This window comes from Halorubrum sp. T3 (assembly GCF_000296615.1).
GTDB lineage: Archaea > Halobacteriota > Halobacteria > Halobacteriales > Haloferacaceae > Halorubrum > Halorubrum ruber.
The window spans coordinates 964,935-1,020,853 of record NZ_JH815329.1; the positions used below are offsets into that span (position 1 = coordinate 964,935).

At 67.6% G+C, this 55,919-nt stretch carries 55 protein-coding genes, 2 tRNA genes and 2 pseudogenes; 31 read left to right on the top strand and 28 right to left on the bottom strand.

Going from position 1 to position 55,919, the window contains the following annotated elements; translation table 11 throughout:
• Positions 1-188 precede the first annotated feature (188 nt).
• From B378_RS0106970 to B378_RS0106980, 3 genes are all read left to right on the top strand, one after another.
• Positions 189-974 carry a glycosyltransferase family 2 protein gene (locus B378_RS0106970; RefSeq protein WP_017343095.1) on the top strand — a complete coding sequence of 262 codons (786 nt, stop codon included), beginning with the start codon at positions 189-191 and terminating at the stop codon, positions 972-974.
• Between the two features lie 119 nt (positions 975-1,093).
• Positions 1,094-1,846, top strand: a complete 753-nt coding sequence (gene aglF, locus B378_RS0106975; protein WP_017343096.1) for a UTP--glucose-1-phosphate uridylyltransferase AglF — start codon at positions 1,094-1,096, stop codon at positions 1,844-1,846.
• Between the two features lie 109 nt (positions 1,847-1,955).
• Positions 1,956-2,867 carry an NAD-dependent epimerase/dehydratase family protein gene (locus B378_RS0106980; protein ID WP_017343097.1) on the top strand — a complete coding sequence of 304 codons (912 nt, stop codon included), beginning with the start codon at positions 1,956-1,958 and terminating at the stop codon, positions 2,865-2,867.
• Between the two features lies 1 nt (position 2,868).
• On the opposite strand, the gene B378_RS0106985 is transcribed toward B378_RS0106980, so the two are convergent.
• From B378_RS0106985 to B378_RS16735, 4 genes are all read right to left on the bottom strand, one after another.
• Positions 2,869-3,195: a DUF5615 family PIN-like protein gene (locus B378_RS0106985; RefSeq protein WP_017343098.1), complete on the bottom strand. Its 327-nt coding sequence runs from the start codon at positions 3,193-3,195 to the stop codon at positions 2,869-2,871.
• Positions 3,196-3,197: 2 nt separating this feature from the next.
• Complete coding sequence (locus B378_RS0106990) at positions 3,198-3,470, bottom strand: DUF433 domain-containing protein (RefSeq protein ID WP_017343099.1); 273 nt, start codon at positions 3,468-3,470, stop codon at positions 3,198-3,200.
• A gap of 144 nt (positions 3,471-3,614) precedes the next feature.
• Entirely contained in the window at positions 3,615-3,824 is a 210-nt protein-coding gene (locus tag B378_RS16730) for a hypothetical protein (RefSeq protein WP_026046206.1), read from the bottom strand.
• On the bottom strand, positions 3,817-4,080 hold the full coding sequence (locus tag B378_RS16735) for a hypothetical protein (protein WP_026046207.1): 264 nt from the start codon (positions 4,078-4,080) through the stop codon (positions 3,817-3,819). The genes B378_RS16730 and B378_RS16735 overlap by 8 nt, the downstream gene beginning before the upstream one ends.
• A 146-nt stretch (positions 4,081-4,226) precedes the next feature.
• Here B378_RS16735 and B378_RS0107005 point away from each other — a divergent pair, with 146 nt between their 5' ends.
• A complete protein-coding gene (locus tag B378_RS0107005; RefSeq protein WP_017343100.1) occupies positions 4,227-5,498 on the top strand; it encodes a trans-acting enoyl reductase family protein in 1,272 nt (423 codons plus the stop codon).
• A gap of 5 nt (positions 5,499-5,503) precedes the next feature.
• Here the strand turns inward: B378_RS0107005 and B378_RS0107010 are convergent, their stop codons facing one another.
• From B378_RS0107010 to B378_RS0107035, 6 genes are all read right to left on the bottom strand, one after another.
• Positions 5,504-6,424 carry an NAD(P)/FAD-dependent oxidoreductase gene (locus B378_RS0107010; protein WP_017343101.1) on the bottom strand — a complete coding sequence of 307 codons (921 nt, stop codon included), beginning with the start codon at positions 6,422-6,424 and terminating at the stop codon, positions 5,504-5,506.
• A 29-nt stretch (positions 6,425-6,453) separates the two neighbouring features.
• Positions 6,454-6,624, bottom strand: coding sequence for a hypothetical protein (locus tag B378_RS16740; RefSeq protein WP_192812433.1), 171 nt, complete (start codon positions 6,622-6,624; stop codon positions 6,454-6,456).
• 47 nt (positions 6,625-6,671) lie between these two features.
• Positions 6,672-7,577: a 4Fe-4S binding protein gene (locus tag B378_RS0107020; RefSeq protein WP_026046208.1), complete on the bottom strand. Its 906-nt coding sequence runs from the start codon at positions 7,575-7,577 to the stop codon at positions 6,672-6,674.
• 126 nt (positions 7,578-7,703) lie between these two features.
• Complete coding sequence (locus tag B378_RS0107025) at positions 7,704-8,432, bottom strand: type 1 glutamine amidotransferase (RefSeq protein ID WP_017343104.1); 729 nt, start codon at positions 8,430-8,432, stop codon at positions 7,704-7,706.
• 131 nt (positions 8,433-8,563) lie between these two features.
• Positions 8,564-9,568 carry an arsenic resistance protein gene (locus tag B378_RS0107030; protein ID WP_017343105.1) on the bottom strand — a complete coding sequence of 335 codons (1,005 nt, stop codon included), beginning with the start codon at positions 9,566-9,568 and terminating at the stop codon, positions 8,564-8,566.
• 456 nt (positions 9,569-10,024) lie between these two features.
• The gene (locus B378_RS0107035) at positions 10,025-10,996 is read right to left on the bottom strand and encodes a phosphoadenosine phosphosulfate reductase family protein (RefSeq protein ID WP_017343106.1); all 972 of its coding nucleotides are present in this window, start codon (positions 10,994-10,996) and stop codon (positions 10,025-10,027) included.
• A gap of 135 nt (positions 10,997-11,131) precedes the next feature.
• On the opposite strand from B378_RS0107035, the gene B378_RS0107040 reads away from it, so the two are divergent.
• On the top strand, positions 11,132-12,475 hold the full coding sequence (locus B378_RS0107040) for an alkaline phosphatase family protein (RefSeq protein WP_017343107.1): 1,344 nt from the start codon (positions 11,132-11,134) through the stop codon (positions 12,473-12,475).
• A gap of 55 nt (positions 12,476-12,530) precedes the next feature.
• Here B378_RS0107040 and B378_RS0107045 read toward each other — a convergent pair.
• Both B378_RS0107045 and B378_RS0107050 read right to left on the bottom strand, forming a co-directional pair.
• A pseudogene (locus B378_RS0107045) lies at positions 12,531-13,295 on the bottom strand (hypothetical protein); the annotation flags it as partial.
• Between the two features lie 24 nt (positions 13,296-13,319).
• Positions 13,320-14,177 carry a hypothetical protein gene (locus tag B378_RS0107050; RefSeq protein ID WP_017343109.1) on the bottom strand — a complete coding sequence of 286 codons (858 nt, stop codon included), beginning with the start codon at positions 14,175-14,177 and terminating at the stop codon, positions 13,320-13,322.
• A gap of 88 nt (positions 14,178-14,265) precedes the next feature.
• Here B378_RS0107050 and B378_RS0107055 point away from each other — a divergent pair, with 88 nt between their 5' ends.
• Complete coding sequence (locus B378_RS0107055; protein ID WP_017343110.1) at positions 14,266-14,829, top strand: TIGR04206 family protein; 564 nt, start codon at positions 14,266-14,268, stop codon at positions 14,827-14,829.
• A gap of 115 nt (positions 14,830-14,944) precedes the next feature.
• Positions 14,945-15,877, top strand: coding sequence for a ZIP family metal transporter (locus tag B378_RS0107060; RefSeq protein ID WP_017343111.1), 933 nt, complete (start codon positions 14,945-14,947; stop codon positions 15,875-15,877).
• A gap of 45 nt (positions 15,878-15,922) precedes the next feature.
• On the opposite strand, the gene aroC is transcribed toward B378_RS0107060, so the two are convergent.
• Positions 15,923-17,110 (bottom strand): chorismate synthase, encoded by a 1,188-nt coding sequence (gene aroC, locus B378_RS0107065; RefSeq protein ID WP_007344369.1) that lies wholly within the window; start codon positions 17,108-17,110, stop codon positions 15,923-15,925.
• A gap of 105 nt (positions 17,111-17,215) precedes the next feature.
• Between aroC and B378_RS0107070 the strand changes: the two genes are divergently transcribed.
• The 3 genes from B378_RS0107070 to hpt all read left to right on the top strand — a co-directional run bounded on the left by B378_RS0107070 (position 17,216) and on the right by hpt (position 19,316).
• Complete coding sequence (locus tag B378_RS0107070) at positions 17,216-17,437, top strand: hypothetical protein (RefSeq protein ID WP_017343112.1); 222 nt, start codon at positions 17,216-17,218, stop codon at positions 17,435-17,437.
• Positions 17,438-17,526: 89 nt separating this feature from the next.
• Positions 17,527-18,303 carry an enoyl-CoA hydratase/isomerase family protein gene (locus B378_RS0107075; protein ID WP_017343113.1) on the top strand — a complete coding sequence of 259 codons (777 nt, stop codon included), beginning with the start codon at positions 17,527-17,529 and terminating at the stop codon, positions 18,301-18,303.
• 443 nt (positions 18,304-18,746) lie between these two features.
• Positions 18,747-19,316 carry a hypoxanthine/guanine phosphoribosyltransferase gene (hpt, locus tag B378_RS0107080; RefSeq protein WP_017343114.1) on the top strand — a complete coding sequence of 190 codons (570 nt, stop codon included), beginning with the start codon at positions 18,747-18,749 and terminating at the stop codon, positions 19,314-19,316.
• Between the two features lie 65 nt (positions 19,317-19,381).
• Here the strand turns inward: hpt and B378_RS0107085 are convergent, their stop codons facing one another.
• A complete protein-coding gene (locus tag B378_RS0107085) occupies positions 19,382-19,630 on the bottom strand; it encodes a hypothetical protein (protein ID WP_155118193.1) in 249 nt (82 codons plus the stop codon).
• A 482-nt stretch (positions 19,631-20,112) separates the two neighbouring features.
• Between B378_RS0107085 and B378_RS0107090 the strand changes: the two genes are divergently transcribed.
• A complete protein-coding gene (locus B378_RS0107090; protein ID WP_017343116.1) occupies positions 20,113-20,790 on the top strand; it encodes a type 1 glutamine amidotransferase domain-containing protein in 678 nt (225 codons plus the stop codon).
• Between the two features lie 33 nt (positions 20,791-20,823).
• On the opposite strand, the gene B378_RS0107095 is transcribed toward B378_RS0107090, so the two are convergent.
• Positions 20,824-21,126, bottom strand: coding sequence for a transcriptional regulator (locus tag B378_RS0107095; RefSeq protein ID WP_017343117.1), 303 nt, complete (start codon positions 21,124-21,126; stop codon positions 20,824-20,826).
• A gap of 154 nt (positions 21,127-21,280) precedes the next feature.
• On the opposite strand from B378_RS0107095, the gene B378_RS0107100 reads away from it, so the two are divergent.
• A complete protein-coding gene (locus B378_RS0107100; RefSeq protein ID WP_017343118.1) occupies positions 21,281-22,255 on the top strand; it encodes a sugar phosphate nucleotidyltransferase in 975 nt (324 codons plus the stop codon).
• A gap of 71 nt (positions 22,256-22,326) precedes the next feature.
• On the opposite strand, the gene B378_RS0107105 is transcribed toward B378_RS0107100, so the two are convergent.
• Complete coding sequence (locus tag B378_RS0107105) at positions 22,327-22,530, bottom strand: hypothetical protein (protein ID WP_017343119.1); 204 nt, start codon at positions 22,528-22,530, stop codon at positions 22,327-22,329.
• Positions 22,531-22,593: 63 nt separating this feature from the next.
• Entirely contained in the window at positions 22,594-24,060 is a 1,467-nt protein-coding gene (locus tag B378_RS0107110) for a DHH family phosphoesterase (protein WP_017343120.1), read from the bottom strand.
• Positions 24,061-24,262: 202 nt separating this feature from the next.
• Between B378_RS0107110 and B378_RS0107115 the strand changes: the two genes are divergently transcribed.
• From B378_RS0107115 to B378_RS0107140, 6 genes are all read left to right on the top strand, one after another.
• Positions 24,263-24,336: transfer RNA gene (locus B378_RS0107115), tRNA-Lys, on the top strand.
• Positions 24,337-24,763: 427 nt separating this feature from the next.
• Positions 24,764-24,973, top strand: coding sequence for a hypothetical protein (locus B378_RS15825; protein WP_237738324.1), 210 nt, complete (start codon positions 24,764-24,766; stop codon positions 24,971-24,973).
• A complete protein-coding gene (locus B378_RS0107125; protein WP_017343123.1) occupies positions 24,966-25,427 on the top strand; it encodes a hypothetical protein in 462 nt (153 codons plus the stop codon). Before B378_RS15825 ends, B378_RS0107125 begins: the two co-directional genes overlap by 8 nt.
• Before the next feature lie 151 nt (positions 25,428-25,578).
• Positions 25,579-25,797, top strand: coding sequence for a DUF2892 domain-containing protein (locus B378_RS0107130; protein WP_017343124.1), 219 nt, complete (start codon positions 25,579-25,581; stop codon positions 25,795-25,797).
• Positions 25,798-25,864: 67 nt separating this feature from the next.
• Positions 25,865-26,251 (top strand): nuclear transport factor 2 family protein, encoded by a 387-nt coding sequence (locus B378_RS0107135; protein WP_017343125.1) that lies wholly within the window; start codon positions 25,865-25,867, stop codon positions 26,249-26,251.
• A 76-nt stretch (positions 26,252-26,327) separates the two neighbouring features.
• Positions 26,328-27,065: an SDR family oxidoreductase gene (locus B378_RS0107140; RefSeq protein ID WP_017343126.1), complete on the top strand. Its 738-nt coding sequence runs from the start codon at positions 26,328-26,330 to the stop codon at positions 27,063-27,065.
• 136 nt (positions 27,066-27,201) lie between these two features.
• Here the strand turns inward: B378_RS0107140 and B378_RS17420 are convergent, their stop codons facing one another.
• Positions 27,202-27,330 carry a hypothetical protein gene (locus B378_RS17420; RefSeq protein ID WP_017343127.1) on the bottom strand — a complete coding sequence of 43 codons (129 nt, stop codon included), beginning with the start codon at positions 27,328-27,330 and terminating at the stop codon, positions 27,202-27,204.
• Positions 27,331-27,428: 98 nt separating this feature from the next.
• Here B378_RS17420 and B378_RS0107150 point away from each other — a divergent pair, with 98 nt between their 5' ends.
• The gene (locus B378_RS0107150) at positions 27,429-28,721 is read left to right on the top strand and encodes an MFS transporter (protein WP_017343128.1); all 1,293 of its coding nucleotides are present in this window, start codon (positions 27,429-27,431) and stop codon (positions 28,719-28,721) included.
• 36 nt (positions 28,722-28,757) lie between these two features.
• On the opposite strand, the gene B378_RS0107155 is transcribed toward B378_RS0107150, so the two are convergent.
• The 3 genes from B378_RS0107155 to B378_RS0107165 form a co-directional block, all read right to left on the bottom strand.
• Entirely contained in the window at positions 28,758-29,477 is a 720-nt protein-coding gene (locus B378_RS0107155) for a class I SAM-dependent methyltransferase (RefSeq protein WP_017343129.1), read from the bottom strand.
• A 151-nt stretch (positions 29,478-29,628) separates the two neighbouring features.
• Positions 29,629-30,738: a guanosine monophosphate reductase gene (locus B378_RS0107160; protein ID WP_017343130.1), complete on the bottom strand. Its 1,110-nt coding sequence runs from the start codon at positions 30,736-30,738 to the stop codon at positions 29,629-29,631.
• Between the two features lie 78 nt (positions 30,739-30,816).
• Positions 30,817-31,983, bottom strand: coding sequence for an alanine--glyoxylate aminotransferase family protein (locus B378_RS0107165; protein WP_017343131.1), 1,167 nt, complete (start codon positions 31,981-31,983; stop codon positions 30,817-30,819).
• 174 nt (positions 31,984-32,157) lie between these two features.
• Between B378_RS0107165 and B378_RS0107170 the strand changes: the two genes are divergently transcribed.
• A complete protein-coding gene (locus B378_RS0107170; RefSeq protein ID WP_017343132.1) occupies positions 32,158-33,723 on the top strand; it encodes an ATP-binding protein in 1,566 nt (521 codons plus the stop codon).
• A 7-nt stretch (positions 33,724-33,730) separates the two neighbouring features.
• Here the strand turns inward: B378_RS0107170 and thrS are convergent, their stop codons facing one another.
• Positions 33,731-35,707 (bottom strand): threonine--tRNA ligase, encoded by a 1,977-nt coding sequence (gene thrS, locus B378_RS0107175; protein WP_026046210.1) that lies wholly within the window; start codon positions 35,705-35,707, stop codon positions 33,731-33,733.
• A 165-nt stretch (positions 35,708-35,872) separates the two neighbouring features.
• Here thrS and B378_RS0107180 point away from each other — a divergent pair, with 165 nt between their 5' ends.
• Entirely contained in the window at positions 35,873-36,853 is a 981-nt protein-coding gene (locus B378_RS0107180) for a PLP-dependent cysteine synthase family protein (RefSeq protein WP_017343134.1), read from the top strand.
• Between the two features lie 530 nt (positions 36,854-37,383).
• Here the strand turns inward: B378_RS0107180 and B378_RS0107185 are convergent.
• On the bottom strand, positions 37,384-37,806 hold the full coding sequence (locus B378_RS0107185) for a CoA-binding protein (protein ID WP_017343135.1): 423 nt from the start codon (positions 37,804-37,806) through the stop codon (positions 37,384-37,386).
• 82 nt (positions 37,807-37,888) lie between these two features.
• Positions 37,889-38,488, bottom strand: a complete 600-nt coding sequence (locus tag B378_RS0107190; protein WP_017343136.1) for a hypothetical protein — start codon at positions 38,486-38,488, stop codon at positions 37,889-37,891.
• Positions 38,489-38,820: 332 nt separating this feature from the next.
• Between B378_RS0107190 and B378_RS0107195 the strand changes: the two genes are divergently transcribed.
• Together B378_RS0107195 and B378_RS16745 are read left to right on the top strand one after the other, a co-directional pair.
• A tRNA-Arg gene (locus B378_RS0107195) sits at positions 38,821-38,895 on the top strand.
• A 360-nt stretch (positions 38,896-39,255) separates the two neighbouring features.
• The gene (locus B378_RS16745) at positions 39,256-40,698 is read left to right on the top strand and encodes a HEPN domain-containing protein (RefSeq protein WP_155118194.1); all 1,443 of its coding nucleotides are present in this window, start codon (positions 39,256-39,258) and stop codon (positions 40,696-40,698) included.
• A gap of 208 nt (positions 40,699-40,906) precedes the next feature.
• Here B378_RS16745 and B378_RS17290 read toward each other — a convergent pair whose 3' ends face one another.
• From B378_RS17290 to B378_RS0107205, 3 genes and pseudogenes are all read right to left on the bottom strand, one after another.
• Positions 40,907-41,098, bottom strand: a complete 192-nt coding sequence (locus B378_RS17290; protein ID WP_017343137.1) for a hypothetical protein — start codon at positions 41,096-41,098, stop codon at positions 40,907-40,909.
• 312 nt (positions 41,099-41,410) lie between these two features.
• Positions 41,411-41,841 (bottom strand): annotated as a pseudogene (locus tag B378_RS16380) (type IV pilin).
• A gap of 334 nt (positions 41,842-42,175) precedes the next feature.
• On the bottom strand, positions 42,176-42,628 hold the full coding sequence (locus tag B378_RS0107205) for a type IV pilin (protein WP_017343138.1): 453 nt from the start codon (positions 42,626-42,628) through the stop codon (positions 42,176-42,178).
• 203 nt (positions 42,629-42,831) lie between these two features.
• On the opposite strand from B378_RS0107205, the gene B378_RS0107210 reads away from it, so the two are divergent.
• From B378_RS0107210 to B378_RS0107245, 7 genes are all read left to right on the top strand, one after another.
• The gene (locus tag B378_RS0107210; protein ID WP_017343139.1) at positions 42,832-43,608 is read left to right on the top strand and encodes a hypothetical protein; all 777 of its coding nucleotides are present in this window, start codon (positions 42,832-42,834) and stop codon (positions 43,606-43,608) included.
• Positions 43,609-43,785: 177 nt separating this feature from the next.
• Complete coding sequence (locus tag B378_RS0107215) at positions 43,786-45,027, top strand: hypothetical protein (protein ID WP_017343140.1); 1,242 nt, start codon at positions 43,786-43,788, stop codon at positions 45,025-45,027.
• A 68-nt stretch (positions 45,028-45,095) separates the two neighbouring features.
• Positions 45,096-45,680: a helix-turn-helix domain-containing protein gene (locus B378_RS0107220; RefSeq protein ID WP_017343141.1), complete on the top strand. Its 585-nt coding sequence runs from the start codon at positions 45,096-45,098 to the stop codon at positions 45,678-45,680.
• An 11-nt stretch (positions 45,681-45,691) separates the two neighbouring features.
• Complete coding sequence (locus B378_RS0107225; protein WP_026046212.1) at positions 45,692-46,222, top strand: hypothetical protein; 531 nt, start codon at positions 45,692-45,694, stop codon at positions 46,220-46,222.
• Between the two features lie 87 nt (positions 46,223-46,309).
• Positions 46,310-48,982 carry a PD-(D/E)XK nuclease family protein gene (locus tag B378_RS0107230; protein ID WP_017343143.1) on the top strand — a complete coding sequence of 891 codons (2,673 nt, stop codon included), beginning with the start codon at positions 46,310-46,312 and terminating at the stop codon, positions 48,980-48,982.
• The gene (locus B378_RS0107235) at positions 48,979-51,870 is read left to right on the top strand and encodes an exodeoxyribonuclease V subunit beta (protein WP_017343144.1); all 2,892 of its coding nucleotides are present in this window, start codon (positions 48,979-48,981) and stop codon (positions 51,868-51,870) included. Before B378_RS0107230 ends, B378_RS0107235 begins: the two co-directional genes overlap by 4 nt.
• A gap of 156 nt (positions 51,871-52,026) precedes the next feature.
• The gene (locus B378_RS0107245; protein ID WP_017343145.1) at positions 52,027-53,391 is read left to right on the top strand and encodes an MFS transporter; all 1,365 of its coding nucleotides are present in this window, start codon (positions 52,027-52,029) and stop codon (positions 53,389-53,391) included.
• A 43-nt stretch (positions 53,392-53,434) separates the two neighbouring features.
• Here B378_RS0107245 and B378_RS0107250 read toward each other — a convergent pair whose 3' ends face one another.
• On the bottom strand, positions 53,435-54,544 hold the full coding sequence (locus tag B378_RS0107250) for a radical SAM protein (RefSeq protein ID WP_017343146.1): 1,110 nt from the start codon (positions 54,542-54,544) through the stop codon (positions 53,435-53,437).
• A 127-nt stretch (positions 54,545-54,671) separates the two neighbouring features.
• Between B378_RS0107250 and B378_RS0107255 the strand changes: the two genes are divergently transcribed.
• The gene (locus tag B378_RS0107255) at positions 54,672-55,562 is read left to right on the top strand and encodes a DMT family transporter (RefSeq protein ID WP_017343147.1); all 891 of its coding nucleotides are present in this window, start codon (positions 54,672-54,674) and stop codon (positions 55,560-55,562) included.
• Positions 55,563-55,919 lie beyond the last annotated feature (357 nt).

The window sequence follows — 55,919 nt, forward strand, 5'->3', positions numbered from 1 at the left end:
CGCCATCGGGCTGGCTCTCCGCTCCGTCGAGCCGTCCTCCTCTCCACCGAACCCCCCAAGTCGGGACGCGTGAGTCGGAACCGAAGCCCGGACGCCGAACCGGACCGGAAGCCGCCGGAGCGGAGCGGCGACCGGGGGGAACCGATAAGCGATCTATAACGAAAGCTTGGAGATTCGTTTGGTCCCACATGCCGGACATCAGTGTCGTTATCCCCACGCTGAAACCCCCCGACGAAGTCGAGTGTCTCGACTACCTGGCCGAGGGCTCCTTCTCGGACTACGAGGTGTGCCTTCAGAGCGAATCGACGGCGACGTCGGCGCGGAACGCCGGCATCGAGCGCGCCGAGGCGGACAAGCTGGTGTTCCTCGACGACGACTCCCGGCCGCGAGACGGCTACCTCGCTCGGATGTCTGAGGTGTTCGAGACCGAGACCGCCGTCGCGGGCCGGACGGTCCACCCACGCGACGACGTCTTCGCCGGGAAGCTCACCGGGCACTACGACTTCGGCGACGAGCCGCGCTACGTCACCCGGTTCTGGGGCTGTAACATGGGGGTCCACCGGGACGTGTTCGACGAGATCGGCGGGTGGGACGAGGCGATCCCGTGGGGCCACGAGGAGGTCGACCTCGCGGAGCGGACGCTCACCGTCTCCCCGATCTACTACGACCCGGAGCTTGTCGTCGACCACCCGTACGCGGACTCGGTGACCGACTACCTCACGAAAACGTACCGACAGGAGCGGGAGCAGCCGTACCTGTGGAGCAAGTCGGGCCGGAACCGCCGGGAGCAGTGGCTGGCGATCGCCGGGGACGCGCTCACGCCAGCGAACTACCTCGGCGTCCCGGTGCGGTCGGCGCTGCTCCACGGTGCCGGCACCCTGGCGCGGGCCGCGGGCCGGATCAGCGGGATGCGTCGCCACGAGGCCGCCGGGAACGACCGGGACCCGTCGCCGACTGCGAGCGCCGAGCGGTAGCGACCGCCGAAGGGGGGCACCGAGGCGAGCCCCGTCGATCCCCGCCCACGACCGGGCGAACGCCGGCGAGAGCCCGTAAGCGGCTCATACTTTAGGTCGTGTTTCGGGGAGAGACGGATATGAAAGCAGTCATCCTCGCGGCGGGGAAAGGCACGAGGCTCAAGCCGCTGACCGACGACAAGCCGAAGGCGCTCGTCGAGGTCGCCGGCCGACCGCTGCTGGAACACGTGTTCGAGCAGCTGGCCGAGGTCGGCATCTCGGAGTTCGTCGTGGTCGTCGGCCACCGGAGAGAGCAGATAACCGAGCGGTACGGGGGCGAGTTCGAGGGGACGCCGATCACGTACGTCCACCAGGAGGAGCAGCTCGGGCTCGCGCACGCGCTACTTCGGGCCGAGCCGCACGTCGACGACGACTTCGCGCTGATGCTCGGCGACAACATCTTCCGCGCGAACCTCGGGGACGTCGTCGAGCGCCAGCGCCGCGGTGACGTCGACGCCGCCTTCTTAGTCGAGGAGGTCCCGCTCGACGAGGCGGGGCGATACGGCGTCTGTCGGACCACGGCGGACGGCGAGATCGTCGAGGTGGTCGAGAAGCCCGACGACCCGCCGTCGAACACGGTGATGACGGGCTTTTACACCTTCTCGCCCGCGGTGTTCGACGCCTGTCGCCTTGTTCGCCCCTCCGACCGCGGGGAGTACGAACTCCCGGACACAATCGGGCTGCTGCTGGAGTCCGGCCGGACCATCGAGGCGACGCTGATGGACGGCTGGCGGGTCGACGTCGGGTACCCGGAGGACCGCGACCGCGCCGAGCGCCGCCTGCGCGCCGAGGCGGAGTCGGCGGTCACCGGCGGCGAGCCGACGACCGACTGACCCCGCGACGGTGAGGCGGTCAATTCGGGGGGCGGTCGACCGCGCCGCCGCGGCCGCCGGCGGCCTCGAAACCGAAGCGCTCAACCCCCGCCCGCGAGGAGTCGTGCCTATGCAGGACAAACGCGTCCTCGTCACGGGCGGGGCCGGATTCATCGGCTCGAACCTCGCGAACCGGCTCGCAAGCGACAACGACGTGATCGCGGTCGACGACACCTACCTCGGCACGCCCGAGAACCTCGACGACGACGTCGAGTTCGTCGAGGCCTCCGTCGTCGACGGCGAGTTCCCGGTCGACGTCGACGTGGTCTTCCACCTCGCCGCGCTCTCCTCGCGGAACATGCACGAGAACGACCCCCAGCGCGGCTGCCGCGTCAACGTCGAGGGGTTCGTCAACACCGTCGAGCGCGCCCGGAAGTCGGGCTGTGAGACCGTCGTCTACGCCTCGACCTCCTCGATCTACGGGAGCCGCACCGAGCCTTCCCCGGTCGACATGGACGTGGAGGCGCGCACCGCTTACGAGGCCTCCAAGCTCGCGCGCGAGCGCTACGCCGAGTACTACGCCAACCACCACGACATGGCGATGGCCGGGCTGCGGTTCTTCTCGGTGTACCAGGGCTTCGGCGGCAACGAGGAACACAAGGGCGAGTACGCGAACACGGTCGCGCAGTTCGCGGACGCCATCGCGAACGGCGAGGCGCCCGAGCTGTTCGGCGACGGCACCCAGACGCGCGACTTCACGCACGTCTCGGACGTCGCTCGCGCGTGCGAACTCGCCGCCGACCACGAGCTGACCGGCGTGTACAACGTCGGCACTCAGGAGGCGTACTCGTTCAACGAGATGGTCGCGATGATCAACGACGCGCTCGGGACCGATACCGACCCCGAGTACATCGAGTGCCCGTTCGACGGCTACGTCCACGACACGATGGCCGACTACTCGACGTTCCACGAGGCGACCGGCTGGGAGCCGGAAATCTCCTTCGAGGAGGGCGTCGAGATGGTGTGCGAATCGTACAAGTAGCTCAGGCCCACCCGTCCGGGACGACCTCGACGATCTCGGTATGGTCGTCGTACGCGTCATCGATCAGCCGGATAGCAGTTAGTACGTCGCCGACAGGCGGCTGATCGAGTTGATGGAAATACAGACAGCCACATCGTTCCGACAACTCGAAGAAGTCATCGTCTGCGGTTAACACGACATACCCGTTTTCGCGAGCGTACGCCGCGATATCGGGATCGGTCGCACGAGGATCGAGCGCATCACGGACAGTGACTGCCCGAAGGTCGGGCGCTTCGATACAGGCGTCGATATACCGACGTGCGACGTTCTGGTCGCAGAGGAGCCGCATTACTATTGCGTCCGACTCGCGTCGCTCAGTCGGTCACGAGTCGCTTCCGCCTCCGCCGCGACCGCTTCCATCTCGTCGGGATTCGACTCGTAGTACTCGATAGCGGCGTCGATCTCGTCGGCCGTCAGACCGAACTCCTCGGCGACGGCCGCCCTCGACCAGTCGTGCTCGCGGACCAGCGACCCTACTTGGTGGACGCCGACGCGCGTTCCCTCTACCCGCGGCTTCCCGCCGAGTACGTTCGGCGTCGAAACAACGGGGATGGTCACGCTCATGGTCATATTTCTCCGTGAAGCGGCATAACAGTTTGGCGAAAACGCTGCTCAGGCCGAGTTCCTCTCTACGAAAACGCGTTTAGGACGACACGTCAGGTTGCTCCGGAGATCCAACTGCGGGGCTCTCCCATCGACCGATCGGCGTCAGGACGCGTCGACCGCGCTGCCGGCGGCGACGAGGAAGCCGATGATCGCGGTGACCAGCCCCACCATCCCGATGGCGACGGCGCCGATCTGGAAGGCGTCGCCCGACAGTCGCTGTGCCGTGAGGAACAGGAAGACGGTCGTGACGAAGCCGACGAGCGCTAAGATTCGCCCGAAGCGGCCGGTGTCGATTCCGGGTTCACTAGACACGATTGAGGATCTCCTTGAGGACGCCCTGGTACTCGTCGTCGGTGGCCGCGTTCCCGAGCGAGTGGATGGACTGACAGATCCACAGCCCGGCCGTGAAGTTGATGAACGCCGCCATCGAGACGGTGCCGACCTGCCCCTCCACGAACAGCCCCGTGACGACCGCTCCCACGAACCCCCCCGCCATGAGCGCGTGCGTGACGAGCGATCGGGTCCCGAAGTCCGCGAGCTGTAGTGACAACCGAGTGCCGACTGGCATACCAGTCGTTGCGGCTGTGTATGTAAAGAGGTAGCGCGTGGCGCAGGGTCGGCGTCGCTCGGATCCCCGTCCGGCCGACCTCGTTCGCGCGCTCGGCGGACCCGGACCCCACCAGTTTACCGCGGCCGCTCCGTAGTGGCGCCCGAATGACCGACGCCGATCCGACGCACGACGTCGTGGTGTGGGGCGCGACCGGTGTCGCCGGGCGGTTCACCGCCGAGCACCTCACCGAGCAGTACGGGCCCGAGGAGCTCTCGCTGGCCGTCGGCGGGCGGAACCGGGAGAAGCTCGACGCGCTCGCCGACGACCTCGCCCGTCGCGGCGACGCGCGGGACGACATGCCCGTCGTCGTGGGCGACGCGACCGACCCCCAGAGCCTGCGCGCGATCGCCGAGGACGCTCGGGTCGTCTGTACGACTGTCGGGCCGTACACCCGACTCGGGTCGCCGCTGGTCGAGGCCTGCGTCGAGGCGGGCACGGACTACTGTGACCTCACCGGCGAGGTGAACTGGGTGCGCGAGACCGTCGACCGGTTCCACGAGGCCGCGGTCGAGAACGGCGCGCGGATCGTCCACAGCTGCGGGTTCGACTCCGTCCCGGCGGACCTCGGTACGCTGCTCGTCCAGTCGTTCGCGAGGAAGGAACACGACGCGCCCTGCGACACGGTCCGGATCTACCTCGACGGCGGCAGCGGGAGTGTCAGCGGCGGCACGCTGGCGAGCTTCGGCGAGCTGTTCGAGGCGGCCGCGACCGACCCCCTCGCCCGGGAGGCGCTCCGGAACCCCTACTCGCTGGCGCCGCGGGGCGAGCGGAGCGGCGTCGACGCCGGCGAACAGCGCTGGCCGCAGCGAGACGCGCTTCGAGGCGGGTGGAGCGCTCCCTCGCCGATGGCCCCGGTGAACGAGCGCGTGGTGCGCCGGAGCAACGCGCTCCTCGACTACTCGTGGGGCCGCGAGTTCCGGTGTACGGAAGTCATCCCGACCGGGACCGGACCGCGGGGCGCGGCGACCGCGGGCGCCGTCGCCGGCGGGCTCGGCCTGTTCACGGCCGCGATGTCAGTCGGACCGATCCGCTCGGCGCTCCGTCGGTACTTCTTCCCTGACCCCGGCGAGGGGCCGACGCGGGAGGAAGCGGAAGCCGGGAGCTTCCTGATCCGACTTCTCGGGCGCGGCACGGGCGCTGACGGTCCCTTCACCGTCGAGGCCGAGTTCGGCGCCGACCGCGACCCCGGCTACGGCGCGACCGCGCGGATGCTTGGCGAGTCGGCCGTTTCTCTGGCCCACGACGAGGTCGACTCCCCGTTCGAGGGCGGCGTGTTGACGCCGGCGTCGGGGATCGGCCTCCCGCTCGCGGAGCGACTGCGCGAGGTCGGCTTCACCGCCTCGGTCGACGAGGCCGGGCCGACCGTCGGCGAGTAAGCCGCTCAGGCCGGCTGTGAGTCCAGCTTCTTGTAGTCGATGTAGTCGGCGCCGCGGAGCTCCTCGAGGAGGTTGATCGCCGCGCGGGCGCCCTCGCCGACGGAGGTCGCGATCTGCTGGTGGCCGCCGGTGACGTCGCCCGCCGCGTACACCCGGTCGACCGGCGTCGACTGGTCGGGGTCGGTGACGATGTCGTCGCCGTCGACGGGGACGCCGAGCATCTCCGCGAGGTCGGTGCCACCGGCGGTACCCAACGCGACGAAGAGTCCGTCGACCGAAATCTCGTCTCCCGCCTTTGTCACGACGGTCTCGAGTACTTCTCCGCCGGCGAGTCGGTCCAAGTCGTCGGTGATGACAGGGATCCCGGCGTCGTCGACCCGCTCTTTGAGCTCCTCGCCGGCCTCGAACGACGACCCGTTGGTGAGGATTCGGACGTCGTCGGTGTAATCGAGCAGCATCAGCGCCTCCGTCACGGCGTAGTTGTCGTTGCCGACGACCGCGACGGGGCTGTCGCGGTAGAAGTAGGCGTCACACTCGACGCAGTAGGAGACGCCGTGGCCCTCGTACGCCTCGACGTCCGCGATGGCCGGCCGCTCGTAGTCCGCGCCCGTCGCGAGGATCACGCCGTCGACGACGTACTCGTCGACCGTCGTCTCGACGCGGTACCGCTCGCCCTCCGGCTCGATCCGAACGACCTCCTCCTCGACGATCTCGGCCCCGTACTTCTGGGCGTGTTCCCGTCCCAGATCGACGAGCTCCGGGCCGGTGACGCCGTCCGGGAACCCGTAGACGTTCTCCATGGTGTCCACGTCCCGGGTCGTCCCGCCCCCGTCGTCAAACACCAGCGTTCGCTTGTCCGCGCGGGCCGTGTAGATGGCCGCGTTCAGTCCCGTCGGTCCGCCGCCGATGATCGCGACACCAGACATCTGTATTGTAACAAACGCACTATACTACCTTATGCGTTGCGCCCGCTCGGCGTGCGGTAGTCGACCCACACCGATCCGCCATCGATGGTTTGCGGCCCGAATCGGTCCTGAAGACCGGTTCCGTACTCCTGAACCCCCCCTTCGAACTCGCCGACGATCGACGCGACGGGCACCCGCGCGGCCTCGTTGTGTATATCCAACACATTCTCGTCCGGGCGATGAAGGCGGGTCGTCGGGTCGCAGTCGGCTACTCCTCGTCGAGCGACAGCGCGTCCGTCGGACACTCCTCGACGCAGGCGGCACACTGGAGGCAGTCGGCGTGGTCCACGACGCCGTCGACCTCGCGGGTCGATCCCTCGAGACCGCCCGGCGAGAACACGTCGCCGTGGTCCGTGACCTCGCCCTCGGCGTACTGCCCCGGACGGATCTCCTGTCGGCAGACCGTCCCGCAGCGACCGCAGCTCACGCAGGCGTCCGCGTCGACCTCGACGCGCGGCGCCGGATCGCGACCGAGCGCCTCTGCGACGCGGTGGACGGCGTGCGAGAGCGTCCCGGCCGGGCAGATCTGACACCAGGCCCGCTGGTGGTACACGACGCCGAGAACGACCGCGACGAGCGTGCTGACGCCGAGCATCGTGAGGAACGGCACGCCGAGCGACCCGCCCTGCCGCCACGCGGCGTGGAGTCCCGTCCCCAAGAGTCCGAACGCCGTCAGGGCCACGGCCGCGCGGGTCAGCGGATGCTTGAACCAGTCCGGCGTCCGCTTTCCACGGCTGAGCAGGCGGACGTAGCCGTCGAGCAGGCCGCCGCGCGGACAGAGGTGATTACAGTAGAACCGGCCGCGGACGGCGCCGACGCCGACCGCCGCGGCGGCGCAGCCGACGACGCCGACCCCCGCGACGAGGGGGTACCAGAGCGCCGCCGCCAGCAGTCCGACGAAGGCGACGCCGAGGTAGCGCTGCCAGCGTCGCCGTCGTTCGATCGAGTCATCGCCAACCGGCCGCCGACGGATCGTGTCGAGCCCCCGCTTGTCGAACCACGGCTCCCCGTCGCGTACCCGTCGGACCCTCTCGACGAGTCGCTTCGTTCGCTCACCGGCCGTCACCGACCGCGCCCTGTCCACGAGTTCGCTTGCTCGGTCTCGCAGGCTCATCTTCGACGCAGACGATCCTGTCCGGCGCGTCAGACTTAGTAGTTTGGAAAAACCACAATTCTACACAATACTATCTCGCCAACCCGCTCGGCCGTCGCGACTCCGCTCCGTCAGCGGGTTCGCCGGTCACCTCGTCCGAGGAGGGATCGGGTCCGCCCGGCGGACCGGCTGGTGGCGCTCGGCGAGGCGCCGGAAGTTCTCGAATATCTGCTTGCTCGCCCGCGCCGCCTCGACGGATTCGTCGGTGATCCCGTCCAGCACGGAGCGGATCCGATCGTCCGGAAGGTCCTTCCCTTCCGTCACCCAGACAGCCGTCTCGCGGTCGTACTCCGGGTGGAACTGTATCCCGTAGCTACTGCCGATGCGGAAGGCTTGGACGCCGTGGCCGTTGCGTGCGAGCGTCGTCGCACCCGGCGGGAGTTCGGCGACGCGGTCGGAGTGCGTCTCGAAGCTGACGAACCGCTCCGGGATCCCCTCGAACAGCGGGTCGTCGCCGAGGCGCACGATCCGCTCGTATCCGAGTTCGTACTCCGCCATGTCGACGACGCGCCCGCCGAGGGCCTGCGCGAGGAACTGGTGTCCCCAGCAGATGCCCAGCGTCGGCACGTCCGCCCGGTGGACCCGACGGATCCACTCCGTCAGCTCGTGAATCCAGTCGCGGTCGTCGTACGCCGAGGTCTGTGACCCGCTGATGACGACGCCGTCGAACCGCCATTCGGACGCCGACACCGACGGCGGGAACTCGCCCTCGCTCGCCTTGTAAACGACGACCTCCGCGTCGAGTTCCCGACGGAGGTTCGACTCCGCGGGCGTCTCCCCCACCGACGCATCGATCACTGCGAACGTTACGCTCATGTGTCTACCGAGGCGCACTACGGTCAAATTACTTTGTGTGTAATGTACTATACACACACTATCGATGTCGATCCGACGAGAGCCGGTGGCGCTCGCTCGGTACCGGACCGCGACGGCGAGACGCCCGCCGCTCAGATGAACTCCGCGACCGCTTCACGGAGAGAGCGTCCCTCACCGACGACGTCGCGCCGATAGTGCATGTAGACCGCGCCGAGCGGGGGCTGGATAACGTACGCCAGTGCGATCGGTAACACCGCACCGGAGGGCACCGCGTCCCCGGCGACGACGATCGCCAGCGCGATCGACAGGTTTCGCATGCTGGTCGCGTACACGAGCGCGACGCCCCGTCGCGGGTCGAGCAGCGTCCGTCCGGCGGCCGCGGCGACGCCGAGGACCGCCGCGTAAAACACCACCAGCGGAACGACCGTCACCGCCGACGCGACGGGATCCGCGAGGATCTGCCCGGACTGCATCGTCATCGCGACGAACACGATCAGCATCACGCCGAGCGACGACAGCCCGCCGAACAACGGCTTCAGGCGCTTGAAACCCGCCGTGGAATACCGGCGGAGCAACAGCCATCGAGTGACCGTCCCAGCGGCCATCGGGATGACCACCACCTGCGCGAGCTGTCGGTACAGCGCCGAGGGGTCGAACCCGATGTCGGCGGGCACGAGTACGGAGAGGTACGCCGGGAGAATCACGATCGCCGCTAACAGGTTGACCGCCATCGCGACCAGCGCCGCCTCGAGGTCTCCGTCGGCGAGGCCCGTCCACGCGGCGGTCATCCCGGAGGTCGGGATGAGCGCGATGAAGTACAGTCCGACGGCGTACTCGATGTCGCCGCCGAAGAAGCCTCGCGAGAGGGCGACCGCGAACAGCGGCGCCGCGCCGAAGTTGATCAGCAGGCTCAACCCCACTGGACCGGCGTGGTCGCGGACGTTGATCACTTCCCGAAGGTCGATGTTGATCATCATCGGGTAGATCATCAGGAACAGGATCGGGACGACCGCGGCTCGCAGGAGCGCCTTCGTCCCCGAGCCCGCGACCTGGCCGAAGGCCAGCCCGGCGACCAGCGAGGCGACGACGACGTAGATGAGGTTCTCCTTGATTCCGGTGAGGAACGGGCGTATCATCTGATGGACATGGACAGTTCGTGATGCGGGCGCTTGCCGTGCCGATACGCTCTCTTCCGTCGGGCGGGCGTTCGCTCTGTCATCTCTCGAGCATCCGGTCGGCCGGCCGTCGACGCCTCCGGCCGGCTTCGGGACTCTATACGCGATAACGCACGACGCAACCAAAAATGTATGGTATACACAATTCTACTGCGGCCGGACGGAACGACCTCGGTCGCGACTCCGGCCGCACATTTCACAGCCAAACGCTACTGTCGCTCATTCATCGCATATATGTAACGCCGATCTCCGGGAACAGAGGCGAACGGAGAGATGTGCGATCTGTCCAATCACACGCCGGTGATCCGCTCGTCGGAACCGAATACGGAGTCAGTCCGACCTCGCGAGGGCGTCGATCTCGGGGGCGTGACCGAAGAAGGAGCCGTTCGTCGATTGACCGCGCGTCGCCCGCGTGGCTTACATGTAGCCGAGGTCGCGCAGGCGCTCCATCAGGTCCTCCTTGTCCTGGGCGCGGCCGGCGCGCTCGGTCGTCTCGTCGAGGTTCTGGAGCCACGCGGGCTCCTCGGTCGTCTTCTCCGTCGAGACCTCGCTGCCGAGCGAGCGGAACCCGGCGAAGTACTTCGGCGAGATCGGGACGTCCTCCTGCGTAACGCCCTCCGGCAGGTCGTCGTCGCTCTGCGGGATGTACCCCTCGTCGGGGAACGCTTCGACGGTGTCGGGCACGACGAAGTTCCAGAAGGCCTCCCACACGTCGGCCTCGGCGAACTGGAGGATGGGTTGGATGCGGTCGTGCGGCGGGAACAGGTCGGGGTCGTGACGCGGCGAGAAGAACGTCTCGTCGGCGCGGGCCTCCTGCTCGTCCCAGCGGACGCCGGAGATGACGCCGTCGATGTCGTGCTCCTCGAGGGCGTCGTTGAGCGCGACCGTCTTCAGCAGGTGGTTGCCGACGTACGTGTCGAGCAGGAACGGGAACGAGTCCTCCTCGAACTCTAAGATCTCCCGGATGTGGTGCTGGTTGTGCTCCGAGAGTGCGTCGACGGGGATGTCGTCGCCGGGTTCGAGGCCGTGTTCCTCGACGTAGTCGCCGACGTCCTCGTTGCGGGCGTACACGAGGTCGATATCCCACTCGTCGGCCCAGTGCTCGACGAAGTCGGTGATGTCGTCGAAGTGCTGGAAGTGGTCGATGAAGACGGCGGTCGGCTTCTCGTGGCCGTACTCCTCGGCTACCTGATTGATGAAGTACAGCGTCAGCGTGGAGTCCTTCCCGCCCGTCCACATCACCGCGGGGTTGTCGTACTGTTCGAGCCCGCGGCGGGTGACCTCGACCGCCTTCTCGATTTTGTGCTGGATCGACGGGTAATCCTCGGGGGTCTCCCCCTCACCGTCGGTGTAATCGACGTCGACGCTCGCCGGGAAGTCGTCGCTCATACGGCGTAGCCGTCGCCGCCGAGACGAATAGGCTTTCTGAATCGCGGGCGCCCGAGGGAGCGCCGACCGAGGGCGGTCGCCGCCGCTGTCCCGCGGAACACAAGGGATATGCCGGCTCCACCGGAACCTCCGGACATGGGTCTGTTCGACCGGCTCCGCGGCGACGACGACGAGCGCGTCGTCTTCCTCGGGATCGACGGCGTACCGCTCGACCTCGTCGAGGACCACCCCGACGTCTTCGAGAACCTGACCGACGTCGCCGAGACCGGCTCCGGCGGCCGCTTAGAGAGCATCGTCCCCCCCGAGTCGAGCGCGTGCTGGCCGAGCCTCACGACCGGCGTGAACCCCGGCGCCACGGGCGTGTACGGCTTCCAGGACCGCGAGCGCGACTCCTACGAGACGTACGTCCCGCTCGGTCGCCACGTGGAGGCGACCCGGCTGTGGGACCGCGTCACCGACGCCGGCCGCGACGCGACCGTCCTCAACGTCCCCGTCACGTTCCCGCCGTCGACGCGGGTCCAGCGGATGGTCTCCGGCTTCCTCTCGCCCGACCTGGAGTCGGCGGCGAGCGACGAAGAACTGCGCGCGACGCTCGACGGCTTCGACTACAAGATCGACGTCAACGCCAAGCTCGGCCACGACGACGACAAGACGGAGTTCATCGAGAACGCGCACGCGACGCTCGACGCCCGGTACGAGGCGTTCGACCACTACCTCGCACAGGACGACTGGGGCCTCTTCTTCGGCGTCTTCATGAGCACGGACCGCGTGAACCACTTCCTGTTCGGCGACTACGCGACCGACGGCGAGTACAAGGAAGAGTTCCTCGAGTTCTACCGCAAGCTCGACGGGTACATCGGCGAGATACGCGACTCGCTCGACGACGACACCACGCTGATCGTCGCCTCCGACCACGGGTTCACCGAGCTGAACTGGGAGGTGAACTGCAACCAGTTCCTCGCCGACGAGGGGTGGCTCTCGTACGCGGACGACGACCACGACTCGCTGACCGACATCGACGACGAGGCGCGCGCGTACTCGCTCATCCCCGGCCGCTTCTATCTCAACTTAGAGGGGCGCGAGCCGGAGGGCGTCGTTCCACAAGACGAGTACGAGGCGACCCGGGAGGAGCTCATCGACGACCTCGAATCGCTCACCGGCCCCGACGGCCGGCAGGTGTGCAAGCGGATCGTGAAAGGCGAGACCGTCTTCGACGGCGACCACGACGATATCGCCCCCGACCTCGTCGTCATCCCCGCGGACGGGTTCGACCTCAAGTCCGGGTTCAGCGGCAAGGAGGCCGTCTTCACCGAGGGGCCCCGCAACGGGATGCACAAGTTCGAGAACTCGCTGTTGTACTCGACCGACCCCGACCTCGATCTCACCGACGCGAACCTCTTCGACGTGACGCCGACCGTCCTCGACCTGCTGGACGTCGAGGCCGACGACGAGTTCGACGGCGAGAGCCTGCTGGGCTGACGGCGGTCGCACCGACGGAGGCCGGATCCGCCTCGTCGCCCGCGACGCGCGCCCTCAAACCCTCCGTCGGCCGCGAACACCGCAGACAGAGGATCCCGGTTCCAGCCCAGTTCACGTGGTTCGACCCGCAGTGCGGACACTGGTGGCCGTCGTTGTCGTACTCGGTCGTCCCCCGCGGCGCGGCGAGATGGCCGTCGTCGACCGCGCGCTCGACCAGCCCCGGGAACCGCTGTTTCTTGAATCGGGCGCGGTGCGCGAGGAACTCGCCCGGTCGGCTCGGGTCGCTCCCGTGGAGGTCCTCCCATTTGATCGCTATCTCGCCGTCCGCCTGCCCCCGCGCGACCTGCTTGATCGTCGCGGCCGCGGCCTCGAACAGCGGGGTCGTCGCGAGCGCCTGCGGGGAGTCGATTTCGCCGCTCGCGGCGGCGTACCGCTCCGCGGCGTCGTCGTACGCTCCGTCGGCGCCGCCGAGCCCGCCCGCGACTCGGAAGTCGGCCACGAACTCACCGAGGCAGGCGGCCTGTCCCGGTGCCGAGAGGACTGACTCGAAGTCGCGGGCGGCGGCGATCCCCTCGGTCGCGCGTCGGTTCGCGCGCTCGTCGACGCCAGCGACGCGATACGCGACCGCCGCCGCGAGCAGCTGTTGGAGCCCCTGGCCGACCCACCCCTTCTCGTCCGGTTCGAACGGGTCCAGTTCGGGTCGCGGGTCGGCGAGCACGCGTCGCCCGCCGCGGGTGTAGCGGTCCCCGGCGCGCTCGTACTCCCGGGTCGCCAGCGCGTCGACCGCCGCGTCGTGGTGGCCGCCGTCGTCGGTGTTCACACGGTCCGTACGGCGGGCGGCGAGTTACGCCTGACGCCCCGCCGCGGGCGTCCGCTCCGAGCAGGCGCGGTAGAACGCCACCGAGTAGGTCGCCCACAGCGCGCCGAGGACGCCGGTGACCGCGATCACTCCGACCCCGACTCCGACGGTGCCGAGTGTGCCGACCTCGACGGTCGGGACCCACACCGGGGCGGACTCCATCGCCGGCGGCGGTGCGAGCGACAGCGACGCGGCGGCGACGAGGAGGCCGAACGCCGCGCCGCCGCCGGTCAGGAGGGCCGTGTAGAGGAACGCGGCTCCGAGGTTCGACCGCACGACGCGGACGCTGCGACGGAACCCGGCGACGAGTTCGGCGCCGTCGACGACGATCGCGTGGGCGTAAAACTGGAGAAAGAACGTGACGAGCAGGTACGCGGCGAACAGGCCGACGACGATGATCGCCAGCACCGCCAGGAGCGTGACGTCCTCGGCGGGGACGGCGAGGAACCCGGCGGGCTCGCTCGCGACGCTGCCCGCGATCCCGAGGAGGGCGCCGAAGAACGCGAGGAAGCCGAACGCGAGGCTCACTCCGAGCAGCGCGAGGTACGCGACCAGCAGCGGGAGATAGTGTTCCTTACCTCCCGAGACGAGCGTCGCGACGCCCGTCGTCCCGTCGAGCGCTTCGTCCGCCATCGCGAGCAGGCCGCCTTGGAAGAAGGGAGCGACGAGGATCAGCACGCCGAACGTCAGCGCGGACACCGCCGCGGACAGCTCCGGGTTCGCCGTCGGTCCCACGATCAGGTCTGGGAGCTGTGCGAGCGCGAACAGCGCCGAGACGGCGACGAGGACGGGGTTCCTCGCGACGCTACCGACGGCCGGACGGATCGAGCGGAGGGCTGGCATGGCTGGTCGGTCCCTCCGAGGACAGTAAAAACCCCTCGGCGCCAGCGCGGTCCCGACCATACTTACTCCCGGGCGTCGAACCCCTCCTATGGAGAGTTCGGACGACGCGTCGCGCTCGGCGGCGGAATCGACGTCGCGATCCGTCTCGCGGGAGAGAGCGGGCTCGCCGTCGACCAGCGGGCGCGTCGAGTGGCTCCTCGTCGTCGCGCTGCTCGCGGTCCCGATGGCGGTCGTTCCGGGCGGCGACGACGCCCCGACGCTGGTGAGCCTCTGGGGGTTCGTGACGCTCGGCGGCGACGGGAGCGGGCTCGGCGGCTACCCCGTGTGGGCGTACTTCCTCGACCAGCCGCGGCCGTTTGCGACGCTCCCGCCGTCGATCCGGGCGTGGCCGCTCGCGCTCGGGTTCCACCTGCTCGCGGCCGGCAGCGCCACGAGCGGCGTCGCGCTCGGCCGCGAGGACCGCCGCGTAACGGGCGGCCTCCTCGTCCTCGCGGCGGCCGCGACCCTGTGGGTGGCGGCGGGGCTGGGCGTGCGGTTCGGCGTCGGCGCGACCGCCGGCTGGTTCGCCGTACTCCCCGCGAGCGCGCTCGCGACGCTCGCCCTCGCGGTCGCGGCGTACGGACGTGACCTCCGCGGGATCGCGGTCCGGTAGCCCCTCGCGCGGTAGTCCCTCGTGTGGTGGTCCCTCGTGTGGTAGCCCTCGTTCGGCCGATCGGGCCGCGACCCGGCCGACCGCATTTATATACCCGGGTGCGGAATCGAGGTCCATGACAACGCTGTCGGGTCTCCTGACCATCACCAGCCTCGCGGGGCTCGCGACGGGGCTGGGTGCGATACCCGTGTTCTTCCGGTCTCGCGTCACCCACCGCACCTACGACGCGGCGCTCGGCCTCGCCGCGGGGCTGATGGTCGCCGCCAGCGTCTTCGGCCTGATACTCCCCGGATTAGAGGAGGGAACGCTCACGGCGGTGATGACCGGCGTGTTCCTCGGCGGCGTCGCGCTGTTGGGCGGGAACTACGCGATCCCGCACCTCCACGCGCAGTACCGCGAGTGGCTCCCCGAGGGCGGCGCCACCGGCGACGACGTTGAGTCGATGCCGACGAGCGACGACCGGCTCGGGATAACCGCAGACGACCGGTCGCCCGGAACCGAGGCCGACGCGGCCGGAAACACCGGGGACGCGGCGTCGGAGTTCACGTCGGACGCCCACGCCGAGGCGACCGCCGAAACCGACGCCGCCCGCGAGGTGACCCTCCGGAAGGCGCTGCTCATCGGCGGCGCGATCACCCTCCACAACGCCCCGGAGGGGTTGGCGATCGGCGTCGCGTTCGCCTCCGGGTTAGAGGAGGTCGCACTGCTGCTCGCGGTGGTGATCGGGCTCCAGAACGTGCCCGACGGGTTCGCGTTCGCCGTCCCGATGGCGGACACCGGGATGTCGAACGGTCGCGTCCTCTGGTACACGACCCTCTCGGGGGTGGTCCCGCAGGTGGTCGCGTCCCTCTTCGGATTCCTGCTCGTGACGGTCGCGGCCGGCCTGTTTCCGGTGTCGTCCGGGTTCGCGGCGGGCGCGATGCTCGCGGTCGTCTTCCGGGAGCTGATCCCCTCCTCGCACGGCCACGGACACGCCGACGCCGCGACGGGCGCCTTCCTCGTCGGCTTCGTCATGCTCGTCGTCGTCGACGCCGTCATCGTGGTGTGAGCGGCGGAGCGATCGCACGAACAGAGGACTCGTCGTCGTCGTCCGTTACTCGTTCTCCGGACTGCTCGGGTGGTAGTCGGTGTCGTACTGCCCCGGATTGCCGTCGACGCGGTCGGGGTTGATCCGGCCGGCGAGCAGCATGAAGTCGAGGACGGTGCAGTAGAGCATCGCCTCGACGACGGGGACGGCCCGCGGCGGGAGGACGGGGTCGTGGCGCCCGACGACCTGGATCTCCTTCTCCTCGCCCGTCTCCCAGTCGGCGGAGCGCTGCTTCTTGGGGATCGAGGTCGGTGCGTGCCACGTCGCCTCGCCGTAGATCGGCTCGCCGGTCGTGATCCCGCCCTGGAGCCCGCCGTGGTCGTTCCCCTCGGGGACGGGGTCGCCCTCGTCGCTCTCGACGTGGTCGAACGACTCGCCGTCGTCGAACGTCCAGTCCTCGTTGCGCTCGCTGCCCGTCACGTCGACGGCGTCCTTCCCGAGGCCGAACTCGACGCCCGTCGTGGCCGGAATCGAGAACATCGCCTGTCCGAGCCGGCTCGGGAAGCCGTCGAAGCGCGGGGCGCCGAGCCCGCGCGGAACGCCGCGGCACTCGAAGTAGATCGAGCCGCCGATGGAGTCGCCCTTCTCCTGGTACTCCTCGATCAGCTCCTGCATCTCGGCGGCCGCGTCGGGGTCGGCGCAGCGCACGTCGTTCTCCTCGCTGTTCGCGAGGAGCTGCTCGAAGCTCACCGGGTCGGCCTCGACGTCGCCGATCCGGTTGACGTGGGCTTTGATCTCCACGTCGTGATCGGAGGCGTCGAGCACCTGTTCGGCGACCGCGCCGGCCGCGACCCAGTTGACGGTCTCGCGCGCGGAGGAGCGGCCGCCGCCGCCCCAGTTGCGCGTGCCGAACTTCGCGGAGTAGGTGTAGTCGCCGTGCGAGGGGCGCGGCGCCGTGACGTACGGCTCGTACTTGCCCGAGCGCGCGTCCTTGTTCTGTATCACCATCCCGATCGGCGTCCCCGTGGTGTAGCCGTCCTGAACGCCGGAGTTGACGACGACCTCGTCGGGCTCGCCCCGCGAGGTAGTGATCATCGACTGGCCCGGCTTGCGCCGGTCGAGCTGCGCCTGGATGGCCTCCTCGTCGAGCTCGACGCCCGCGGGCACGCCGGAGACGGTGACGCCCATCGCGTCGCCGTGGCTCTCGCCGTAGGTCGTCAGCTGGAAGAGTCGGCCGAACCGGTTCCCGTTCATACCCTCACGTGTGGCCGGGGGCATATAGGGGTTGCAATCCGCGCAACCGGTGTCGGCTGCCGCGCGACCGATGGCGGTATGTAACGGGAACGCGTTGGTGGGTGCGTGCGCGAACGTCTCACTTCGGACCTCGGCGTGTACGCCATCTCGGGGCTGTTCTCCCTCGTCGTCTTCGTCCTCGCGCTCGGGATCCTCTCGCGGACGCTCCCCGACGGGCTCGCGAGCCGACAGCTCGGGGGGCTGATCGTCGGCTACCTGCTGTTCGTCGGCGTGTACACGACGGCGTGGTTCATCTACACAGGGATCGACAGCCGCGAAGAGGTCTAATAGGGGACACGGGAGGCTCGCCGACCAGCGGAAGCAGCCAAGGTTCCGCCTGCCGAACCGTTTTCACGCCGCCCCGCGACGAGGTCCGTATGACTCGGGATACCATCGACTTCGACGTCGACGACCGCGGGGTCGCGACGATCACCGTCGACCGACCGGAACAGCTCAACGCGCTCACCGTCGAGACGCTCGAAGCGATCGAGGGGGCGTTAGACGAGGCCGCCGACCGCGACGCCCGCGTCCTCGTGATCGCCGGCGCGGGCGACGACGCGTTCGTCGCGGGCGCGGACATCTCCTACATGGTCGACATGTCGACGCCCGAGGCGCAGGCGTACGCAGAGCTCGGCCACCGCGTCGCGGAGGCCATCGAGACGTTCCCGGCGCCGACGATCGCCGCGGTCGACGGGTACGCCTTCGGCGGCGGCTGCGAACTCGCGCTCGCCTGCGACCTCCGGGTCGCCGCCGAGAGCGCGGTCCTCGGACAGACCGAGATCGACCTCGGTATCATCCCGGGCTGGGGCGGCACGCAGCGGCTCCCGGCGCTCGTCGGCGACGAGGTCGCCCGCCGGCTGATCTTCCTCGGCGAGCGGATCGACGCCGAGGAGGCGGCCGAGGTCGGCTTCGTCGGCGAGGTCGTCGCCGACGAGGCGTTCGACGACCGGATCGACGAGCTGGCCGGCGAACTGGCGGCGAAGCCCGCGACCGCGCTGCGAGCCGCGAAGGAGGCGCTGAACGCGGCCGGTCAGGGCGCGGGCGCGACCGGGCTGGCCTTGGAGCGCCGGGCGTGGGCCGGCCTGTTCGGCACGCACGACCAGCGCGAGGGGATGGCGGCGTTCTTGGAGAAGCGCGAGCCGGAGTTCGAGTAGTAGAGTTGCGAACGGACGCGGTGGCGCGCGCCTCCGAGCGCCCGATAGGGCGCGAGGAGCGCGTGCGAGGGACGCCGTGAGCGACGGGCGACCGGAGGGAGCCCGGAGCGAACGGCGAGGCTGGGGAGGCGAGAGGTGCTGTGCGGGGCGGGACTCGAAGGGGCGGCCGCGAGGCGGGCGCAGGCGTTCACGAGAGCGGAGCTCTCGTGAGCCAATCAGAACGTGAAGCGTTCTGATGACGACGGTAGGACCGCAGCGAGTGAGCGGAGCGAACGAGCGAGGACCGCCCCGAGCGTGCGCCCGCCTCGCGGCCGGGGCTTCGGTGGCGTTCTGATCGCTGCGAGATTCATAAGCGGACGTTCGATTCCCCCGCTCCGTGCCATCGCCTCTCATCGCGATTCCGTAACCGCCACGCTTTATTAATCCGCCCGAGTACCGGCGACATGGACCAGTTGCGGCAGTCGCTCCTCGACGCGCCGATCATCGAGAAAGGCGAGTACCAGTACTTCGTCCACCCGATCAGCGACGGCGTCCCGATGCTCGAACCGGAGCTGCTCCGGGAGATCGTCATCCGGATCATCCGGAAGGCCGAGCTGGAGAACGTCGACAAGATCGTCACCCCCGCGGCGATGGGGATCCACATCTCCACCGCGCTCTCTTTGATGACCGACATCCCCCTCGTCGTCATCCGGAAGCGCCAGTACGGCCTCGACGGCGAGGTGCCGCTGTTCCAAGAGACCGGCTACTCCGAGTCGGAGATGTACATCAACGACGTCGAGGAGGGCGACCGCGTGCTCGTGCTCGACGACGTGCTCTCGACGGGCGGCACGATGAAGGCCATCCTCGACGCGCTCACCGACGAGGTCGGCGCGGAGGTCGTCGACGTCGTCGCCGTGATCAAGAAGGCCGGCCCGAACGAGCTCGACGAGACGGACTACAACGTGAAGACGCTGATCAACGTCACCGTCGAGGACGGCGAGGTCGTGGTCGTCGACGCCCAGGGCGACGAATAAGTCGTCCGGAGCAGCGCCGCGGTAAAACCCGCGAAACCTTCGTGTATCCGCCTATAAATAGTCGACTACGTAGCGGCGGCGAACACCTCCAAAGCCCTAGCCGCTTGCTTATAAATGGCTGACTGCGGATCGACGGCGAACGCCTCCAAAGCCCCGGCCGCTTGCTTATAAATGGCTGACTGCGGATCGACGGCGAACGCCGCCAAAGCCCCAGCCGCTTGCTTATAAATGGCTGACTGCGGATCAACGGCGAACACCTCCAAAGCCCCAGCCGCTTGCTTATAAATGGCTGACTGCGGATCAACGGCGAACACCTCCAAAGCCCCAGCCGTGAGGGCGGCGCAGGCTCGCTGTGCGCTTCAGTCGCTCACTCCGTTCGCTCCTTCCAGTGCTTGCGTCGCCTGCGCCGCCCTCACGGCTGCCCCTTTGAGTCCCACCCCTCCGGAAGACGGTCCTGCTCGCTCACTCCGTTCGCTGCGCGGGCTGCGACTTCCGTGCTCCCGCTCGCTTCGTCGCCGGCGCTACGCGCCGGCTGCCGGAGGGACCTCCGGTCCCTCCCTGCTCGCGGGAACGCACAGCAACCGCAGCCTCACGCCTCCCCAGCCTCGTCGGCCGCCCTCCGCTTCGCTCCGGGCGCCCGACTCCCTCGCGCGGTGCCGTTCGCGGCCGCCGAGGGCGGCCGCTCACGGGCACGCGCCGACCGCACCGCCCCGGTTGTTTATAAAGCCCGCGCCGTCCCTCGTCGCTGCCGGGCGCGGGCGCCTTTTATGCCGAGGTCCCGAACGGTGGGGTACACATGACTGACGCGTTATTCGTCGTGAGCGAGGAAGGGTACTGGGCCGAGGAGTGTATCGAGCCGCTGACGACGCTGGAGGCGGAGGGCGTCGACGTGACGGTCGCGACGCCCTCGGGGTCGCCGCCGGTCGTCGACGAGCGCTCGCTCGACCCCGAGGCCGCGGGGGGCGAGGAGCGAGTCGCGGAGCTCCGCGAGGTCGACGAGGAGCATCCCGAGCTGAACGACCCCGAACCGATCGCGACGGTCGACGCCGCCGACTACGACGCGGTCGTCTTCCCCGGCGGCCACGGCACCGTCTGGGACGTGAACCAGGACCGCCACGCCCGGCAGCTCCTGCTCGACGCGGTCGCGGGCGACGAGGGTGTCGCCCTGGTCGTCTGTCACGCGGTCGGGATTCTCGCGTTCACGCGCGAGGCCGACGGGACGCCGCTCGTCGAGGGGCGCGCCGTCACCGGGTTCCCCAACGAGTGGGAGGCGGACATCGTCGACGACAAGGACGTAATGCCCGACGGCCGGAAGCTCCCGTACTGGGTCGAAGACGAGGTCGTCCTCGCGGGCGCCGACTTCGACGCCGAGCTCGACGCCGACGAGAGCGTCACCGTCGACGGCGACCTGATAACGGCGCGCGGCCCGGGCTCCTCCGCGGCCGCGGCCGCGACGCTGCTCGACGAACTGTAGGCATCGCTCCGCGACGGCGGCCGCACCGCCTCCCTACCGGATCACGAACGCCGGCTCTTCGATCCGCTCGCTCTTACACTCGGGACACCGCGACGGCTTGTTGACCGGGTCGTCGAAGCCGTCGAACCCGCACTCGCGGCAGGTCGGCGGGGCGACGAGGAACTCCTCGTCCGCGTCGCCTTCGCTGCCGTCGTTTCCCTCTCGCACTGACCGCGAGACGTGTTCGAGGTGTTCGTACACGACCGGCGTCGGCAGCGACAGCGCCTCAGCGAGGTCGCTCGCCGTCCGGGGCTCCTCGCGGAGCGCGTCGGCGATCCGCTGGCGTGTCGTCTCCATGGGCGAACTTCGACGGCGACGAGCAAAACCGTCCGGGATCGCGACGCCGCGGCTCGGGGGACCGACGCCGCGGGCGCACGACATCGCCGGCGCGAGCGGTCCGACCGATGACGCGGGCACAAGAGGTATGTCACCGGGGTGAGACAGGAGGGGTATGAAAGCCGTCGTACTCGCGGGTGGCTACGCGACCAGGCTCTGGCCGATCACCGAACACCGGCCGAAGATGTTCCTGCCGGTGGGCGAGAACACCGTCATCGACGAGATATTCGAGGACTTGGAGGCCGACGACCGGGTCGACGAGGTGTTCGTCTCGACGAACGAGCGCTTCGCCGACACGTTCGCGGAGTACCTCGCGGACAGTCCCTTCGAGAAGCCGACGCTCTCGGTGGAGGAGACCGTCGAGGAAGACGAGAAGTTCGGCGTCGTGGGCGCGCTCGAACAGCTCGTCGACCGCGAGGGCGTCGACGACGACCTGATCGTCGTCGCCGGCGACAACATGATCAGCTTCGATCTCGGCGACTTCGCCGACTTCTTCCACGACAAGGGGACGCCGACGCTGGCCGCCTACGACGTGGGCGACCGCGAGCGCGCGAAGTCGTACGGGCTCGTCCAGCTCGACGGCGACGAGGTGATCGACTTCCAAGAGAAGCCCGAGGACCCGCAGTCGACGCTCGTCTCCATCGCCTGCTACGCGTTCCCCGCGGAGACGCTCCCGAAGCTCACCACGTACCTCGAAGACGACAACAACCCCGACGAGCCGGGCTGGTTCCTCCAGTGGCTCCAGCAGCGCGGGCCGGTCCACGCGTACACCTTCGACGGCGCGTGGTTCGACATCGGCACCGCCGACAGCTACCTCGACGCGGTTGAGTACGCCCTCGACGGCGGCACGCTCGTCGCCGACGACGCGACCGTCGAGGGGAGCGACCTCGGCGACGTGGTCCACGTCATGTCGGGCGCGACGGTGACCGACTCGACGCTCGATCGCGCGGTCGTGTTCGAGGACGCGACGATCACCGACTCCGAGGTCCGCAACTCCGTGATCGACACGGGCGCCACCTTAGAGGGCGTCGACCTCTCCGGCGCGCTGATCGGCTCGCACACCTCGATCACCGAGGGCGACGACTTCTAAGCCGACTCCGCGGCTCGGCCGTCCTTTCCTGCGAAATCCGGCTCCGAGCCCGTCGGTCTGTGCCGGACCCGTTAGTCTGTGCCGGCCTGCTCGTGCGTGTGGTGGTAGCAGTCGAGAGCGGGGTCGCCGCCGTCCGTCGACGGGTGGAAACACACCCGCCGGTAGCGCTCGTTGTCGAGTAAGTTCGCCACGAACCCGTCGGTGTGCCGCGAGACCGACTCGTACGGGTCGCCGCAGGCGGGACAGGTCGCCGGCGGATCGTCGGGGACGTACATGCGGTGTCGCGTCCGGAGCTACGGCTCCGAGTCGGAAAACGACCCCGGCGATGCGCACCGAGTTCAGGACCCGTTCGAGTTGTCGCCGCTTCCGCCCTCAACGCCGAGCGCGTCGAACAGCTTCCGGCGGACCGCCTCCTCGGTGAGGTGGAGGAGCGTGTCCCGGTTCTCGCCGCTCGCCTCGATGCCGGTGAAGATGCCGAGCGGGATCTCTAAGGAGCCCTGCGTCGAGTGGCCGGCGGCGTCGCCCATCTCGGAGAACGCCTCGTCGAGGACGTTGCCGATGTTCAGCCGGATGTCCTTCGAGCGCGCCGCGAGGTAGATCTTCTCGTCGGCGATGCCCAGCACGGCCGTCGTCGTGATCCCCTCCAGATTGAGGAGATGTTGCGCGGCCTGCGCGAGCGCCTCGCGGTCGCGGATGAACCCGGCCGTCGAGAAGAGGTGGCTCCCCTGGACCTCGCGGTTCTGGATCGCCTCCGCCAGCACGTCCAGCGTCTCCGGGCTCATCGACGGCGACTCCACCTGTTCGAGCGTGTCGTGGTTCGCGAACGGGTGGAGGTACGCGGCGGCGGTCAGGTCGGCGGGGGTCGTGTCCCGCTTGAAGTCGAGCGTCTCGGCGCGGATCCCGTAGAGGAGGGCGGTCGCCACCGCCTCCGAGGGCGACTGGTCGAACTCCTGGAGGTACTTCGTGAGGATCGTCGACGTCGAGGAGACGTTGGTGCGCACGTCGACGAAGCGCGCGTCGAACGGCACCTCCGACTCCAGGTGGTCGAGGTAGATGTCGATCGACACGTCGAGGTCGAGGTCCTCGGCGGCGGCCTTCGCGAGGTCGACGGCCGCGACGGTCTCGTACTCCGACAGCGGCGGCGCGTCGCCCCGAGCGAGCAGGTCGATCCCGAGGAGGTTGACGAACGCCCGGTTCTCCTGGTGGCCGACGTCGCCGGAGTAGATGATGTCGGCGTCGACGCCGAACGCCTCGGCGATCGCCTGGAGCGCGGTCGCGGACGCGATCGAGTCCGGCTCGGGGTTGTCGTGGGTGAGGATCGCCATCCGGTCGCCGCCCTCCTCGATGATCTCCGCGAGCTGGCGGGCCATGTACTCCAGCTCGCCGGTCTCCAGCGACTGGAGCGCGCTGTCGGCGATCACCGTCGAGGGGTTGATCACCACGTCGGCGCCGCGCTCGCGCAGCTCGTCCTCGCTGACCGGGTCCGACGCCCGGACGACGACGTAGTGGTCGCCCCCGGTCTCCCTGACCGCGGAGACGGCGGCCTTGTTCGCTTCCACGTCGCTGGCGAGGATCAACACGATGTCCCGGTCGTCGAGCTCGTCGACGACGTCCGGCTCGGCGATGTCCTGGACGCGCGCGTTGAGGTCCTGGTCCCGGAGCGCCTCGACCCGGCTCTCGTCGCGGTCGAGGATGAGGACGTCCTTGCCGCGCTCGGTCAGTTCCTCAGCGACGGCGTGCCCGACGCTCCCACAGCCGAGGATCGCGTACCGGGTCCGCGCGGATCCGGATGCCCCACTACTCATTGGAGGGAATTCCGCGGCACGCCACTTAACGAGTACGCTCTCGCCGTCACCCCTCGCCAACGAAGCGGAGACGGGCGGCGGCTTCGCCCCCTCGATCGAGAATTCGACACCGCCGCTTTCGTGCGGTTCGATCGGTATCCGCCCGGCGGCGGCGGGGTCGAATGAAAAGGCCTTTTACCGTGACCCGGATACGAACTCGTGAGGGCCGGTAGCTCAGTTAGGGAGAGCGACGGACTCTTAATCCGTCGGTCGCGTGTTCAAATCGCGCCCGGCCCGTACACTGAACCGCAGAGCGATAGCGATGCGGTGAGGGAACCGGACGGAAGCGATTTGAAGTAGAGAAGTCGCAGCGCGAGCGAAGCGAGCGACCGTCTTCTCGTAGTTCACAATCGCGCCCGGCCCGCTCCTCATATAACCGTTTTTACCTTCTACTGACAGGTTTCTGCGCTTTTTCACCGGCTCAGGGGTGGGGTTATGAGCAGCGTTGAGCAACAGAGCGACGTCGATCTCGACGCCGAAGGGAATGCGGCTCAAGCGGTCTTCGAAGAACGCCGAGAGCGAAACGTAACCAGAATCCTGTAGTATGAGGTCATACATTATGAGTAGGGGAGATGCCGGATCACCGCCCGATCGAGTTGAACCGCGCCGTCCCCGGGGGACGCGTCGAGATATTCGCGATCCGCGACGACGACTACCCGGACGGGTGGTTCTACCGGTTTCAGTACTACCACCGGAAACCGGCGAACTGCTCAGGTACGACGACGCACACGACGACGATAATCTCGGCTGGCACCACCGACACGTTCGGTTCGGCGAGGACGCCGAAATCGAGTTCTACGGTCTCGCGGCTCACGTGACGCGGTTCCTGAACGAGATCGCGGCACTGGCTGACACGGAGAACACCCATGACTGACCCCGACCACGACGGCTGGCCCGACAAGTACAGCGACCCTCGCGACCGCCCGCACCCGGCAGTCCTCCGTCTCACTGTCGAGTCGTTCGACGAGGCGTTCGAGGACACGCTCGACGCGGTCGAGGCGGTCGACGACGGCGAGGCGCGACCCGCGGTGGTGTCGTTCGGGACGGTCGGCGAGCTCCGGAAGATCCTCACCGACCGGCGGATCGAGGTGCTTCAGACGCTGCTGGACGTCGACGGCGCCGCCGAGAGCATTAGCGCGCTCGCCGAGACGCTCGACCGCAGCTACAAGACGGTCCACGACGACGTTACCCTCTTAGCCGACTACGGAATCGTGTTCCTCGTCGAAGACGACGACCGCGCCAAGCGACCGTACCTCCCGTACGAGCGTATCCGCCTCGACGTGGAACTCGTCGTGAGCGACGCCGGCGAGGAGCCCACGGCGGTCTGAGGGTCTCTTCTTACGGGAAGACATCACTGGAAATATCTCATAAGATCACAGTCGACGAGGTGACGGCTTCGCTCACTGCCGCACAAGGCGGGTCGATACTGATTTTTCGCCTGACTCAACGCTTTTGACGGCACAGCACCCACGTGCGGACGTGAAACGAAACATCGGCCGAATCGACGCGATGGCGCGAGTCATCGGCGGCGTCGCCGTCGTGGTCCTCGCGGTCCTCGTCGCGACGACGGACGTCAGCGTGCCCGTCGTCTCCGCCGTCGGGCTCGCGGTCGCCGGCGCCGTGCTCGTCGTCGAGGGCGCCACGCGGCGGTGTCTGCTGTACCGCGTCCTCGGGATCGACCGCTGTCCGGTGGACTGACCGAGCTCGGGAGCGCTCATCGCCCGCGACCCCGAAACACTTCTCCGCCGAGCGCGTGGCGTCCCGTATGAACGCACGCGAGACCGTCCGCTCGTACTACGACGCGCTTCGGGCGGGCGACCCGCTGGCGCCGTACGTCGCCGACGAGCGCGACGGCGACGACCCGTACGTCAAGTTCGGCGTCTCAGAGCGGCTCGTCGGGAGCGGCCGGATCCGCGAGGGACTCCGGGCGCAGACCGAGACCACGACGGACTGGCGCGTGGAAAGCCGCGATCTCCGCGTCACGGAGCGCGACGACCACGCGTGGTTCAGCGACGCGGTCGCGATGGCGTGGACGGACGCGGAAACGGGGCGACGCCGAGAGTTCGACACCCGCTGGAGCGGGACGCTCGCGCGGCGGGACGACGGGTGGCGCTTCGTCGGCCTCCACGTGAGCGCCGCCGTCGACTTCTGACCGCGGGACGGCGGTCCGCTCGGCGCGAGAGCGCGCGACGCCGATATTTATCAGCCCCGCCGCCGATCGGACGCCCATGACGGACCTCGACGGCGCGGCGGCGGTGATCACCGGAGCGAGCTCGGGAATCGGCGAAGCGACGGCGCACGCGCTCGCGGAGCGCGGCGCGAACCTCGTCCTCGTCGCGCGGCGGCGCGACGCGCTCGAATCGGTCGCGGACGACGTCCGGGCGGCGTACGGCGTCGAGGCGGTCGTCGCCGACGGCGACGTCCGCGAGTCGGCGACGTCGGCGGCGGCGGTCGAGGCCGCGGTCGACGAGTTCGGCGGCCTCGACGTCGCCGTCGTCAACGCGGGGCTCGCCCGCGGGAGCGACGTGGCGGAGATGACCGACGAGGAGTACTTCGCGATGCAGGAGACGAACGTCGACGGGGCGTTCTTTCTCACGCGCGAGGCGCTCCCACACCTCCGGGAGAGCGAGGGAACGCTCGTCGCCGTCGGCAGCTTCGCCGGGGAGTTCCCTCGATCGTTCAACCCCGTGTACGCCGCGACGAAGTGGTGGATCCGCGGGTTCGCCCACAGCGTCGCGGCGCAGGCCGGCGACGACGGCGTGGCGGTCTCGGTGGTCAACCCCTCGGAGGTCCGCACCGAGTTCGGCAGCGAGGACGGGGAGCCGTTCGAGGAGCGGTTCGAGCCCGGGAGCGTCACCGAGCCGGAGGAGGTCGCAGAGGCGATCGCCTTTGCCGCGTCGCGGCCCGGCTCGTCGGCCCACGAGATCGACCTCTACCGACGGGACAAGTACGCCGACACCATGTGAGCGGGACTGGGCGAGAGCGGGACTGGGCGGAAGCGGGACTGCGCGAAAGCGCGCCGACGGTGGAACGTGCTGACGGTGGAACACGCCGATGGCGGGGCGCGCGACGGCGGACACGCCGACGGCGGAACGCGCCGGCTCAGCGCTCGGGCGACGTCTCGTCGAGGCGGTCGATCGGCGCGCCGCATTCCGGACAGGAGTCGTCGGTGCGCGCCACCGCGAGGTCGCACTCCGGACAGAACTCCCGGTCGCAGGCTCGGTCGCCCATGTCCGGGGCCGACGGCGCCGACGGACAAATAGCTTCGGCGCGCACCGCCGCGACCTTCGAACCGAAATTCCTTTTAAATCGCTGCGCGCCGATCCGGTGTGAGCAACGCGACGGCCGGGGCGAGCCGAACGCAGTTCTGGGCGCTCTACCTCACGCGGTTCGCCGAGGGGTTCGGGTTCATCACGCTCATCACCCTGTTGGGGACGTACATCAACGCGCTCGACCCGCAGGCGACGACGGTGCTGGGCGTCACGGTCTCGGCCGGGTTCGTCATCGGGATGTACACGACGGGGTTCACGCTCGCGCAGACCGTCGCCGTGGTGCCGCTGGCGTGGGCGGGCGACCGCTTCGACAAGCGGACCGTCCTGCTCGGCGTGCTCGCGGCCGGCGCCGGCGTGTACGCGTTGTTCCCGCTCGTCGACTCGTCGGGGTCGTTCATCCTCGTGCGCGCGCTCCAGGGGCTCGTAGTCACCGGCGCGGGGCTGATGACGTTATCGCTGGTCGGGCAGATCGCCGACGTGGGAGCGCGCGCCGACAAGATCGGGAAGGCGAACGCCGCCTCCTTCGCGGCCTCGATCGTCGGGTCGCTGTCGGCCGGCGCGATGTACGACGCGGTCGGCTTCGGCCCCATCTTCGCGGTCATCGCGGCGTTGATGGTCGCCGCGTGGGCCGTGACGTGGCTCTTCCTCGACGACGACGACACGCGCGTCGAGGGGTTCCCGTTCTCGGACCTGGCCGTCAACCGACGGATCCTCACGATGACGACGTTCCGCGCCCAGTACGCCTTCGCCGTGACGATGGTGCGGACGTGGGTCCCGATCTACGTCAGCACGGAGATGGCCGCCGGCGGCCTCGGCGTCACCGGGATCGCCATCGGCGTCACCGTCACCGCCGAGAAGGCGACCAACATGGTCGGCCAGCTGTTCACGGGGCGGCTCTCGGACGCGTACGGCCGGTCGCTGTTCGTCTTCGCCGGGGGCGGCGCCTACGGCGTGATCGCGATGGCGATCCCGTTTTCGGCGGCCATCGGGAGCGCGCTCGGCGCCGGCGTGACGCTCCCGATCCTCGGCGACCTGCCGCCCGCGTACCTCCCGCTCGTCGCGTTCTCCGGGCTGCTCGGCGTCGCGGACTCCTTCCGCGAGCCGGCGAGCATGGCGCTGTTCGCCGACGAGGGCACCGACGACGGCGGCGTCGCCTCCAGCTTCGGTATCCGCGAACTCGTCTGGCGGCCGGGCTCCGTGGCCGGGCCGCTCATCGCCGGCTGGCTGATGGTCGAGGTGAGCATGGGCTCCGTCTTCTACGTCGGTGGCGCGTTCGCGATCACCGGCGTGCTCGCCTTCTTCGCGCTCCTCGCGCACGATCACGGCCGTGCGGCGCTGACGGCGTGGTAGAGCGTGGATTCGCGGAGCGAGGGCCGCGGGCCTCTCCTACCGCTTCCGGAGCGCGGCCCGGTAGTGCGGGCCGTCGCCCGACCCCTCGCGGTCGACCGCCTCGACCGCCCAACCGGTCCCGATCGCCGCCTCGCGAAGTCGGTCCGGCGAGAAGAGCCTGAAGCGGAGCGTCGGGTCCCGCTCCCCGTCGTAGGCGAACCACATGACGCGGCCCGCGAGCCCCGGCGTCGGGTCCTCGCGGTAGCCGAGGAGGTCGGCGGCCGCCGGGTGGTCCGGATCGTAGCAGTCGACGACGGCGGTCGCGTCGGGCGTCGTCACGAACGCGAGATCGCCGAGGAACGCGGAGAGCCCCCGCATCGACCCCGCCAGTCCGGCCTGCGTCCCGATCGCAAGAGCGGAGGCGAACCGGTCGCGCCCGAACGCCTCCCGGAGGGCGAACATGTCGCCCTCGCGGGCGTCCGCGACGCCGCGCTCGCGCATCGTCTCGACGAGCGCCGGACTGGGCTCGACGGCGACCGTCTCGAACCGCTCCTGAAACCGCAGCGCGTGCCGGCCCGCCCCGGCACCGAGGTCGACGAGGGGGCCCTCCAGCCGCGACGCCGGCCACGAACCGGCGTCGCTCTCAGGGTCGAATTCGCTGAAGTAGAAGTCCTGTATCGGATGCTCGCGTGTCTCCTCGCCATCGCCCTGGTAGAGCGGCTCCGTCCGCTCGCCGCGGTGGTGGTCGCGGATCGCGCGTCCGAATGCGTCGGTCATGTGCCCGGCCTGTCCGCCGGACGGCAAAAGCGGTCCGTGAGATGGCTTCGCAGTGACACACACGGGCGGACGCCGCCTCCGAGCGGAGGTGGTTCCTGAGACTGGCCACCTGACCGGCCGTTCCGCCGTCGGACCCGCCGCGGAGCGCGGTTCAGTCGTCGCTCTCGGCGGTCGATTCCGCAGTCGGGTCGGTGACTCGCTTCGTCTCGCTGTCCACGCTGATCCCCTCCCAGTCGTCGTCGGTGTGGAACCCCTCGCGCTCCTTCGCTCCGGGGGCGACGCGGATGAACTCGGCCCGCTCCCGGGCGCGTCCGATCGTGTGACCCCCGCAGTAGGAGAGCCCCGAGCGGATCCCCTGACAGAACTCCTCGGCGACCGTCGCGACCGGACCCTTGTACGGCGTCAGCGCCTCGACGCCCTCGTCGGCGCCAACGTCCGCGCCCTTGTCGTCGCGGGCCTCGGCGGCGGCGGTCGTCGCCATCCCGCGCGACCGCTTGTACCGCGTCCCGTCGACTTCGACGACCGCACCCGGCGCCTCCTCCGACCCGGCGAAGAGGCTGCCGAGCATTACCGTGTCGGCGCCCGCCATCAGCGCCTTCACCGCGTCCCCGGAGGTGCGGATCCCGCCGTCGGCGCAGATCGTGACGTCTAGGTCCTCGGCCGCGGTCGCGCAGTCGTCGACCGCGGTCAGCTGCGGGACGCCGGCGCCGGCGACCTTCCGCGTGGTACAGTGCGACCCCGGACCGATGCCGACCTTCACGCAGTCGGCGCCCGCGGCCGCGAGGTCCTCGACGCCGGCGGGCGTGGCGACGTTGCCGGCGATCAGGTCCGTCTCCGGGAACGCGTCCGCGATCTCCTCGACCGCCGCGACCGCCCTGTCGAGGTGCCCGTGCGCGACGTCGACCACGAGCGCGTCCACGTCGGCCGCGACCAGCGCGGCGCTCCGGGCCTCGTAGTCCTCGTTAATCCCGACCGCGGCGGCGACGCGCTCGCCGGCCGCGACCACGCGCTCGACCTGCGCCGCCTGCTCGTCGACGGTGAGGAACCGGTGGAGGACGCCGATCCCGCCGGCCCGGGAGAGGCCGATCGCCAACGCCGCCTCCGTGACGGTGTCCATCGCGGCCGAGACGAGCGGCGTCTCCAGCTCGATGCTTGGCGTGAGCGGCGTCGAGAGGTCGACGTCGCTCCGGCTGTCGACCGGCGACCGCTGGGGGACCAACAGCACGTCCCCGTAACTCAGTCCGGTTCGTAGATCGTTCATACCCTTACCGAGGAGAGAGACGGACACGAAAAAACCCCTCGATGGTCGGGACCCCCGCAGACGCGCCGCGGCGACCGCTCAGAACCCCTGCTCTGCCAGCGCGTCCTCCAGCGCCGCGAGGACGTACTCGACGTTCTTCGGCCGGGCGGAGTAGCCCATACAGCCGATCCGCCAGATGTCGCCTTCGAGGTCGCCGAGGCCGGAGGCGATTTCGAGGTCGTACTCCTCCAAGAGATGGTCGATGACGGCGCCGTCGTCGACGCCGTCGGGTACCTGTACCGCGTTCAGGCTCGGGAGCCAGTACTCGTCGGGGGCGTTCATCTCCAGCCCCAGATCCTGAAGCCCCGACTTCAGCTCGCCGGCGACCTCGCGGTGGCGCGCCCACCGCTCCTCGATGCCCTCCTCGGCGACGAGCCGGAGCGCCTCGCGGAGCGCGTACACGTTCGTGATCGGCGCCGTGTGGTGGTACGAGCGGTCGTCGCCCCAGTACCCCTCAAGGAGGGAGAGGTCGAGGTACCACGACCGGGGCTGTTCCTCGCGGTCGAGTACCTTGTCCATCGCGCGGTCGTTGAGCGTGAGCGGGCTCGCGCCGGGCGGACACGAGAGGCACTTCTGCGGGCCCGAGTAGGCGACGTCGACGCCCCACTCGTCGACGCGCATCTCGACGCCGCCCAGCGAGGTGACGCAGTCGGCGATCACGAAGGCGTCGTGGTCGTGCGCGATGTCGGTCAGCTCGGGGACGTCCGGCTGGAGGACGCCCGTCGAGGTCTCCGCGTGGACGAACCCGAACACGTCGGGCTGGTGTGCGTCGAACGCGCGCTCAACGTCGACGGGGTCGAGCGGCTCGCCCCACGGCGCCTCCACTTCGACGACCTCGCCGCCCGCGCGCTCGGCCATCGACTTCATCCGGCCGCCGAAGTAGCCGTTCGTCGGGACGAGCATCGTGTCGCCCGGCTCGACGAGGTTGCCGATCGCGGCCTCCATCGAGGCGGAGCCCGTCCCCGACACCGGAATCGTCCACTGGTTGTCGGTGCGGAACGTGTAGCGCAGCAGCTCCTGTACCTCGTCCATGATCTCGACGAACGAGGGGTCGAGGTGGCCGACCAGCGGCGTGCTCATCGCCTTGAGCACGCGCGGGTGGACGTCGCTCGGACCGGGGCCCATCAGCGTGCGGTCCGGCGGCGTCAGCTCCCCGACCTCGGGCGGTCGCTCCTCGGCGTCGCGCTCGGCGTGGGCGTTCGACATACCTCGGATCCGGACCAGCGGCGTGAAAAACCCGACGGAACCGGGAACGATCGGCCCAAAACGACCCTGCGGACCGAGCGTCACGGAGCGCATATCGATTCGAAACGCCGTCAGTGAGGCCGATTCGACCGCGGATCCCCGGCACCTAAACCGTCGCGCCGCGTACCCGCTCGCATGCCCGACTCGGCGCGTGGATCGGACTCGGACCAAGACCTCCGAACCGTGCTCGATCGGATGGCGGACGGCTTCTTCGCCCTTGACGCGGACTGGACGGTCACCTACGCCAACGAGGAGGGGCGCCGGATCCTCCGGTCGGCGATGAGCGACGACGCGCTCGGCCCGGACGAGTCGGTCGAGGGCGCGAACCTCTGGGAGTCGATCCCGGGGTCGGCCGAGACGGAGTTCTACGACGAGTACCACCGGGCCATGGCGACCCAAGAGCCGGTCTCGTTCGACTCCTACTACGAGCCGTTAGACACCTGGTTCGAGGCCCGTGTGTTCCCGTCCGACGAGGGGCTCTCGGTCTACCTCCGGGACGTCACCGAGCGGCGCGACTTAGAGCGGCGACAGCGGGAGAGCCTCCGCGCAATCCAGCGGCTGTACGCGGTCTCCTCGGACCACGACCGCACGTTCGAGGAGAAGGTCGAGGCGATCTTGGCGCTCGGCTGCGAGTATCTCGACGTGTCCAACGGGTTCGTCACCCGCATCGAGGACGGGACCCAACACGTCGAGGTCTCTCACGCCGAACACCCCCTCTTGCAGCCCGGAGAGACCTGCCCGCTCGACGAGGCGTACTGCAAGCGGACCATCGAGCGCGACACGCTGTTGACGGTCGTCGACGCGACCGATGAGGGGTGGGCCGGCGACCCCGCACACGAGAACTTCGGGCTCGAGACGTACATCGGCGGGAAGGTCGAGGTCGACGGGGAGCAGTACGGGACGCTGTGTTTCGCCGCCACGACGCCGCGCGGCGAGCCGTTCACGGACACGCAGCGGACGTTCGTGGAACTGCTGACGCGGTGGGTGAGCTACGAGTTAGAGCGGCAGCGCGCGGCCGAGCGGCTCGAACGCGAGCGCGACCGGCTTGAGGAGTTCGCGAGCGTCGTGAGCCACGACCTCCGGAACCCGCTCACGGCCGCGAGGGGACGGGTCGACCTCCTCGCCGACGAGTCCGACAGCGAGCACGTCGAGGCGATCGAGCGGTCGCTCTCGCGGATGGAAAGGCTCATCGAGGACCTGCTCACGCTGGCGCGGGAGGGGGACGACGTCGACGACCCGGAGCCCGTCGACCTCGTCGCGCTCGCGAGGGACGCCTGGAAGACGACGGACAGCGGGAGCGGAGCGTTCCGCGCCGCGGTCGACGAACTCGAAATCTCGGCCGACGAGGCGCGGCTCAGACAGCTTTTAGAGAACTTGTTCCGAAACGCCGTGGAGCACAACTCCACGAGCAGTCGGGCGGAGCCCGACGATGCCGTAGAACACGGCGGCGACGACGTGACCGTCACCGTCGGGCCGCTCGCGGACGGCGACGGGTTCTACGTCGCCGACGACGGGACGGGAATCCCCGAAGCCGAGCGCGAGCAGGTGTTCGAGACTGGGTACACGACGGACCCCGAGGGGACCGGATTCGGCCTGAACATCGTCGCGGAGATCGCCGACGCGCACGGCTGGGCGGTCCGGGCGGTCGAGTCCGAGGACAGGGGCGCGCGGTTCGAGGTCAGCGGCGTCGAGCCGGCCTGAACGCCGACTACTCCGCGTCGACGAAGTCCGGCTCCGTCCGCTTCTCGTCGCGCTCGTCGACGAGGTGGTCGACGAACGCGTCGAGGTCGACGTCGCCGCGCTGGTTCTCGAAGCGGTCGCGGACCGAGACCGTCCCCGCCTCCTGCTCGTCGTCGCCGACGATCACCATGTACGGGAGGCGGTCGTCGTGGCCCGCGCGGATCTTGCGGCCGACGGTCCAGTCGCGGTCCTCGACCTCGACGCGGAACCCGGCGTCCTCCAGTTCGTTTTTCACGCGGTGGGCGTAGCCGAGCGTCTCGTCGGAGACGGGGAGGATGCGGACCTGCTCGGGCGCGAGCCACAGCGGGAAGTTGCCGTCGAAGTGCTCGATGAGGACCATGAAGAAGCGCTCGTAGCTCCCGTACAGCGCGCGGTGGATCATCACGGGCTGGTGGTCCTCGTTGTCCTCGCCCGTGTAGGTCAGATCGAACCGGTCGGGCATGTTGAAGTCCAGCTGGACGGTCGGGCCGTCCCAGACGCGGCCCAAGGCGTCCTCGAAGCCGAAGTCGATCTTCGGCCCGTAGAAGGCGCCGTCGCCCGGCTCGACGTCGTAGTCGTAGCCGCCGGATTCGAGCACGTCGCGGAGCTGCTCCTCCGCGGACTCCCAGATCTCGTCGCCGCCGACCGACTTATCGGGACGAGTCGCGAGCGCGACCTCGACCTCTAAGTCGAGCGTCTCGACGACCTCGAAGATCATCTCGATGACGGACTCGATCTCTTGGCGGATCTGGTCCGGCCGGACGAACAGGTGGCCGTCGTCGATGGTGAACGACCAGACGCGCGACAGGCCCGACAGCTCGCCGCGCTGCTCTTTCCGGTACACCTTCCCGTTCTCGAAGTAGCGCTGCGGGAGGTCGCGGTACGACCAGTTCTGCTGGTCGAAGATGGTCGCGTGGCCCGGGCAGTTCATCGGCTTGAGGCCGTACTCCTCGTCGTTGACGTCGAGGAGGAACATGTCGTCCTTGTAGTTCTCGTAGTGGCCGGACTGCTTCCACAGCTCCGTCCGGAACACGTGCGGCGTCTCGACCTCCTCGTAGCCGTGGTCGCGGTTGAGCTCGTTCGCGAAGTCGGACAGCTCGCGCAGCACGGTCTTCCCCGGCGGGTGGTACAGCGGGAGCCCCGGCCCGGTCACCGTCGGGATCGAGAAGAGGTTCATCTCCTGGCCGATCTTCCGGTGGTCGCGCTCCTGGGCCTGCTCGCGCAGTTCGAGGTACTCCTCGAGGTCCGACTCGCTCGCGAAGGCGGTGCCGTACACGCGCGTCAGCGAGTCGTTCTCCTCGTCGCCGCGCCAGTAGGCGGCGGACACCTCCAGCAGCGTCGCGGCGCCGATCTCGCCGGTCGACTCGACGTGGGGGCCCTGACAGAGGTCCTCCCAGCCGTCTTGGACGTAGAAGGTGACCTCCTCGCCGTCGGCCTCCTCGTCGAGGATCTGCCGCTTGTACTCGTTGTCGGCGTAGACCTCCGTCGCCTCTTCGCGCGACCGGACCTCGCGCTCGATGTCGTAGTCCGCCGCGATGATCTCGTCCATCTCGTCTTCGATGGCGGCCAGGTCGTCCTCGTCGACGTCGACGTCGGTGACGTCGTAGTAGAAGCCGTCGTCGGTCGGCGGCCCGATCGTCAGCGTCGCCTCCGGGTGGAGCCGCTGGAGCGCCTGCGCGAACACGTGGGCCGCAGAGTGGCGCAACACCGTGAGGTACTCGTCCGACTGGTCGGTGACGATCTCGATCCGATCGCCGTCGTCGACCTCGGCGTACTTCTCGACGAGTTCGCCGTCGATCTTCCCCGCGACGGTGTCGCGACCGAGCCCGGGGCCGATCTCGAAGGCGACGTCCTCGACTGTCGACCCTGCCGGCACGGTCAGCTCTGATCCGTCCGGCAGGACGACCGTCACCTCGGCCTCCGCATCGGTCTCGCTCATACAGCATCGGAGCCGGACGACCGCCATAAGTGTGTTCGATCCGTGGCGTGGGCTCGCACGCGCGGCCGGACTCGCCGCCCCGAACTCCGGCAATGACCCCCGCTCTCCGGCAAGGGCTGCCGCCGCTCCGGAGCCCCGGATCCGGCGGGAGCGATGGCAACACACAAATCCCGAGGCAACGTTTGCCGCGCCATGACCGATCATCGGGAGCCCCTGTCGTCGGTGTTGGAGACGATCGGGGAGACGCCGCTCGTCGAGGTCCACGACGCGCCGGAGTCGGTGCCGGTGTACGCCAAGCTGGAGTCGTTCAACCCCGGTGCGAGCGTCAAGGACCGCATCGGGAAGTACATGCTCGAACGCATGCTGGAGCGCGGCGACGTCGGTGAGGGCGGCACCGTGGTCGAGCCGACCGCCGGCAACACCGGGATCGGGCTCGCCGTCGCGGCCAAGCAGCTGGGGTTGGAGGCGATCTTCGTCGTCCCCGAGCGCTTCTCGGTGGAGAAACAGCAGCTCATGCGTGCGCTCGGCGCGGAGGTCGTAAACACGCCGAGCGACGAGGGGATGGGGCTCGCGATCGACCGTGCCCACCAGATCGCGGAGGAGCTGGACGACGCGGTCGTCCCCCAGCAGTTCTCGAACCCGCTCAACGCGGAGGCGCACTACGAGACGACCGCGCCCGAGATCGACGCGGCGCTTGACGGCGAGGTGGGCGCCGTCGTCGCCGGCTGCGGCACCGGCGGCACGCTGATGGGGATCGCCCGCTACTTCCGCGAGCGCGACCCGGACACCCACGTCGTCGCGGTCGAGCCCGCCGGCTCCGCGTACCGCGAGTTCCTCGGCGAGGACGTCGACCACGAGGAGTACAAGACCGAGGGGATCGGCACCCACGACACCGAGCGGAACGAGCTGTTCGATCCCGACCTCGTCGACGAGATAGTCGCGATCGACGACCGCGACGTCCACGAGGAGATGAGTCGGCTCGCGAGCGAGGAGGGCCACCTCGTCGCCTCCTCGTCGGCCGCCAACGCGATCGCGGCGAAACGCGTCGCCCGCGAGGTGCGCGACGGCGCGATCAACGCCCCGCACGACACGGTCGTCACCGTCTTCCCCGACTCCTCCGAGCGCTACCTCTCGAAGGGCGTCTACCGCAGCTTCGAGGAGTGGGAGGGGTGATTCGTTCGAGGGGGGCGTCGTGATCGCGAGCGGTGCGATATTTAAATAGGATCTGAGCGGCGGCAACGATCGTTTATAAATATCCGCGGTGGCGCGTGCCTGCGAGCGGCCGGAGCGAAGCGGAGGCCGCGAGGAGCACGCGCGAGGGAGTCGCTGGCGGTCGAGCGAAGCGAAGGCCGCCAGCGACGAGGCTGGGGAGGCGTGAGGCGCTGTGCTGTGCGGGGCGGGACTCAAAGGGGCAGCCGTGAGGCGGGCGCAGGCGACGCAAGCACCGCAGCGAAGGAGCGGTAGCGACTGAGCGAGGAGCACAGCGAGCGTGCGCCCGCCTCGCGGCTGGGGCTTTGGCGGTGTTCACCGCAGACGCACTGTCTATTTATAAATAGCCGACCGCGACAGCCCGATTTTTCTTATTAACAACCCCGGATGATCCGATTCACCCACTTTCCCAACAATCAAGACGAACGCTTCGGCGACCGGCTATTGCGGATTTAAACCGCCTGAGAGAGGGAATGGCAACAGATCTGTGCCGCTCACCCACGCAGTCGACCGTGTTCGACCTTGAGACAGTGGTCCTGAACCACGTCGATTCCGTCGGCCTCGGCGGCCGCGGCCGCCTCGTCGTGGCTGATCCCTAACTGGAGCCACAGCGCGCCGGCGTCGCCCCGTTCGGCGTGCCGCTCGCGGACGGCGTCGACGACGTCCGGAACCTCCTCGCTCGGCCGGAACACGTCGACGAGGTCGATCTCCTCCTCGACGTCGCCCAGCGCGTCGTACGCTGGTTCGCCGAGGACCTCGTCGGCGAACGGATTCACCGGGACGATCCGGTACCCCTGCTTCTGGAGGTACGCGGGCACGTCGTGCGCGGCCTTTCCGGGCGTCGTCGAACAGCCGACGACCGCTATCGTCTCGGCGTCGAGCAGGCGGTCGAGGCCCGCGTCGTCGGTGATGGGCATGACTTCTCCTACGGTCGCGACGCGATTAAGCGGATCCCACGTCGTCGCGGTCCGGGAACTGGCGCGGGCCGCCGTCTCCCGGTCAGGGGAGCCGGATCTCGGGCTCGCCGTCCTCGGGGACGGTGACGATGCCGTCGAACAGCTGTTTGAGCGTGTTCATCGCCTGGTCGTCGTGGGCCGTCGAGTCGATGCTGTACAGCCCGAGGCCGTCGACGCTCTGGACGCGGCCGGTGAACACGTGGAGGAACCGGAACACCGTCTGGAGGTCGGAGTACATCAGCAGCGTCGACAGCGAGTGGACCATCACGCGGTTCCGCTCGATGCCGCGGTCGCCGAACGCCTGGAGGAACTCGGAGAGCTTGATCCCGATCCCCGTCATGTCCACCGGCGAGGAGGCGTACTTGATCCGGTCGGACTCGCGGGTGTCGCCGCCCTGCTGGCGGGTGACGCAGTCGACGACCGCGACGGGCTTCCCCTCGTAGGGCGTCCGCTTCTCGTAGTCGCGGAGCACCCGGTCGGCGCCGTCCTTCGTGGTGACGACGATGGCGCCCTCGTCGCGGTCGGTCCCCGCGGCGAGGACGTCCATCATGATGGACCGCTTCCCGCTGAGCGGCGGGCCGGTCAACATGATGTTGGTCCCGGGGTCGACCTCGGCGTCGAAGTGCGGCGTCAGCTCATACATGGACGCACCTCGGGGGCGACGTCGTCGGCGCGAGCCACTCGTTCGGCCGCGAGGCCGGGCGACCAAGACACATCTACTACCTGAACATGCCCGCTCCGAATAATATTCTTTTTGATCGCCCCTTGCGAGACGGCGGCGCGACTCGGTGCGGTCGTGGACCCGATCAGGCGTCGAATTCGGGCACGACCCTGGGATCCCACACCCCCGGATCGCGGGAACGTGTCACGTCCGCGAATCGATCGACCGCCGGAGTCGGCGCGGAACCGTCGGACTGCGCGGCGGCGATTTCGGATCGCGGGACTTAACACGCTCTCGGAAGTACACGGCGATGAGGGCGCTTAGCTCAGTTTGGACAGAGTGCTTGGCTTCGGACCAAGTTGCCACGGGTTCAAATCCTGTAGCGCCCACTTACTTACCGAGCATTTCGCGGCTACTGCTGATTCTTTCGTAGCGACTCGCTACGCTACGGAATCGGGCGAAGCGATTCTTTCCGGACCCGGCCCTGAAATCGGGTTCAATACGTCACCGATCGCGACCCCCTCGGGTCGAGCGATCGATCCTCTCTACCGGCTGGTTCGCGACGATCTCGACCGCAACACAAGCACGGATCCGGGCTCGACGAGCTGCTCGTCGACGCCGAACCGACACCGGGGGGTCGGTTGGCGGTTAGGGTGTGGCTAAGGCCACACAGCTAAGGTACCTGCTGTGCTTTCAGGATCTCACACAATTGCCGGCATCTTTTTACATACTTGTTTATTGTCTGAACTATGGAGAGTAGAACGTATCAAGGAAATTGGTGGATAGAGAATTACCCCGACGAAATGTTTTCTGGAACACTTGAGTATCACCCATCAGAGGGGGCTGAACTACGCCTACTCAGTGACTTCCCCGACGCTAAGCGGGGACCCAGTAGAGGATCTCAGAGATATAGCAAAATTATGGGAGTTAATGAGGATGGGGAAATGATAACACTGATTGATTGTATTCGTGATTCATACTCTATTTCAAACGGATTGCCAACATCTGTCTATAAGGCCCGCTATTTGGTTGAGGGATTTGCGTTTCAAGCCATGAACCCAGCACTGGATAGAATGTATCTTTCTTTCTATGGTTTGAATAAGTGGGCAGCATTGGCCAACCCTCGACCAGGGGACCAGGCGCTACAAGCACAGTCGGGAGCTCCCGATCAAATATCTATCCTTGTTGATATGCCGGATCAAATCTCTGCTTGGCGCAATGGGATTAAACTCGGACTGGAAGTTAAGACTAATATGAAACTTGAAAGATTTGAGAGGGGTTCGCTTGATATCCAACACAGATTTTCTATTAATCCTCGTCGCCCACAGATGCCTCTAAAAAAGTATATACCACATATAACAAAACTCAATAATTTCGTTTCACTCGGTATGGGGCACTCAGTAGACCCAAGTGAAATAACTGCCAAAATTCGAACATATGGTGGTCCTCCGGAGAATGTCGAGATCTTCTATCAGGTTCGGAGAGAGCCTACGAAGGACATCAGTGTACATCCATCTCGAATGCCGTTTAGGCCACCAGAAATCGCAGATTCGTTTTCAAGGGTGTTGAATTACTGGTACGATAGGAGTGAAGAGATCGGTGATATTTACGAGTTATACTTTGCTACGGTACATCAAGATCAAATGTATGTTGACAATAAAATACTCAGTCTGTGCCACGGTTTGGAATCATACCACAGAAATCGTTTCAGCAATACATACATGTCCAAAACAGACTATGATGACTTATACGACGATATAATTGATTTATTGACGCGAAATCCTTCGGACGTATACCCCCAATTAAGCAAGTCGACAGACAATTTGCGTGACATACATGATATTCCAAGTTCTTTTGTTCAGTCTCTGAAAGACGGGACAATAAAACATGCTAATAGTAAATCTCTTAGAAAACGATTGAACGAGATAACAGAAGCAGTTGAACCGATTATTGAGGATCTTCCCTATTCAATACTTGGTGATGAGAAATTGACGGCAGACACTCGAAATTATTTTTCCCACCGTACCAAAGCTCTAGAAAAGAAAGCGGCACATGGACCGGACCGTACGAAGCTAGTTTGGGGACTCCAACAGCTGATTGAAGCGTGTTTGCTCATAGAGATAGGGATAAAGCCAGACTTGATTCAAAAACGACTTGAGAGCAGATACGAGAATCGGTGGGTCAGCAATTAGCAATCTATTGTAGACGGACCGAGAGAATTTGAGCCTCCCGCGAATGACTCCGATAATGTGTCTCACTGGGATTCGTCCAATCTGTGATTTCTAAGTCCCGAGCCCGAACCGTCTGCGACGACACGACAATTATTTCTCTCCCTTCTGCCCGGTACCACATGAGCGCGTAGCCGCCGTCAGCGTCGGCGAGCGTCTCGTGCTGGTCCTCCTAAAACTTGAACGTCGGTCGAACGCCGTTGGCCATCGACCCCTTCACGTCCCACGGGCGGCCGTCCTCGTCGCTCGCGCCGAACTTGAGTCCGTCCACGACCGGATAGTCGAGCGTGAGCGAGTAGCAGTCCGTCGCCCACAGCTCGACGAGCTTCCCGTACCGACCGACGATCGCCGGATCGTAGCTCACAGCGATCCTCGTTTGGGTTGCGGTTGGTCGCCACGCCGATCGCTGTCGACGAGCGAATTTCAACCGAACCTCAGCCGCGCGGTCCTCACAGATTCAGATCTTTCGCCCAGATCGCACGCTTATAAACAATTGTCCGTGGCTGTGTCGGCTAAGCTCTTCTGACGTCGTGCTCGCCCACATGATTCAGTTGAAACAGAACATTTGCGAGACTTATGATGGATTGGATCCTGCGACGATCAGCAGTTCAACACCGATTTGCTTGGCTTGTGGTACGGAACAAAAATAGAAAGCTGGTGGAGAGGGTAGCAGTCGTTATGGACTACTGAAGTCGGCTGCTGCCTCAAAGATCACGTTCCCACTCGGGTCGTGGATAAGCTGAACCGTAGCTTCACCGCCTGGGAATTCATCTGGGTTGGCTTCCGTGAAGGTTCTTGTTTCACCCGTTTGCCAGTCACCACTGCCACTAATAGAGGCATTATCGAACCTTGTCCCATCAATCGAGAGGGTGAGATCACCGGTAGGAATTGCTTGCCCTCCAGTTTTGGTAATATCAACTGAGGTATCGTCAGCACTCTCAACATCGAAGCTTGCCTGCGGCGCGGTGTCACCTAACTGGTCGCCGAGTCCGAGAACGAACGTCCCGATAACGGCCGCGAGGATGACAGTAATCGCGACCATGAGGATGCGCCGATAACGGGACTCACTGCCCTGTCGTCCGCGTTGGATTGGTTGCTTGGTTTCATTGTTTGAACCCAGCGGCCATCGTTGAACGCGGTCTCGAGAGAACTCTGGCGTCGTCGATGCCGGAGACAACCCCGAGCCCGTTCAGATCGGTTGCTGGTTACTACTTAGTCTAGAAGGTCTACTTATGTACTTGATGGCGCGAATATCAACGGAGAAAATTAGTGGATGGATAAAATAATTGGAGTATTTCTCAGTTCTATGAATCCCACAGCTCGGTCCTAATCGGGATCTACAGCGTTTATGAGTACCCGAGTAGGTGACAGAAAGCTGTTGATGGTAACAATCGATCTCTGAGATCAGAGAAATGAACGAGTGAAGAATTAATTTAGATTCTTAGCTGACTTCCGCTGTGTCCTCGTAGATCACGTTCCCACTCGGATCGTGGATGAGTCTGATTTCCACGGTATCACCGGTATCGTACCCGCTACCGATCAGTCCCACAGTTCCCTTAACCCCACTTTGCCAAGGATCTGAAAGGCTGGAATTGCTCGCGACAGTTCCGCTTCTGGTGCCGTCAAGGGATATTGTAATTTGACTCGGATCAATATCCTGACCGCCCGTCTTTGTGATTCCGACATTCACGTCACCGGGTGGGGTGGCGTTTAGTGTCACTTCATCTACCTCGAAACTCGCCTGCGGCGCGGTGTCACCTAACTGGTCGCCGAGTCCGAGGACGAACGTCCCGATAACGGCCGCCAGGATAACGGTAATCGCGACCATGAGGATGACGCCGATGACGGGACTCACTGCCCTGTCGTCCGCGTTGGATTGGGTGCTTGGTTTCATTGTTTGAACCCAGCGGCCACCGACGAACGAGATTTAGGAGGATCGGGTGCCGCCGTCGACGCCCGAGACAACCCTACGCTCGTTCAGATCGGTTGCTGGTTACTCGCAGAGAAGCAGGAGTGACATATGTACTTATTGCCACGAATATCAACGGAGAAAATTGGACAGATAGGGTCAAATTCGTTGACGTGATTACAGTGATTATGGACCCCACGGCCCGGTCTCTCTCCCGGACGTACAGCGATCGCGTGTATCCGGACCCGTGGGAGAAGGTCCTCGATTACCGCCGCGTCCGCGAGTACGCCGCCGGACACGAGAATACCGGCCGAAATCACGTCGGGCGCGCGCTCGATCTCCCCGCCGAGCGCGTCCGCGGCTGGCTCGAAGACGCCGTTCCCGATCCGGTTCGAGGGATCAACTCGGCGATCGACCGCGGCTGGCTCGATCCGGATCCCGACAGCGAGACGGCCGCCGCGCTCGTCGACCTGCTCGCGCACGTCCTCGCCGGCGGGAGCATCCCCGCCGACAACTACGCTCCCGCGGTGACGCCGGGAGAACGCGTGAGCGCCGCGGAGATTCGAGCGGCCTTCGAGCGCGTCGGCGTCGAGACGCGCACCCGCAACGCCGACACGCCCGGCCGCGCGACCGAGGTCGTCCCCACCTGTGACGGAACGGTCCTCGGTCGATGCCTCGTCGCGATGGGCGCGCCGACCGGCGCGAAGACGTCGCTCGACCAGCTCCCTGCGGTCGTGTGGGACGTTCCTCGGTCGGTCCGGCGGTCGTTCGCGCGGACCTACGTTCGACACCGCGGGCTGAACTACGCCGACAAGTCGACGACGCGCGTTCAGGTCGAACGGCCGAGTTCGTTCATCGCGGAACTGCGCGAGGTGCTCGACGACGTGATCGACGAACGCGTGACTACGGCCGACGCCGGACTCACCATCTCCGCGGCCGCAGCCCGCGAACTCGGCGTCGAGTAGCGCCGCCGGGTCAGTCCGCTACCCTTCGGGTTCGTCCGCGTCGAGGGCGTCGAGTTCCTCCGGCCGGTCGTAAAAGGTCATACTCGAAGTAATGATTACCGCGATAATGACCCATATCCTCCTCCCGGGCTCACCGTTACCCCCATCTTCATGAGCCGGTGATAACATCTGACCGTCATGGCAAGCGCGGCGTCGCCGCTCTCGGAACCGCGCGTGTTGGCGCACGCGAAGCGCCGTCTGTTCCCCGCCGACGCGGACGACGGGTACGCGGTCGTCGACACGCAGTTCTCGTCCGACCGGTGGCTCGCGAACGAGTCCATCGATCCGGCGATCACGGACGAACTGGCGCCGTTCAACCACGTCCGCGTCGGCTCCGGCTACCCCGACCTCGTCGGCGTGCGACTGTTGAGCGACGAGCTACTGGCCGTGGACCGCCTCGGCGACGACCCGCCGCTGGTGGTCGTCGAAGCGAAGGGCCACACGAACCGGCGCGACGCCGACGTCGAGCGCGGCATCGTTCAGGCGTACGACCGGCTCCACGAGGCGAACGCCGCGTACGTCGCGGTCCCGGCGGACACCGTCTCCCAGTCCGCCAGAACCCTCGCTCGCGAACTCAACGTCGGCGTCCTCGGCGTGGCCCCCGACGGCACCGTCGATCCGGTCGAAACGCCGCGCGTCGTCGGGAACCGAACGACGACCGAGACGACGGCCATCCGGTTCCAGGCCGGCGCGCAGGGCGTCGCCGGCAAGTCGTTCGGCCTCAACCACCCGAAGAACTACCTCGCGTACCCCCTCGCGGTCTCCCACGAGCGCGACACGGAACGGGTCCTCGCGGAGCACGTCGTGCGCGCCACCGACGACGCCCGGACGGGGGCGGCCTTCCTGAACCTCATCGACGACCAACCCGCCTCTCCCCGGCTGACACCCCTCGGCCGGGAGGTCGTCAGGTTCGCGCTGCGGGAGTACGGGTCGGTCGAGGCCGCGATAGCGACGTTCGACGACTGGAAGCGCTCGCGGGAGCGCTTCTGTGACCTTGCGCCGAAGTGGGGCATGCTCACGAGGCGCGTCGTCTACGACTATCCGGCGACGCAGCTGCTCGTCGAGGAGCTCCAGCACATGCACGAGGACGGGATCAGTGAGCCGAGCCTCCCGGACGTCGTCGCGTACCTCCACGAGTTACACCCGTCGTTCACGGTCGAACTGTTCGTCCGCGGGGACGACGACGTCCGGAGCCGCGTCCTGAACGCCGACGGGGAGTTACAGCGCGAGCCCCTCACCGACGGGGAGGTCTACCACTCGCCCACCGTGTTCCAGCTGAAGGCGGTGCTGTATCACGCCGGAATCCTGACTTCACGGGGCGCGGAACCGTCGAATCTGGACCCGGCGAGCGACGTTTGGGCGTTACGCGAGTCGGTGTAACACGATTCAGTCTCGGTTCCGAGACGTGCCCCAAAGCGTTATTACACAACACATGAATTATGTATTGTATGTCAAAAACCGCCGAGGGGCCTGAGCGCGCCGTTAACGGCCTCCTGTCGGTGGCCCAGCTGTTGGAGGAGCCACGGCTGGCGCGGCTGTACACGTTCGTCCTCCGTGAGGGGGGCGTCACGATCGACGGCGTCGTTGACGCGTTGGAGATGCCGCGGACGACCGCGTACTCCGATACGGGCACGCTCGTTGAGCTCGGGGTATTGACGCGAGACGAAGAACAGAAGACGCACGTCTATTCGGCGGTCCCGATCACGCTCACCGTCGACCTCGACGGGGACGAATACACGGTCACTCCGATCCTCATCGAAGCGATCGGACGCGCACCCCGCGATCGGGATCTCGATCTCCTGCTCGAAAAGCACGGTCTGGGAAAGCTCGCGGCCGCACTAACGTACGCGATCCCCTACGCCGAAGGCGAGATGTCGGAGCGGGTCGCTGCCCGTGAACTCGATCTGCAGCCCGCGTTCGCTATCGCCGTCTTACAGGCCCTCCGAGAGGTCGTCCTCGACATGGAGTCGGTCGACCCGTACTTCGAGGACATCCGGAGTGCCAGCGAGCGACCGCCGGAGACAGCGGACTGACGGCAGCAGCGATGAGTGGGGCATTCGATCCGATACAGGCGGATGTCCTCTGGGTCGCGGATACGGGGCTGTTTGTCGCCTGGGGCCGCCAGCGGAACAACAAGTACACCGCGCTGGAGCGGTTCGCCGGGCGGAACGACATCACGTTGGTGATTCCACAGCGTGTGTACGACGAACTCGGTGGCGCACCGGATCGGAGTACACCGGGCCAGACCCCGATCAACAGCGCGATCGATGCGGGGTGGGTGGCGGTCGCTGACGAACCGGACTACACGAACGGTACCGTGTCGCAGGTGATGGACGACGTGCGGACGTTCATCGCACGGTCGTCGAATCGACGGGAGGATCAGATTGAGAAGGCGGACACCGCGCTCGCGGCGGTTGCGGCGGAACGTCTCGACACGGGCGACGTAGCGTTCGCGTGTATCGTGACAGCCGACATCGACGCTGGTGAGGGAATCGTCTCTGTACTCTCGCGAAACGGGTTCGACGACCGCGTTCAGTTCAAGAATGGATTCGAGCTGATCGAAGAGATCACCTGATGAGGAGCAACCGTTCGCTGTACGAGTGAGACGATCGAGGGCGGCGTCCCCGCTATCTTTTTGTGACTCGTCCGGGTCGCGGTAGTCGTGCCTATTCGGAGAGCGAAACCCGCGGAGACACTCTACGCGGAGGTCGCCGACTACGACCTCGTCGTGACTCCCGACGCCGCGCTGGCGAGCGCGATCAACCGCCGCCTCGACCGCCCGCACTTCGGGACGTTCGCGACCACGCCGCGTCGCCTCGCTGCCGGCCGGCGCGAGCAGGCGGAGGACCGCCGCGCGTTCCTCGAGCTGGTCACCGAGACGGACCACGACTGGAAGGCGGTCGCGTACGCCGTCGGGAACGTCCTCCAGTGTTGGGAACACACAGGCCGCCTCGACGCGATCTTGGAGTACGACGCCTACGTCGACGACGCGACCCGCGAGGTCGTCGACGTCATGCGGACCCTCCGCACGACGTCGAAGCGACTCAGCGAGTACACGGTCGACGAGGACCTGTCGGTCAACGGGGATCGGTCCGTTGACGGGGATCGGTCGGTCGCCGGGGGTCGGTCCGTTGACGGGGATCGGTCGGTCAATGGGGATCAGTCCGTCGCGGTCGTCGGCCACGATCAGCTGACCGAGCTGGAACGGAGCGTCCTCCCGGAGGAGTTCGACCGCGTCGAGCTGTTCGCCGACGAGGCGTTCGACCACCCGCCCTTCCACGTCTTCGAGTCGGCGACGGACGTCGTCGCCGCGCTCCTCGACACGGTCTCGGCGCGCAACGCCGAGCACGTCGCCGTCGTCCTCGACGGCGGCGGGAAGTACTCCTCGCTCGTCGAGTCCGCGTTCGAGGCGGCGGACGTCCCCTTCTACGGCGGTCCGGGGTTCGCCGACGACCCGCACCACAGGGCGTTCGTCCGGCTCCTCCGGCTCTGCTTCCGGGGATCCGAGACGACCGTCGGCGACGCCGCTCCGGTCCTCACGCAGCTGGGGATCGACGCGCCCATCGCCGACCGCGAGCGGCGACTGGCGGCGGTCGACCGACCGGGTGTGGAGTGGCTGCGAACGTTCCGCGACCGTCTCGAGGACCGGACGTTCGCGGAGGCGCTCGACGCGTACGCGTCCGAGGCAGGCGTGGAACTGAGCCGGCTCGACGAGGAGCTGGAGAGCCTCGGCCTCGCCGACGAACTCGTGACGGACGGCGCCGTCGACCGGCTCGCCTACTACCTCCAGACGTACGAGGTCCCGGTCGACAGGGACAACGAGGGCGTCCTCCTCGCCGACGCGAAGTCCTCCGCGTACGTCGATCGCCCCGTCGTCTTCCACCTCGGCATGGGCGAGGAGTGGACGCACTCGGCGCCCCAGCGGCCGTGGGTGGACACCGAGGCGCAGTTCGACCGCTACGTCGGGAGCTTCCAGCGCCTGCTCCAGAGCGGCGACCGGCAGTACTACCTCGTTCAGGACGCGGCCGGCGGGGAGCCGATCACCCCCTGTCTGTACCTCGGCGACCTGCTCGACGAGGAGTTCGAGCGGTTCAGCGACCTCGACTCGGTCGAACACCGGCGGCGGCCGCGGGCCACGGGCGCGGGCTTCGAGCGCGAGTCGACCGGGGTCGACCCCCAGTCGGTCGAGACGGTCAGCCAGTCGACGCTCAACAGCTACGTCAACAGCCCGCGGGACTACCTCTTCGGGCGGCTCCTCGACACCCCCGACCAGGAGCGGTTCGTCGAGGGGAACCTCTTCCACGACTTCGCGGAGTTCTACGTGAACCACCCCGACGTCGTCGCGGCGGCCGACCTCGACGACCTCGTCGACGCCATGCTCGCGGAGACGGAGGCGTTCTTCTCGGCCGCCGACGAGCCGCTCCGCCGCCGGACGTATCGCGTCGGCCTGGACCTGATAACGGAGTACCTCGACGAGGAGGGACCAGAGTCGGACGAGTTCCTCACGCCGGCGTCGGGGTGGGGAACGAACTTCTTCGCCGAGCACTTCGACGAGCCGGTCGACTCCCCGCTCACCGAGCGCTGGTTCGAGGACGACGCCCTCGGCGTGAAGGGGAAGATCGACCTCGTGCGGTCGCCGACGCAGCTTCTCGACTACAAGAGCGGCCGCAAGAAGCGGCTCACGCAGGTCGTCAAGGGCGCGGCGCTCGACCCGCCGGCGGACGCGCCGAACTTCCAGGCCGCGCTGTACCTGACCTACTACCGGACGGTCCGCCCGGACGAGCGCATAGAGTTCACGTTCTTCCACTTCCTCGAACCGATGGCCGACGCCGTCGCGGGCGACGCCGACCTCGACGACGCGCTCACGACGGTCACCTACCACCCGATCTCGTTCGACGAGTACATCGGGTCCCGGGAGGCCTTCGAGCGGCTGCTGGACGGCTACAACGACTGCCGAGAGACGTTCGAGGACCTCGGCTACGCCGCATACGAGGAGATCGTGGCGCCCCTGACGTTTCCCGAGACGACGGAGCGAGACGAGCTGCGCGACTCCGAGTTCGCCGAGCGGTTCACCGCCGCCGTCGACGCGGCGACGTCCGCGGACGTCGACGCCGAGAAGGGCGTGGACCAAGCGATCCGAGAGTTCAACGGTATCCGCAAGCGGGCGTTCTTCCGCGAGGACTTAGACGCCTTCGAGGCGTTCATCGACGAGCGCATAGAGGAGCTCAACGCCCGGCGGGCCGGCGAGGAGCGGTTCCCGGTCGACGGGCTTGCCGGCGAGCCGAACTACCGGCGCGTGGACAACCGCGACCTGCTGTTGGGGGACGAGCGATGAGCGAGCCGACGCCGAACGACGTCCAGCGGGAGCTCATCGAGAGCACGGAGGGCCCGTACCTCGTCGACGCCGGTCCCGGGACGGGGAAGACGTTCGCCGTCACCCGTCGCTACGGGCGGATCGTCGACCGACCCGACGTGGAACCGGAGGACGTGCTCTTAGCGACGTTCACGCGGAGTGCCGCGACGGAGATGAAAGAGCGGATCGTCGACCACAGCGGGTACGGGCTGCGGGAGCTGGCCGACGCCCCGATCCGGACGTTCCACTCGCACTGCCACGAGATCCTCCAGGAACACGGGTACGCCGCGCCGACGCACCTCGGCCTCGACGAGCGGATCACGGGCTCGACGCGGATCCTCGAAGACGAGCTGATCGAGGCCGAGCGGTTCCGCGAGTTCTTCGGCGGCTTCCGCGACGACCACCCGGAACACGCCGACTTCTATCGCATCCTCTCCGCGCCGGGCGAGCTACTCGACCTGATCGAGGAGCTCGCGTCGAAGGGAATCTTCCCGACGACGGACGGGTGGTATCGGGACGGAGAAGCGCACCTCGACGGCGACTTCGAGGCGTTCGAAGCGCGGTTCGACGAGGCGAACCGACCCCGAAACGACGGCCGGAAACAGTCGGAGCTGCGCGATGACCTGAGCCGCTTCGGTCGGGACAAGGCGTACCGGGCGGACGCGCCGTCGAAGTCGACGCTCCGGGGCGGCCGCGGGACGAAGCGGCTCGACGACGACGTGGCGCGACAGGTCTTCTACGAGGAGCGCGACGGGCTCAAGGCGTTCGTCCACGACGTCTACGTCGAGTACCTGCGATTCGCGCTGCGCCGCAACTACCTATCCTTCAGCTTCCTCCAGCTGTTCGCGTTCGTCCTCCTCTGCGAGGACGAGCGCGCTCGGGAGGCGGCGACGATCGAGTACGTCATGGTCGACGAGTTCCAGGACACGAGCGAGGTCCAGTTCAAGCTCGCGCTGCTGTTGTCGGGCACTGACAACTTCTGCGTCGTCGGCGACTGGAAGCAGAGCATCTACTCGTTCCAGTACGCGGACGTGGACAACATCTTAGAGTTCGAAGACCGGCTGGAGCGGTTCGCCGCCGACCTCAACGACGACGCGGACAGGGTCCCGTTCGACTCGCCCGACCCGATCCGGATCGAACTGCGGGAGAACTACCGGTCCACCGAGTCCGTCATCGACCTCTCCGAGCGAGCGATCGTGACGCCGGCGTCGAGCGGCGACACAGTCGGGACCGGCCTCGACGACGTCGTCGCCCTCTCCTCGAACGCCGCCTTCGACAACACGGTCGTCGAGGGGATCCGCCACGAGGACGAACACGAGGCCGTCCTCTCGAAGGTCCAGGAGATAGTCGGTAACGACGACTACGCCGTCGAGGGCGAGGACGGCGAGCCGCGTCCGCCGGAGTACGGGGATATCGCGGTGTTCACGCGAACGCGGGACTACGGCCGCGAGCTCCTCGACGTCGCCGCCGAGTACGACTTCCCGGTGGCCTACGACGGCGGGGTCGAGCTGTTTCGGACCGACCCGGCGAAGCTGCTGCTCGCGTGGCTCCGAATCTTAGAGTCGGACGCCGACCGCGGCTGGGCCGTGGTACTCGAACGGGCCGGGTATGCGTTCGACGAGATCGATCACGCCCTTGAGACGGGGACGTACCCGACCGAGCCGACGGAGTTCCGCGACGAGCTCCGCGAACTGGAGTCGGTCGGCGCGGTGGCGCGCCGCGTCCTCGACCGCTACGGGTACGCGGGCGACGTCGCTGACGTCCTCCTCCACACGCTCCAGTCCGTCCACGACTCGACGACGGCGACCCGCGGGGAGCTGATCCGGCACATCGAGCGCGGCGTCGAGACCGGCAGCACCGTCGACGTCCGCGCGACCGCGGGCGACGACGCGGTGACCGTTCAGACGATTCACACGGCGAAGGGGCTGGAGTACCCGATCGTCGTCATGGCGAACATGAACGAGGGGCGCTTCCCGCCGCGGAGCGGCGGATCGAGCGTGATAGGGTACCGCGACCCGGTCGGCCTCCGACAGCGGAAGATCTACTCGGAGGAGGGCGCTCACCCGCACGTGTACGACAACTGGCGGCACGACGTCATCAGGCGCTGTCTGCCGCGCGAGTACGACGAGGAGCGGCGGCTGCTGTACGTCGCGGTCACGCGTGCGGAGAGCCACGTCGTGTTCGCTGCCGGGGAGGACCCGAACACGTTCCTCGAGGAGCTCCCGGTCGCGGTCGAGGAGATCGAACCGGACGTCGAGCCGCTCGACCGCGGCGAGCCGGGCGACGCGGAGCTGCCGTTCGCGGTGACGGCGCCGGACGGGCCGATCGGTCACTCACCGCACTCGCTGATGGACGAGTCGGTGTTCGAGGAGGCCGGAGAGCGTCGGGAGGCCGGCCCGGATCACGAATCCGAACCCGAGACGCGGGGAATGGACTTCGGCTCGCGCGTCCACGACTTCGCGGAAGCCTACGCCCTCGGCGACGACGAGACGCCGTCGAACGACCACGAGCGGCGGATCGTCGAACTGCTCGACGGGCTGTCGGGCGAGAAACACGTCGAGGAGCCGGTGACGCTCCCGATCGACGTCGACGGCCGCCGGGTCACCGTCTCGGGAATCGTCGACCTCGTCCACGTGACTGCCGACCGGGTCGAGGTGATCGACTACAAGACGGACGCGACGCGGCGCGCCCAGTCGGAGTACAAAAAGCAGCTCAGCGTCTACTACCACGTCCTCGACGAGTGGTTCCCCGAGAAGGCGGTCGAGACGAGCCTGTTCTACACGAGCGACGGGACGCGCGAACCGATCGAGCCGCACTCTATCGAGGAGCTGCGCGCGCTCGTCCGGTCGGCCGAGGCGGAGTCCGACTGACGGAGGCGGATACCGAGAGACAGAACCGGACCCCGAATTACGGAGTCGGATTTTTGTCGGCTCGCACCGGAGGTCGGGTATGACCGCTGCCCTCGCACCGCCGGCTCGGATCGGAGCCGACGACCGCGACCGTCTCGCGACATCGGGGGACGACGCGTGAGCGACGACCCGACGGGTACCGAGGCGGAGGGGTCCGGCGCGCTCGACGCGTTCAGGCGGTTCTTTGCCTTAGAGCGAGATGTCCTCGTCTTATCGGTCGCGATGTTCGCGTTCAGTCTGGGATTCCAGATGACGAATCGGTACCTCCCGGAGTACATGGTGGCGCTCGGCGCGTCCGGGTTCGTCGTCGGCCTGTTCGGCACGTTCGGCAACGTCATCTCGGCGCTGTACCCGTACCCCGGCGGCGCGGTCTCGGACCGGATCGGGTCGCGCTACGCGCTGACGCTGTTCGGGCTCCTCTCGACGCTCGGCTTCCTCGTCTGGCTGGTCGCTCCGGGGATCGGCGCGATCACCGTCGCCGGAGTCTCCCTCGAGCCGTGGGTCTGGATCTTCGTCGGCCTCGTCCTCGCGCAGGCGTGGAAGTCGTTCGGCCTCGGCGCGACGTTCGCCGTGGTCAAGCAGGCGACGGACCCCTCGCGGCTGGCCGCGGGGTTCGCCAGCACGGAGACGTTCCGGCGGACGGCGTTCCTCGTCGGGCCGGTGCTGGCGGCCGTCCTCATCGGGCTTCGCGCCGACTTCACCGTGAGCTTCCAGTACGTCCTCGCGGTCGCGGTCGTTTTCGGCGTCCTCGGAACCGCGGTCCAGCACGTCCTCTACGACGCGAGCGGCGACTCCCTCGGCGACTCGTTCGCGGGGCTCGACCAGATTCGGCGGGACCTCCGCGAGATGCCGGAACCCCTCCGGCCGCTGCTCGTCGGCGACACGCTCGTCCGGTTCGCGAACGGGATGGTGTACGTGTTCTTCGTCCTCGTCGTCACGCAGTTCTTCGAGGTCGGGCTGGACGCCACCGTCGCGCTCGCCGGCTTCTCCTACGCCGTCGACCTCTCTCCGCAGGCGTTCTTCGGCTACCTCCTCGGCGTCGAGATGCTCGTCGCGCTGCTTATCATGGTCCCCGCCTCGAAGCTCGCGGAGCGCGTCGGACTGAAGCCGGTGGTCGCGGTCGGCTTCGCGGTGTACGCCGTCTTCCCCGTCGTGTTGATCTACGCGCCGACGCTGGCGGGGTCGGCGCTGCCGCTCTGGGCCGTCATGATCGCCGTCTTCGCGTTCTCCGGTCTGCGGTTCGCCGGGCTCCCGTCGCACAAGGCGCTGATCGTCGGGCCGGCGGAACGGGGAACCGGCGGCCGCGTCACCGGGACGTACTACCTGATCCGGAACACGATCGTGATCCCGAGCGCCGCGCTCGGCGGGTATCTGTGGGACTTCGTCAGCCCCGAAATCGCGTTCACCGTCGCGGCCGTCATCGGCGTCGTCGGGACCGGCTACTTCCTCGCGTTCGGCGAGGAGTTCGAGGCATACGCCTGAGGCCGAGCCCGGACGCCGAGCGCTCGGTCGCCGGCGGCGCGACTCAGTCCGCCGGCTCCGGTCGGTCGCCATCTTCGCCCGCGCCGCGCTGCCGTTCCGGAAGCGGCCCGTCGTACCCCTCGGGGACGTACGGGCACAGCGGGTCGCTGCCGGTCGGATCGCCGGTGACGGCGTAGGCGCGCGACCGGCTCCCGCCGCAGACGTGGCGGAACTCACAGGCGCCGCACTTCCCCGAGAAGCCGTCGGGGTCGCGGAGGGATTCAAAGAGGTCAGAATTGCGGTAGACGTCAACGACCGACCGATCGCGCACGTTCCCGGCCGATTCGGGGAGGAACCCCGATGGGTACACCTCGCCCGTGTGGCTGACGAACGCGAACCCGCGCCCGGCCGTGACCCCGCCCCGTCGCTGGGCGGCCCCGTCGGGCGCCCCCGCCTCGGCCCGCTGGATACCCACGCGGCGGTAAAAGGGCGCCTCGGTCGTCTTGACGCCGAAGTGCTCCTCCTCCGAGACCTCGTGGAGCCACGCCATCGCCTCCTCGGCGCGCTCGGGCGAGACGGGGTCGAGGACGCGGCCGCGACCGACCGGGACGAGGAAGAAGACGCTCCAGAGGACGGCGCCGATGTCGCGGACGCGGTCGCGGATCGCGGGGAGGTCGTCGACCGTGTCCGCGCAGACGGTGGTGTTGACCTGGAGCGGGATCCCGGCGTCGCGGGCGGCGCGGGCGGCCGCGACCGTGTCCGCGAAGCTCTCCTCGCCGCGGAACGCGTCGTGGCGCTCCCGGGTCGAGCCGTCGAGGCTGAGCGCCATCCGCGCGATCCCCGCGTCCCCGAGGTCGCGGACGCGCTCCGGCGTGAGAGACCGGGTTCCGCTCGGCGTGATCGTCATCCGGAGGCCCAGGTCGTCGCCGTGCGCGACCAGCTCGGTGAGGTCGTCGCGCGCGAGCGGGTCGCCCCCCGAGAGGACGGCTAACTGCCCGTCGCCGAACGCGGCGGCGTCCGCCAGCAGTCGCTTCCCCTCTGCGGTCGTCAGCTCGTCCGGGTGCCGCTGCGGCCGTGCGTCGGCCCGGCAGTGCCGACACGCGAGCCCGCAGGCCTGCGTCACCTCCCAGACGAGGACCAGCGGCCGCCGGTCCGTGTCGAGGTCGTCGAACATCGCTTACGTTCCGCTACGATCCCGACCCGTTTGGGGCCGTCCCCGAACGTGTTCCCCAGCGGTCGCAGCGGGCGATACCCGGACTGGTTCGACGGGTACTTCGCTGTCGACGGCGACCTCCTCGTGAATGAGTCGCTACCGGACGGCCGGCCGCTTCGTGCTGCTGTGTGCGGTCTGGGGAACGGCGTTCATGGCGACGGACGTCGGCCTCGCGGACCTCCCCGCGGTGCCGTTCGCGGCCGTGCGCTTCGACGTCGCCGCCGCGCTGCTGTTCGGCGCCGTCCTCGCCACCGGTGCGGATGTCCGCCCCCGGACTCGGGACGACTACGTCTACGTGCTGGTCGGCGGTGCCCTCATCATCGGCGCCCATCACGCGTTCCTCTTCGCCGGCCAGCGGTACGTCACGGGCGCCGTCGCCGCCGTGCTGTTGGGGCTGGTCCCCGTGGTGACCCCGGCGCTCACGCGGCTCGTCACGACCGACGAGGAGTTCACCGCCGCCACCGCGCTCGGCGTCGCGCTCGGGTTCGTCGGCGTCGTCGTCATCGCCGACCCCGACCCCGCGAACCTCGCGGACAGCGTCCTCGGCGTCGCGCTCGTGCTCGCGTCAGCGCTCGCGTTCGCCGTCGCCGCGGTCGTCACCCACAGCCGGTCGCCGTCGATGTCGTTCCTCTCCACGCAGGCGTGGATGATGGCGGTCGGCGCGGGAGTCCTCCACGCCGCCGTGCTCGCGCTCCCCGGTCAGTCGTTCGCGGCCGCCACGTGGACTCCGTCCGCGCTCGGCGCCGTCGCCTACCTCTCCGCGGTCGCCGGCGTCGGTGGGTTCCTGCTGTACTTCACGCTCCTCGACGACCTCGGCCCCATCGAGATGAGCTTCATCGAGTACGTGATCCCCGTGTTCGCGGCGCTGGCGGGCTGGTTCGTCCTCGGGCAGGAAGTGACGCCCGCGGCCGTCGTCGGGTTCGCGTTCATTCTGGCGGGGTTCGTCGCCGCGAAGTGGCGGGCGCTGCGTGGAACGTAGCGGCGCGCGGTACGGGTTCACGGCTCTGTTGAAATCCTGTTCTTCAGATAGACTTTCACCTGAAACAGCAAGTCGATCGGAGCCGCTTCTTGATCGAGTGCGGGAGTACGTGTCGTACGTCGCTCAGTATGATGGCGTGGGTGTTTATATACCGAATCGCGGTGTTGCTGTCGGCTGTTTATAAATGATCGACGCTGCTGTGGTGAACGCCTTCAAAGCCCCAGTCGCGACGGCTCGCGCGCCTTGCTGTGCTCCTCAGTCGCTCGTTTCACTCGCTCCTTTCGGTGCTTGCTGCGGCGTGCTTCGCCCTCGCGACTGCCCCTTTGAGTCCCACCCCGCACCGCAACCGCACAGCAC

Coding starts and splice junctions, on each gene's coding strand:
- B378_RS0106970 (WP_017343095.1), top strand. CDS start 189: ATGCCGGACATCAGTGTCGTTATCCCCACGCTGAAACCCCCCGACGAA.
- aglF (WP_017343096.1), top strand. CDS start 1,094: ATGAAAGCAGTCATCCTCGCGGCGGGGAAAGGCACGAGGCTCAAGCCG.
- B378_RS0106980 (WP_017343097.1), top strand. CDS start 1,956: ATGCAGGACAAACGCGTCCTCGTCACGGGCGGGGCCGGATTCATCGGC.
- B378_RS0106985 (WP_017343098.1), bottom strand. CDS start 3,195: ATGCGGCTCCTCTGCGACCAGAACGTCGCACGTCGGTATATCGACGCC.
- B378_RS0106990 (WP_017343099.1), bottom strand. CDS start 3,470: ATGAGCGTGACCATCCCCGTTGTTTCGACGCCGAACGTACTCGGCGGG.
- B378_RS16735 (WP_026046207.1), bottom strand. CDS start 4,080: ATGCCAGTCGGCACTCGGTTGTCACTACAGCTCGCGGACTTCGGGACC.
- B378_RS0107005 (WP_017343100.1), top strand. CDS start 4,227: ATGACCGACGCCGATCCGACGCACGACGTCGTGGTGTGGGGCGCGACC.
- B378_RS0107010 (WP_017343101.1), bottom strand. CDS start 6,424: ATGTCTGGTGTCGCGATCATCGGCGGCGGACCGACGGGACTGAACGCG.
- B378_RS0107020 (WP_026046208.1), bottom strand. CDS start 7,577: ATGAGCCTGCGAGACCGAGCAAGCGAACTCGTGGACAGGGCGCGGTCG.
- B378_RS0107025 (WP_017343104.1), bottom strand. CDS start 8,432: ATGAGCGTAACGTTCGCAGTGATCGATGCGTCGGTGGGGGAGACGCCC.
- B378_RS0107030 (WP_017343105.1), bottom strand. CDS start 9,568: ATGATACGCCCGTTCCTCACCGGAATCAAGGAGAACCTCATCTACGTC.
- B378_RS0107035 (WP_017343106.1), bottom strand. CDS start 10,996: ATGAGCGACGACTTCCCGGCGAGCGTCGACGTCGATTACACCGACGGT.
- B378_RS0107040 (WP_017343107.1), top strand. CDS start 11,132: ATGGGTCTGTTCGACCGGCTCCGCGGCGACGACGACGAGCGCGTCGTC.
- B378_RS0107050 (WP_017343109.1), bottom strand. CDS start 14,177: ATGCCAGCCCTCCGCTCGATCCGTCCGGCCGTCGGTAGCGTCGCGAGG.
- B378_RS0107055 (WP_017343110.1), top strand. CDS start 14,266: ATGGAGAGTTCGGACGACGCGTCGCGCTCGGCGGCGGAATCGACGTCG.
- B378_RS0107060 (WP_017343111.1), top strand. CDS start 14,945: ATGACAACGCTGTCGGGTCTCCTGACCATCACCAGCCTCGCGGGGCTC.
- aroC (WP_007344369.1), bottom strand. CDS start 17,110: ATGAACGGGAACCGGTTCGGCCGACTCTTCCAGCTGACGACCTACGGC.
- B378_RS0107075 (WP_017343113.1), top strand. CDS start 17,527: ATGACTCGGGATACCATCGACTTCGACGTCGACGACCGCGGGGTCGCG.
- hpt (WP_017343114.1), top strand. CDS start 18,747: ATGGACCAGTTGCGGCAGTCGCTCCTCGACGCGCCGATCATCGAGAAA.
- B378_RS0107090 (WP_017343116.1), top strand. CDS start 20,113: ATGACTGACGCGTTATTCGTCGTGAGCGAGGAAGGGTACTGGGCCGAG.
- B378_RS0107095 (WP_017343117.1), bottom strand. CDS start 21,126: ATGGAGACGACACGCCAGCGGATCGCCGACGCGCTCCGCGAGGAGCCC.
- B378_RS0107100 (WP_017343118.1), top strand. CDS start 21,281: ATGAAAGCCGTCGTACTCGCGGGTGGCTACGCGACCAGGCTCTGGCCG.
- B378_RS0107105 (WP_017343119.1), bottom strand. CDS start 22,530: ATGTACGTCCCCGACGATCCGCCGGCGACCTGTCCCGCCTGCGGCGAC.
- B378_RS0107110 (WP_017343120.1), bottom strand. CDS start 24,060: ATGAGTAGTGGGGCATCCGGATCCGCGCGGACCCGGTACGCGATCCTC.
- B378_RS0107125 (WP_017343123.1), top strand. CDS start 24,966: ATGACTGACCCCGACCACGACGGCTGGCCCGACAAGTACAGCGACCCT.
- B378_RS0107135 (WP_017343125.1), top strand. CDS start 25,865: ATGAACGCACGCGAGACCGTCCGCTCGTACTACGACGCGCTTCGGGCG.
- B378_RS0107140 (WP_017343126.1), top strand. CDS start 26,328: ATGACGGACCTCGACGGCGCGGCGGCGGTGATCACCGGAGCGAGCTCG.
- B378_RS17420 (WP_017343127.1), bottom strand. CDS start 27,330: ATGGGCGACCGAGCCTGCGACCGGGAGTTCTGTCCGGAGTGCGACCTC.
- B378_RS0107155 (WP_017343129.1), bottom strand. CDS start 29,477: ATGACCGACGCATTCGGACGCGCGATCCGCGACCACCACCGCGGCGAG.
- B378_RS0107160 (WP_017343130.1), bottom strand. CDS start 30,738: ATGAACGATCTACGAACCGGACTGAGTTACGGGGACGTGCTGTTGGTC.
- B378_RS0107165 (WP_017343131.1), bottom strand. CDS start 31,983: ATGTCGAACGCCCACGCCGAGCGCGACGCCGAGGAGCGACCGCCCGAG.
- B378_RS0107170 (WP_017343132.1), top strand. CDS start 32,158: ATGCCCGACTCGGCGCGTGGATCGGACTCGGACCAAGACCTCCGAACC.
- thrS (WP_026046210.1), bottom strand. CDS start 35,707: ATGGCGGTCGTCCGGCTCCGATGCTGTATGAGCGAGACCGATGCGGAG.
- B378_RS0107180 (WP_017343134.1), top strand. CDS start 35,873: ATGACCGATCATCGGGAGCCCCTGTCGTCGGTGTTGGAGACGATCGGG.
- B378_RS0107185 (WP_017343135.1), bottom strand. CDS start 37,806: ATGCCCATCACCGACGACGCGGGCCTCGACCGCCTGCTCGACGCCGAG.
- B378_RS0107190 (WP_017343136.1), bottom strand. CDS start 38,488: ATGTATGAGCTGACGCCGCACTTCGACGCCGAGGTCGACCCCGGGACC.
- B378_RS16745 (WP_155118194.1), top strand. CDS start 39,256: ATGGAGAGTAGAACGTATCAAGGAAATTGGTGGATAGAGAATTACCCC.
- B378_RS0107205 (WP_017343138.1), bottom strand. CDS start 42,628: ATGAAACCAAGCACCCAATCCAACGCGGACGACAGGGCAGTGAGTCCC.
- B378_RS0107210 (WP_017343139.1), top strand. CDS start 42,832: ATGGACCCCACGGCCCGGTCTCTCTCCCGGACGTACAGCGATCGCGTG.
- B378_RS0107215 (WP_017343140.1), top strand. CDS start 43,786: ATGGCAAGCGCGGCGTCGCCGCTCTCGGAACCGCGCGTGTTGGCGCAC.
- B378_RS0107220 (WP_017343141.1), top strand. CDS start 45,096: ATGTCAAAAACCGCCGAGGGGCCTGAGCGCGCCGTTAACGGCCTCCTG.
- B378_RS0107225 (WP_026046212.1), top strand. CDS start 45,692: ATGAGTGGGGCATTCGATCCGATACAGGCGGATGTCCTCTGGGTCGCG.
- B378_RS0107235 (WP_017343144.1), top strand. CDS start 48,979: ATGAGCGAGCCGACGCCGAACGACGTCCAGCGGGAGCTCATCGAGAGC.
- B378_RS0107250 (WP_017343146.1), bottom strand. CDS start 54,544: ATGTTCGACGACCTCGACACGGACCGGCGGCCGCTGGTCCTCGTCTGG.
- B378_RS0107255 (WP_017343147.1), top strand. CDS start 54,672: ATGAGTCGCTACCGGACGGCCGGCCGCTTCGTGCTGCTGTGTGCGGTC.